Below are 57,671 nucleotides of genomic sequence, written 5' to 3' on the forward strand. Positions count from 1 at the left end.
TCGCCTTCAGGCCGCCACCGAGATCTTCGGTGCCACGCAGGCCCCAACGGCTGCCAGACGCTACACCGTCGTCATATTTGACGAGATCGTCGTGCGAATTGCCAACCTTGGAGTGGTTCGCATAGCTGATACCTGCGTCGATCAACCCGTACAGTGTCACGCTGCTTTGCGCGTGAGCCGCGCCTGCGAACGTGGCGAGAATAGCAGTGGTCAGTACTTTCTTGTTCAAGACGTTTCTCCGATTAGAAAAGATGCGATCGACACGCCACGCTCTACGGCCGGTCATGCGATGGCCCGAAATGTAAGCGACTGCCGGGAACTGAATATGACAGGCCAGTTATTTTTTGAAATGTGTCGCATACGCACGACAGGCGCCGTTTCTCATCGACGAATTCGAGCAGGGCATGCGCGCATATGCTCTGCGTGAGCGACTGCATATGCGTATGACAATTCATTGGTTATCGCCGTGGCTGCACCGTGTGACGATTCCTATCCAACATTCATGGATTCAACGGGGAACGTATGCAGCGCAGAACACTCATCAAGACGCTCGCCGTGCTGGCGGCAGCCGGTGCCACGCTGGCGACAACCCTGGCCCGTGCCGACGACAAGGTCATCAAGGTCGGCACGATGAGCGGTCCCGATGCGCAGATCTGGTCGGTGGTGACGAAGGTCGCGGCGCGCGACGGCCTGACGCTCAAGGTGATCGAGTTCAACGATTACGTGCAGCCGAACGCCGCGCTCGATGCGGGCGATCTCGATGCGAACGGCTTTCAGCATCAGCCGTTTCTGGACAGCCAGATCAGACAGCGGGGCTACAGGATCGTGAACGTCGGCCTGACCTATACGTCGCCGATGGGCTTCTACTCGAAGAAGTACAAGTCGCTGAAGGACCTGCCGGAAGGCGCGAAGGTTGGCATCCAGAACGATCCGTCGAACGGAAACCGTGCGCTGTTGCTGCTGCAGAAATATGGCGTGATCAGGCTGAAGGCGGGCGTCGGGGTAAACGGCGTCAACGCGACACCGCTCGACGTCGCGGAAAATCCGGAGAAAATCAGGCTCGTGGAACTTGATGCCGCGCAGTTGCCGCGCGCACTCGACGATCTCGACGCCGCTTCGATCAACACCGACTACGCGGTGAAAGCCGGTCTGCAGCCGACGAAAGACGCGATCGGCATCGAGGACCTGAAGGGGCCGTACGCGAACCTGATCGCCGTGCGCGAGCAGGACCGCAACAAGCCGTGGGTGAAGAAACTCGTGGCGGCGTACGAATCCGACGACGTGCGCCGGTTCCTCGACACGCAGTTCAAGGGCGCGATTGTGCCGGCGTTCTAGCGCGCTCCTGTGAAACGCGGATGTCCAAACGAAAATCGCCCGCATTAGCGGGCGATTTTCATGGGCGCAGCGGTCATGAAACCACGGAAGCCGTGCTACGCGTCATGCCGACAGCAGCGACCCCGTGCGATACGCCTTCGCGCCTGCCACACGCGCCACTTCCAGCCCGGCGGTCGCGAAGCGCGCGGAATGCCGCGCGTACAGCACGCCGGCCACCGCATTCTTCAGCGTCGCGACATGGCCCGTCAGCGGATCGATGATATCGGCGATCTCGGTGCCTGCATCGACCCACGTGCCCACCTGGGCGCCCGGCCGGTACACGACGACACCCGTGATCGGCGCGACGATTGGTTCGTTGCCGGCGAGCGGCGTAGCGGCGAATTCGAGCGGCGGCATGTCGGCTGCGGTGCCTTCGATCACGCCACGATGCGTCAGATATTCGATGATGCCCTGCGCGTCGCGTTCCGCGAGTTCATACGACACATCGCGCTGGCCGCGCAGTTCGATCGTGACCGACACCGAGCCGTTCGGAATCGGGAAACGGTCGCCGTAGTGGCTACGCAGATCCGACCAGATGAAACTGTGGATTTCGTCGAACGGGTTGCCCATTGAATCGACCGCGAGCAGCGACGCCTTCGAATCCAGATAGCGCGCGAGCGGTTCCACTTCCGGCCAGATGTCCGGGTTCGTGTAGATGTGCATCGCGGCTTCCCAGTCGCAATGCAGGTCGAGCACGACGTCGGCATCGTACGAGAGCTTTTGCAGTGCGAGCCGCTGCGACTCCAGTTCGTTCTTCGGCTGTTGCGCGTCGAGGCCTTCGCGCATCGCGAGGCGGATGGCCTGACGGTTTTCGTCGACGTCGTGTGTGAGACGCGCTTCGATCACAGGTTGCACGAGCCCGGCCAGATCGTAGAAATTGCGGTTGAAGTTCTGGCCGCTGTTCGCTTCGAAGCGTCCCGCCAGATGGCTGTGTACATGCTGGTTCAGGCCGATCGGATTGGCGACCGGCACGAGCACGACTTCGCCGCGCACCTTGCCGGCCGCTTCGAGCGCGGCAAGCTTCTGGCGCAGGACATGCGAAACCAGCATGCCGGGCAGCTCGTCAGCGTGCAGCGACGACTGGATATAGATTTTCTGTCCACCGCCGGCGCCATAGTGAAAACTCGTCAGGTTGCGCGCGGTGCCGAGCGTCGGGGAAATCAGCGGATGGGTCTGGGTTTGCATGGTTCTTCAGACGCCGCGAGCAGCAGGCAGGCAGCGTTTTCGGTTGGTTGCAGGGGATGAAAGCGTTGACAAAGCGAGCGAAAAAATCGTGATAACCAGCGAGTTCTGCTGTCACGAAGCGGGCATGAAGCGGAAGACACGTCGTGACGCTTCGTACACGAACTGGCTGCGAATCCTTCGATCTTAGCCGATTCTGGCGAGGCAGCGTGGTTTCTCCGGCAGGCGCGGCGGATGCCGCGTGCCGCACCGGCCCGCGCCAGCCAGCTGGAGAACGCGTCGTGGCGCCCAAAACAAAACGGGCTCCGCCTGTTCGCGGAGCCCGTTTCCTCAGACCTCGGCGGCGCGCCCGAAGACGTGCCGTCGTGGATCAGCTGCCGTACACGTCGAAGTCGAAGTACTTCTTTTCGAGCTTCTTGTAGGTGCCGTCCTTGATGATCTCAGCAATAGCCTTGTCGACCTTCGCCTTCAGATCCGTGTCTTCCTTGCGCATGCCGATGCCAGCGCCGTTGCCGAGGATCTTCGGATCGTCCAGATCCTTGCCCACGAACTCGAAGCCAGCGCCGCGCGGCGTCTTCAGGAAGCCGATCTCAGCCTGCACTGCATCTTGCAGCGCTGCGTCCAGACGGCCCGACAACAGATCGGCATAGACCTGATCCTGGTTCTGGTACGGCGTGACCTTCGCGCCCTTGGCTTCCCAGTAGGTCTTCGCGTAGGTTTCCTGGATCGTGCCCTGCTCGACGCCCACGTTCTTGCCCTTCAGCGATTCAGCCGTCGGCAGGATGCCCGAACCCTTCTTCGCGATCAGGCGCGTCGGCGTGTTGAACAGCTTCGACGAGAAGGCGATCTGTTCAGCGCGCTGCGGCGTCATCGACATCGACGACAGCACGCCGTCGAACTTCTTGGCCTTCAGGGCCGGGATCATGCCGTCGAAATCGTTTTCAACCCACACGCACTTTGCCTTCAGGCGCTCGCAGATTGCGTTGCCGAGGTCGATGTCGAAGCCGACCAGTTTGCCGTCCGGGCCTTTGGATTCGAACGGAGCGTAGCTGGCGTCGACGCCGAAGCGGATCGTGGACCAGTCTTTAGCGTGTGCGGTAATCGAGACGGTGGCAAGCAGGGCAACCGTCAAAGTCGCCAGCAGTTTTTTCACTTATTTACTCCTCGGAGTGGTTCAGATTGCCCCGCATGGGTTGTGCCGCCGCGGAACACTACCCGGCGCGAGTCGCGACCGGACATGGTTATTGTCTGCCAGCGTGGGCCAGCAGTGCGCGCCAAGCTTACCAAGAAAAAAAATCCGTGTAGCTAGTGAAACACCGGATAGCAAACGGGCGTGCTCTTTCGGCGTCGATGTGCACTTGCAGCAAAAGCGCTCTGAAGATCCGGATGAAAGGCGGATGACAGCTTTGCATCGACGGCTGGAGCCAGGTCCACGCCCCGTGCGCACCAAGTGCACGGCGTCGCCACGTCACGCGGTGCAGCCGGAAACCGGCGGGGTTTCGATCTCCGGCGTGGCGCGGCGGCGCTTTCATCGACGCGCCAGGCACGCCGGACGCGGCTTTGGAGCATGCCCTCTATCGCGGGGGCGATGTGTCGCGCGCGTTAGAATGCATCGAGGCAAGCGGCCATCCGTGGGCCTGACTGGCGACGTCAGGCGTTTTACCCCGTTCAATGGAGACTCGATGAGCGGCCAGTTGATTTACGTAATGGGGCCATCCGGCGCGGGCAAGGACTCGCTGCTCAGCTTTGCGCGCGAGAAAATCCCCGGCGAACCCGTTGTGTTCGCGCATCGTTACATCACGCGTTCGGCAGGCGAGGGGGAAAACCACGTTGCCCTGACGCACGAGGAATTCGAGGCGCGCTCGGCGCTGGGCCTGTTCGCACTAGAGTGGTCGAGCCACGCGTTGCGTTACGGCATCGGCATCGAGCTCGATGCGTGGCTCGCACGCGGCTGCACGGTGGTCGTCAACGGTTCGCGGGCGCATCTGGCGAAAGCGCTGGCGCGTTATCCGCGCGCGGTCGTCGTGCATGTGAATGCGGCGCCCGATATTCTCGAAGCGCGGCTCGGCGCCCGGGCGCGCGAAACGCCGGGGCAGGTTGCCGAACGGCTGGCACGGCGCGCCACCTTCACGTTGCCACAGGGTGTCGCGCTAACCGTGATCGATAACTCCGGTGCGCTCGAAGAAGCGGGGCACGCGTTCGTCGAAGTCGTGCGGCGCGCGGCGACGCGACGATAGCGCCGCCGGCATTTGAATTCGTGCCGTGCCGTGACCTGACCTGACCTGACCGGCCTACAGAAATCCCATCGCCGACGCCTTCAGCGTGGCCGCCGCGCGCGTCGAGCACTCGAGCTTGCGGAACACGCTTTCGACGTGCGTGCGCACCGTGCTCGGGCTCAACTCCAGTTCACGCGCCGCTTCCTTGTTGCTGGCGCCGCGGCTGATCGAACGCAGCACGTCGATTTCGCGCGTCGAAAGAGGCACCCCCTGAGGCCGGTAGCGCAGCCCCTGCTGCGGCGTCGGGCCTGACGCGAGCAGCGCCTCGACGACTTCCGCGTCGAAGCGGCCCTCGCGGGCGTCGGTGCGTAGCGCTTCGGCGGCTTCGGGATCGGTCAGCGCGTCGCGCCACGGACGCGCCGAGCGCAGCGCCACCCACGCCACCGATGCTGCGAGAACGCGCGCCTCCAGCGTCAGCGCCTGGGCGCCCACGCTACGAAAGTAGCCGGAGCCGTCCAGCCGTTCATACGCGTAGGACGCCAGTTCCGCCGCCTGCGCGAGCGCGCCGGTCTGCTTGCCGGCGCGCGCGGTCCAGTACGGCACGAGACGCACTTTTTCCCACGCCGACGCCGACAGGCGCGTGCCGGTGTTCCATACCGCGTTCGGTACGGCGGCGCGGCCGATGCCATGAATCAGGCCCGCGTGATAGACACGCTCCTGCGTCTGCGGCCCGGTTCCCAGCCGCTTGCAGCATGCGACGGCCGTCGCGGCCACGGCGCGCGAATAACCCGTCATCCACGGCAGCTTCAGGTCGATCACGTCCGCGATCAGTTCGGCGGAGGTGGCCTCGCGCATCGGCGGCGTCAGCAGCGCGTCGTCGAGACGCGATATCGGCATCGCGTCGAGCGTGGCCAGCCATTGCGCCGCGTGATCGACGGCAAGCGAAGCGAGCCGCGCGGGATAGCGCGCATCGGCGCGTTGTGCGATCAGCGCGAGCGCGCGCTCGAACCCATAGATGCGGCTGAAGATTTCCAGGTCGCCCGCGAGCGCGACGACGAACACGGCGAGCGGCACCGAGCCGCCCGCCATGCGATCGGGCAGGCCGGTGCCGTCCCACGCCTCGAAAATGTGTCGCAGCGCCGTTTCTGTCCCGCTCGCGAGACCCATCATGTGTGCGACTTCGCCGGATACCTCGCAGTGAATCTTCGCGAAAGGCGTCATCGCGGCGCTCGTGCCGCCTCGAGCGTCGAGCGCGCTGTCCCAGTCGGGGCGCAGCGCAAGCATCGCTTCGCGGCTCGCGATGTCGTCGCCGAGCGCATCGGCGAATTCCGGCGCGTTAGCCGTGCAGCCTGACCAGCGCAGCAGCGACGCTTCGCGCACCGTGTCGCAGCCGGCCGCATCGAAACCGCTTGCCTGTGCGAGTTGCGCGGCGAGCCACGCGGTGCGCAGCGAGTGATCGGTGGGTTGCCCCATGCTCAGGTCGCCGATGAAGGCGAGTGCCTTGACGGCGTCGAACACCCGGATCGCCGATCCATTGTCCTGCTGTGTCTGCATGCTCCCCTGCGCCTCCCGAACCGGCCGTCTTGACGGTGCCTACTATAAACGTGCCAGGGAATTCCAGCCGATGGGTCGGTCATTCGACCGATACCGCGGCGCCGCTCGCCCTGAGATAGTCCGTCTCAATCCAACCGAGGCGAGGAAGCCCATCATGAATACGCTGCTGAAAAAAGTCCTGACGTCCGCGCTGCTGCTTGGCAGCCTGTTTTCGCTGCAGGCGGCACACGCCGCGCCCGCGCAGGACCTGAAGGGCAGGAACGTCGTGCTGGTACACGGCGCTTTTGCCGACGGATCGAGCTGGGACAAGGTCATTCCACTGCTCGAGGCGCGCGGTCTGCACGTGGTCGCGGTGCAGAATCCGCTCAGTTCGCTGAACGACGACGTCGCCGCGACACGGCGCGTGATCGAGCAGCAGGACGGCCCGGTGGTGCTGGTCGGCCATTCGTGGGGCGGCGTCGTGATCACGCAGGCGGGCAATGAAGACAAGGTTAAATCGCTTGTCTATGTGGCGGCATTCGCGCCCGACAGCGGCCAGTCGATCAACGACATGCTGAAGGGCAAGCCGGCGCCGGCGTGGGCGAGCGCCTTGCAGAAGGACTCCGCGGGCTTCCTGACGCTGTCGACCGATGCCGTGATCCATCAGTTCGCGCAGGATCTGCCGCCGGCCCAGGCGCGCCTCGTCGCCGCGACGCAGGGTCCGTGGTTCGCCGGCTGTACCGATGACAGGGTGACCACGGCGGCATGGCACACGAAGCCGTCGGCGTTCGTGATTACCGGCATGGATCACATGATCGATCCGCGTTTGCAGGAAGCGATGGCGAGCCAGATCGGCGCAACCGTCACGCGGGTCAGCGCGAGCCACGTCGCGATGCTCAGCCAGCCGAAAGCGGTGGCGGACGCCATCATCGCCGCGGCGAGCAAGGTGCGGTAAGTATTTTTGAATGGGGAGGGCGCATCCGCGTCGTGCCCGTGCAGAGGGATACGCCCACGCGAAGCACGCGCCTCGCGTGGGCGTACGCCTGTTCGCGTGGCGATTCCGGCCGGCCGGCGCAGGCTGGTTTTAGCGTTCGGGCAGGAACGGGCATCGCATCGAAGCTGGACGGCGTCGATATAATGCTGGCAATTCGCCGTGATATACGGCGCGACCTGCCTGATACGACTGGAGTCAGTGATGAACGTAGCACGGCGTTTTGCCGAAATTGACGACCTGGTTCCCGCCGCCGAAAGTCTGCGCGAGATTCGCCACCACATTCACCATCATCCCGAACTGGCGTACGAAGAAGTCGCCACCGCGGCGCTCGTCGCGGAAAAGCTCGAGGCGTGGGGCTGGCAGGTGACGCGCGGCGTCGGCAGGACGGGCGTGGTGGGTACGATGAAGCTGGGCGCAGGTACACGCAGCATCGGGATTCGCGCCGACATGGACGCGCTGCCGATCGTCGAGCAGACTGGCCTCCCGTACGCGAGCGGCACGCACGGCAAGATGCACGCATGCGGCCACGACGGCCATACGGCGATGCTGCTCGGCGCCGCGCAGCATCTCGCCGCGACGCGCCGTTTTTCGGGCACCGTGCATCTGTATTTTCAGCCGGCCGAAGAAACCGGCATCGACAGCGGCGCGATGAAGATGATCGAAGACGGTCTCTTCGAACGTTTTCCGTGCGACGCCGTGTTCGGCCTGCACAATCATCCGGGCGCCGAGCCGGGCAAGCTGCTGTTCCGCAAGGGCGCGTTCATGGCAGCCGGCGACAAGGCCATCATCAACATCGAAGGGGTCGGCGGTCATGCAGCACGGCCGCATCTGACAGTCGATCCGATCGTGATTGCCGCGAGCATCGTGATGGCGTTGCAGACCGTCGTCGCGCGCAACGTCGATCCGTCGCAACCGGCGGTCGTGACGGTGGGTTCGATGCATTCGGGCATCGCGAACAACGTGATCCCCAGCTCGGCGAAGCTCGAACTGAGCGTGCGCTCGTTCAGCCCGGAAGTGCGTGCATTGCTGAAACAGCGCATCACGGAGCTCGCGGAAGGCCAGGCGGCCAGCTATGGCGGCAAGGCGACTGTCGAATACATCGAAGGCTATCCGGTCGTCGTCAATTCGGACGCGGAAACGGAATTCGCGATCGAAGTGGCACGCGAACTGGTCGGCGACGACAAGGTGGTCGCGCACACCGACCTGCTGATGGGCAGCGAGGATTTCGCGTTCATGTTGCAGAAGCGCCCCGGCACGTTCCTGCGCATCGGCAACGGCGTCGGCGAAGACGGGTGCATGGTGCACAACCCGCATTACGATTTCAACGACTTCAATTTGCCGGTGGGCGCCGCGTTCTGGACGCGCCTCGTCGAGCGGTTTCTCGAGTAGTTCGCCGACGTTCGAACGCGATGCGGCGCGTTGCTAGCCGCGTCGTGCGACCATGTCGGAGACGGTCTGCGCGGCGTGCTGCAGCGGTTCCAGAAACGCCTTCACCATCTGCTTTGCTGAATTGCGCTGCGCGTTGCCGCTGATGTTCATCGCCGCGATCACGCGGCCCTGGCGGTTGCGGATCGGCGCGGACAGCGAGATCAAACCACCTTCCAGTTCCTGGTCGACAATCGCCCACCCCTGGCGGCGCACCTGTGCGATCAGCTTTTTCAGTTCTTCCTTGTCGGTCACGGTGCGCGGCGTGTGCGCGTAGAGTTGCGTCGCGCCGAGCGTCGCGTCGAGCGCGTCGTCGTCGAGCGCGGAGAGCAGCACGCGGCCCATCGACGTGCAGTAAGCCGGCAGACGGCTTCCGATCGACAGGTTGATCGTCATGATCTTGTGCGTCGGCACGCGCAGCACATAGACGATTTCCGTGCGGTCGAGCACGGCCGCCGAGCAGCTCTCGTGCACTTTCCCCGACAGTTCCTCCATCACCGGTTCAGCGAGATTCCAGAACGGCATCGACGTCAGATACGCAAAACCGAGATCGAGGATTTTCGGCGTCAGCCGGAAGAGGCGCCCTTCGGCTTCCACGTAACCGAGCGTCTGCAACGTGAGCAGAATGCGGCGCGCGCCGGCGCGTGTGAGCCCGGCTGCGGCGGCGACGTCGGTGAGCGTCTGTTCGGGGCGCTCCGCGTTGAACGCGCGGATCACCGCAAGGCCGCGTGCAAACGACTGCACGTACGAATCGCCCGGTTTGTCGGGTGCTTCCGGGGTTTGCGCGGCGTTGGCGGACAGCGACGGGGACGCGGGAAGAGCTTTGCTCATGTGCCTCAGGGAAAAAGCGATGGCCGGCGGAGTGGCCTCGAAAGCCGAGACGATAGCGTATGACCCGCGTTTCGCCAACCTTGACGACACCTCAGCGGCGCCGGGACCGCGACTCTTTGTATGATAGACGGACGAAAACCCGTCATGCAGGAGACAGCACGATGCCGCGCTTTGCCGCCAACCTCACGATGATGTACAACGAACACCCGTTCCTCGATCGTTTCGGCGCCGCGGCGCGTGATGGCTTCAAGGGTGTCGAGGTGTTGTTCCCGTACGCGTTTCCCGCTGCCGGTCTGAAAGCGCGGCTCGACGAACATCAACTGACGCAGGCGCTCTTCAATGCACCGTGCGGCGACTGGGCCGCCGGCGACCGGGGCCTCGCATCGGTGCCGGGGCGGGAAGACGAATTCCGGCGCAGCATCGACACGGCGCTGGAATACGCGCGCGTGCTGGGCAACCGGAGGCTGCACGTGATGGCCGGACTGATCGCCGCGGACCAGTCGCGCGAACGTCACCGTGAGGTTTATCTGAAGAACCTCGCGTACGCTGCGCAGGCCGCCCAGGCCGACGGCATCACGGTCGTGATCGAACCGATCAACACGCGCGACATGCCGGGTTTCTTTCTGAACCGTCAGGACGATGCGCAGGCCATCTGCGCGGAAGTCGGCGCATCGAACCTGAAGGTGCAGTTCGACTGCTATCACTGCCAGATCGTCGAAGGCGATCTGGCAGTCAAACTCAGGCGCGATATGGCGCACATCGGGCATATCCAGATTGCAGGCGTGCCGGAGCGGCACGAGCCCGATATCGGCGAAATCAACTATCCGTATCTTTTCGAGCTGATCGATTCGCTGGGCTATGACGGCTGGACCGGTTGCGAATACCGGCCGCGCGCGGGCACGTCAGCCGGGCTCGGGTGGCTCAGGCGCTGGCTGTAACGCGTGCGACGCCGGGACCAGAAATGCGACCATACTCATACGGGCGGCGTGGGCTTTTTCGGCACATTCCGCACTGCACGTATGCCTGTCTTTGCATCTGATGCAGCTTGACACGGGTCGCCGGTAGACCCTACTATCCAGTCTAAATGTTCGCTATTCGATATATTGTTCGTATATAGAACATATTTTGAATCGCGATCCAGTCCTTCCAGTCCCGCGATGAGCGGCGTGGGACGTTGAGAGAATCTGTTCCGCTCATCGCGAACGATGCCTGGCTGTCGGGCGGATTTCGCGTCAGGCGCCGGCTGGAAACACAAAGCGGCGCAGCCTGCAAATGGAGACATCACATGACCGAAGCTTTCCTGTGCGATGCAATTCGTACGCCGATTGGCCGCTATGCGGGTGCGCTGTCGTCGGTTCGCGCCGACGATCTCGGCGCCGTGCCGCTCAGGGCGCTGATGGAGCGCAACAAGGACGTCGACTGGTCGGTCATCGACGATGTGATTTACGGCTGCGCCAATCAGGCGGGTGAAGACAACCGCAACATCGCGCGCATGTCGCTGCTGCTCGCAGGGTTGCCGCTGGACGTGCCGGGTTCGACGGTCAACCGTCTGTGCGGCTCGGGCATGGATGCCGTCGGCATCGCCGCGCGCGCGATCAAATCGGGCGAGGCTGCGTTGATGGTCGCGGGTGGCGTCGAAAGCATGAGCCGCGCGCCGTTCGTGATGAACAAGGCCGGCAGCGCGTTTTCGCGGGAAGCGGCGATCTACGACACGACCATCGGCTGGCGCTTCGTCAACAAGCTGATGAAGCAGCAATACGGTGTCGACTCGATGCCGGAAACCGGCGAAAACGTCGCGCAGGATTACGGTGTGAGCCGCACCGATCAGGATGCGTTCGCGATGCGCAGCCAGCAGAACGCGGCGCGCGCGCAGCGCGACGGCACACTCGCGCAGGAAATCGTGCCGGTATCGGTTGCGCAGAAGAAGGGCGACCCGACCATCGTGTCGCAGGACGAACATCCGCGCGAAACCAGCCTCGAAACGCTGGCGAAACTGAAGGGCGTCGTGCGCCCCGATGGCACGGTGACGGCAGGCAACGCTTCGGGCGTGAACGACGGCGCCGCGGCCCTGCTGCTGGCGAACGAAGAAACCGCGAAGCGCTTTGGCCTCGTGCCGCGCGCACGCGTGCTCGGTATTGCGACCGCAGGCGTCGCGCCGCGTGTGATGGGCATCGGCCCGGCTCCGGCTACGCAGAAACTGCTGGCGCGTCTCGGCATGACGATCGACCAGTTCGACGTGATCGAACTGAACGAAGCGTTTGCGTCGCAAGGTCTCGCGGTGCTGCGGATGCTCGGCGTCGCCGATGACGACGCGCGCGTGAATCCGAACGGCGGCGCGATCGCGCTGGGCCATCCGCTCGGGATGAGCGGCGCGCGTCTCGTCACCACCGCGATGTATCAGTTGCAGCGCACGAAGGGTCGCTTTGCACTGTGTACGATGTGTATCGGTGTCGGTCAGGGCATCGCTATTGCGATCGAGCGGGTTTAAGGTTTTTTTGCTGTAGCGCTTCCTAAGCGTGGAACGGGCATCCGTGGTGGCTAGCGGTTTAAGGAGTGGCCAGGGCCGGTCGGCAGGTTCATTGAGAGCCCCCGGCCTCTGGCGCCAGTCCCTTACCGTGCGTGTCGTTGCCCGAGATTTGATTTAACGCTGAGCCCCGCCAGTCCTGGATTGACCGGACTTGTCTTGCTCCAGAAATATTTCCCTGCCGGAACCCGGCGAAGTCCCCGCCGGGCGACATTCACCGCGGTCTGTCGACGCTATGGGCGAGCGCCCTTCACCGACCTCACAGTGAACCGTAGTGCCAGTCCCTGGGCAATCTGCTCAAATTCATTAGTCACTGTGCCTATCTGCTCAGTATCTGCTCAAAATTTGATTTATCTGCTCATTTTGATAGTATCCGCTCAATACTGAGCAGATACTGAGCAGATACATGGGCAAATTGACCCCCGAAGCTATCCTCGACGCCATCCGACGTCTGGCCCAGGCAGGCGAACTGGCGGTTTCCTCTACTGACGTCATCCGCGCTACGCACGGCAGCTCCGCCACCGTCCGGCGCCATCTGGATGCGCTGTGTTCCAGTGGGCAGCTCACGCGTAGTGGCCAGGCGCGTGCAGTTCGCTACCGGCTGGCTGGGGTGGCTGCGACTGTCCAGACCGCCACCCGCGAAGCGCCTTCCGCCGTCCTGCATCCGGTGTGGTCACTCGACGCCGTTGAGCTTGGCCGCAAACTTGATGCCCCCCTGGCTGCGCGCGACCCGGTCACCTACCGGCGCGAATTTGTCGAGGACTACGTGCCCAATGAGAGCTGGTTGATGCCACAAGCCCTGGCCGAAGAGCTCTATCGTGCCGGTCGCCTGCGCGAACAACAGCCAGCGGGGACCTACGCGCGCAAGGTGCTGGAGCAACTGCTCATCGATCTGTCCTGGTCGTCCTCTCGTCTGGAGGGCAACCGTTACACCCTGCTGGCGACAGAGGAGTTGTTCAGGCGGGGGACCGCCGGCAGCGACGCTGACGCGGTGATGCTACTCAACCACAAAACGGCCATCGAGTTTCTGGTCGATGCAGTACCGTTGCAGGGTCTCTCGGCCGCGCTCATTCAAAACCTTCATGCAGTGCTCATGCAGGACCTTCTGGCCGATACCGATGCGCTGGGCACTATCCGCAAGAAGCTGGTCAACATCAGTGACACGGTCTACGTACCGACGCAAGTGCCGGCCGTGCTCGAGGAGATGCTGGAGATCATTCTGGCCAAGGCCAGGCTCATCAAGAATCCGGTCGAGGCTGCCTTTTTCCTGTGGGTGAATCTGGCGTACCTGCAGCCATTCGAGGATGGCAACAAGCGCACCAGTCGTCTCGCAGCAAACATTCCGCTGATGCTCTATAACTGCGCGCCGTTGTCCTTCCTGGACGTCGATCCTCACGACTATGCCCAGGCGATGCTGGGCGTGTCCGAATTCCGGGATGTCTCGCGCGCAGTGGACCTGTTCGCCTGGAGCTGGCGGCGCTCGATGAAAAAATATGTCGTCGTGATGGAGTCCATGGGCGCCCCGAACCCTCTGAGACTGCGATACCGTGAGCATCTGACCGAAGCCATTGGCCTGGTGGTTCTCGACAGAAAATCCGCGCAGGCTGCAATGGAGAAGTTGGGGCTCACGGAGGACCAGGCCCCGGGCTTCCCGGCGATGTTGCTTGAGGAGCTGAAGAAGCTGGAGGTATTCAACTGCGCGCGGTACCGGCTGACGCTGACCGCCACGCAGGCCTGGATCGACGCCAGCCGGCCGTACTAAACTAATCCGCGACTGTGGACGCGAACCCAGGCTTGTCAGGCCCACAGCCTGCCGGGCGTCGGCATCATGACGGGCTGGGCTTGTACAATCATTTCGCCGGATGCTGTCGATTGTTTCAGCCGGTAGCATGATTCATTCGATGATGTCTTTTTCGCGGTTGACACGCGTTTTTTAGCCGATTCGAAATCGCTGGATCAGCCTTTCAAAGGAGAACGTTCAATGAAGGTAGCGACCGTTGGAACTGCCGTGCTGCTCTCGCTGGCTGCCGCGCAACCTGTCTGGGCGCAGGACTCGCTGGCGAGTTCGGCACAAGGCGTGATCGACGCAGTACAGCCGGTTCACATGAAAGGACAGATCACGGGTATCGAGCCCGCTTCGCGAACGCTGACGGTGAAAGGCGCGGCCGGCAATGTGGTGGTCGTCGTGGTGAACGAAGAGGTCACCGGTTTCGACAAGCTCAAGCTCGGCGACACCGTGGACGTTCTGTACAAGAACGCGCTGCTGCTCACCGCCGACAAGGTCACCGGCCCGGATGCGGGTCTGCGCAAGCGGGTCGATACGCAGGCTTATCAGCCGGCATCGGGCGGCTTCCAGTCGACGCGGCAGATCGAGATTCTGGCGACCGTGCAGAAGATCGATCGCAAGAAGCGCCTCGTGACGCTGCGCGGGGCGTATCAGACTCGGACCGTCGAAGCGCGCCCCGATATCGATCTGAGCGGCGTGAAAGTGGGCGATACCGTGCACGCGGTGTTCGTTTCCGCCGCGGCGGTCAAGGTCACACCGAAGTAAGCGTGTGGCTTCTCGCCCGTCATGAAACGAAAGCCCGTTGCCAGCCGCAACGGGCTTTTTTCATGTGCGCCGCTACGCGCCCTTCGCCACGAACAGCAAAGCTGTCAGCGCCTTACGTCAGCAGCGATGCGGCCCGATGATGTTCAGCTTTGCCATGCGCCGGTACAACGTCGCGCGCGACATCCCTAGCGCCTGTGCCGCTGCGTTGGGACGCCAGTGCTGCTGCGTGAGCACTTCGATAATGCGCGTGCGTTCATCCGTCGGTGCGGGTGCGTGTGACAGTTCGCGTCCGGTAGCGGGTGAAATGAGTGCGGCGATATCCGGCGCGATGTGGCGCATCTCGACCCGTGACAAATCGCATACCGCGCACGCATAACGCAGCACGTTGCGCAACTGGCGGATATTGCCGGGCCACGGTAGCGTCGCCAGCTGTTCTGCAAGATGCGCGTCGAGCATCAGCACGTGAGCGGCGTTCCCGGCTTCTTCATCGAAGACCGCTTCGATCACGTCGCGAATGTCGGCGCGTTCACGTAGTGGCGGCATCGTCAGCGTCGCGCCGCTCAGACGGTAGAACAGGTCCTCGCGAAACGCGCCTTCGCTCACCATCTGCGAAGGGCTGCGATGCGTGGCGCAGATCACGTCGATGTCCACACGCACCGGCACGTCGCCGCCGAGCGGCACGACTTCGCCTTCTGCCAGCACGCGCAGCAGACGGGTCTGCAGACTGAGCGGCATGTCGCCGATTTCGTCGAGAAACAGCGTGCCGCCGCTCGCCATGGCGATCTTGCCGCGCGCACCTCGGCTTCGGGCGCCGGTGAACGCGCCGGGCGCATAGCCGAACAGTTCGCTCTCGATCAGCGATTCAGGAATCGCCGCGCAGTTCACGGCGACGAACGGCCGCGCGCGCCGCTCCCCCGCCTCGTGAATCGCCCGCGCGAACACTTCCTTGCCAACGCCTGTTTCGCCGAGAATCAGGACCGGCAGTCGCTTTCCAGCGATACGCAGCGCAACCTGCGCGTTCTGGGCGATGCGCGGATCGGCGCTATGCAGGAACCGGCTCATCGCACCGGGATGCCGCCCGGCGTGCGATTCACGCGGCGCGGCCGCCGCAGTCGCGGCGACGCGCGTGGACCGCCGCATCGGGGCACGGATGCGCGCGTGCAGCGTGGCGCCCGTCGCGCGCAGGCGCAATCCGGTAATTGCGTCGGTGCGTGCGAGGTCGTGCAGATGAACCTCGGACGTATCGAAGATATCGTCGATGTGGCGCGGTCCGCTCAGGTCCGGAATGCATTCGCGCGCCTTGCGGTTGGCCGTCACGATGTTGCCGCATTCGTCGAACGCAATCAGCAGTTCAGGCTGCGCTTCGACGAAGTTGCGGCTTTGATGGCCGAACAGGATCCAGTGCTGCGTCGTCTGGTTCAGGAAGTAGCCGTCTTCGATCAGCCCCGCGCTTTGACGTACCAGCTGGAACACGAGCCGCTGGCTGTCACGGTTATCCGGCGATTGCACCGCCGAGGCGTCGAGCACGCCGATCAGTTCGCCCGCGGGCGCGAAGATTGGCGCGGCGCTGCACGTCAGCGTCGTGAACGCGGCGCGAAAGTGATCTGTCTTGTGCACCGTGATCGGCGCGAGATCCGTCAGCACGTTCGCGACGCCGCAGGTACCTTCCTCACGTTCGGACCAGCATGAGCCGATGTAAAGACCCGCGTGCCTGAAATGACTGCGCCGGTCGCGATCGATCCGGTAGTCGATCGTCACGCCGTGCGCGTCGGTCAGCATCACGCAGTAATCGGCGACGCGAATCATGTCGTGCAACCGCGACAGGCACTGGCCCGACGCGCGCAGAAAGGCTTCTTCCTTCCCCTGGATTTCGCGCAGTTCCGCTGACGTCAACACGCGCGGACCGATGGCCGAGCCGGGATCGAGCTGCCAGGTTTCGAACGAGCGCTGCCACGAGGACACGAGACGCGGTGAGCCGGCGGGCGCGGGCAGACGTCCTTCGATGGCGCCCCGCACGCGATCGACGTGCTGTGTTTGCGAGACGTAAGGCATGATCGACTCCCGTCGAGCGATGCTGGAGGATTCCTGTTCGACCTTGTAGCACAACTCGAAAGCGCAATCACACTGCATTGCAGCACGAAAGACACTTGAGACGTTCGTCTCAACGCGAGGTGAGACAGTACCGGCCGCCCGCAATCGCACGTCCTGCAAGGCGCGGGCGGATTCGTTCGTCGCATGGCGTAGCGCGTGTGGGCGCGTCGCATCGACGACGAGACGCAGCATGCGTACCAGCGCACGCGTTTTTCCCCATGCGTTGAAACCGCGCCGATCGCGCAAAGCCCTTTAAATACGGGCTTTTCTTCGTATTCTGGTGTGCTGGATGTGTTTTGGCACGTCCCTTGCAGAGTCTCCCTGTACTCGAAGCGCGCGTTGCGTTTCATAAAAAGACCAGTCCGCGCATACGCGGGCAACTCTGGTCGACAGGAGACAACCCCGTGTCCGTTCCCGTCACAGTTGGCGTGATTGCGAATCCTGCGTCAGGCCGCGATATCCGGCGTCTCACGACGTACGCCTCCGTTTTCCCGACGGCGGAGAAAGCCAACATGATCGTGCGGCTGCTCGCGGGTCTCGGCGCGCTCGGCGTCGATCGCGTGCTGACGCTGCGCGACAAGACCGGCGTTTCCGCGTTGCTCCTGCGCGCGATCGAAACACACAGGGCCATCGCCGCACGTCAACGCTGGCCCGAGGTCGAATTCCTTGCATTGCCGTTTTCCGACAGCGTCGCGGATACGCACGTGGGCGTCCAGCACATGGTGCGTGAAGGCGTTGGCCTGATCGCGGTGCTCGGCGGCGACGGTACCCATCGCGCGGCCGCCGCGCATAGTGGCGACGTGCCGCTGCTGACGCTTTCGACTGGTACCAACAACGCGTTTCCCGATCTGCGTGAAGCCACCGTCGCGGGGCTTGCGGGTGCGCTCGTGGCCTCGCGCGCGGTGCCGCCCGACATCGCGCTGGTGCGCAACAAGCGGCTTGTCGTGCGCTGCGTCGACGGCCCAAACCGGGGGCGCGAGGAAATCGCGCTGGTTGACGTGTGCGTGAGCCGTCAGCGTTTTGTCGGGGCCCGCGCGGTGTCCGAGCCGTCCGATATCGAAACGCTCTTTCTGACTTTCGCCGCGCCGGATGGCATCGGCCTGTCGTCGATCGGTGGTGCGTTCGCGCCGGTCGATCGCGCGGCGTCGCACGGCTTGCATCTGACGTTCGCGCGCCCCGGCGAGCCCGGTGTGCCGATCGTTGCCCCGATTGCGCCCGGGCGTGTCGATCAGGTGACGATGCGCACCTGCGAGCGTCTCGAAGCAGGCGCATGGACGCCACTTCACGCAGAGCACGGCACGCTCGCGTTCGACGGCGAACGCGAGATCGAACTCGAACGCGGCGATCGATATGAAGTGATGCTCGACTGGCACGGACCGCTCACGGTCGACGTCGAGCGCGTGCTGCGTTACTCGGCGTCGCGGCAACTCATCCGGGAAGTGGCAGCAGGAGACAGTGTGTAAGAAGTCGGTGTCGCATGAAACGGATTACGTTCGTGTGGCGCTCATTGCAGCAGGCAGTGAAATCAATCAAGGAGACGCACCATGTCTGTTTCAGCACAGTTGGGCAAGGACGAACTGCTGGAGGCGTATCGAATGATGCGCACGATCCGCGAATTCGAGGAACGTCTGCACGTTGAATTCGCGACAGGAGAAATCCCCGGTTTCGTGCACCTGTATGCCGGCGAAGAGGCGTCGGCGGTCGGCACGATGCTGCATCTGAACGACGCCGACTATGTGGCTACGACGCACCGCGGTCACGGTCACTGCATCGCGAAAGGCGTCGACGTGCGCGGCATGATGGCGGAGATTTATGGCCGCAAGACCGGCGTGTGTCACGGCAAAGGCGGCTCGATGCATATCGCCGATCTGTCGAAAGGCATGCTTGGCGCGAACGGTATCGTCGGTGCGGGCGGCCCGCTCGTGTGCGGCGCGGCGCTCGCCGCGAAGCTGAAGAAAACCGGCGGCGTGGGCGTGTGTTTCTTTGGCGATGGCGCATCGAATCAGGGTGTGATCTTCGAATCGATGAATCTCGCTTCGGTGTGGCGGTTGCCGGTGATCTTCGTCGCGGAAAACAATGGCTACGCGGAAGCCACGTCGTCGACGTATTCGGTGGCGACCGACAACATCGCCGACCGTGCGAGCGGCTTCGGCATGCCGGGCGTGATCGTCGACGGCTTCGACTTCTTCGCCGTGCATGAAGCCCTTGGTGAAGCGATCGAACGTGCGCGCGGCGGTGGTGGCCCGACGCTCGTCGAAGTCAAGTTTTCCCGCTATTTCGGGCATTTCGAAGGCGATGCGCAAACCTATCGCGCGCCCGGCGAGGTGCAGAAACTGCGTGACGAAAAGGATTGTCTCAAGCGCTTCGAAGAGCGCGTGGTGCGCGCGGAAATGGCGACGAGCGACGACCTGCGTGGCATCGACGCAAAAGTGAAGACGCTGATCGACGAAGCCGTCAGCGAGGCCAAGGCCGCGCCGATGCCAGGCGCCGAAGACCTGTTGACCGACGTCTACGTGTCATATCCGTAACGTCGTCACGCTGTGGCGCAAACGCGAGACGAACCCGACAGATTCAGCAAGTAACTTGCATGGGACCGGAGTAAGAGCTTTGCATGGGACCAGAGTAAGCGCTAAAGCGCTAACTCCGGTCGACAGCTAAAGCGCTAACTCCGGTCGACAGGAGACAGACATGGCACGGAAGATCACTTTTTCTCAGGCAATCAATGAAGCCCTGAGCCAGGAGATGGCGCGCGACGACAGCGTCATCGTAATGGGCGAAGACAACGCGGGCGGCGCAGGCTCGCCCGGTGAGCAGGACGCGTGGGGCGGTGTACTCGGCGTCACAAAAGGGCTGTATCACAAGTACCCCGGGCGTGTGCTCGACACGCCGCTTTCGGAAGGCGGCTATATCGGCGCGGCGGTCGGCGCGGCGGCGTGCGGCATGCGGCCCGTGGCGGAGTTGATGTTCATCGACTTCATGGGTGTGTGCTTCGACCAGATCTTCAATCAGGCCGCGAAATTCCGCTACATGTTCGGCGGCAAGGCGGTCACCCCCGTCGTCATCCGCGCGATGCAGGGCGCGGGCCTGCGCGCGGCGGCCCAGCATTCGCAGATGCTGACGTCGCTCTTCACGCATATTCCCGGCCTCAAGGTGGTGTGTCCTTCGACACCGTACGACGCAAAAGGTCTGCTGATCCAGGCAATCCGCGACAACGATCCGGTCATCTTCTGCGAGCACAAACTGCTGTACAGCCGTGAAGGCGATGTACCGGAAGAGTCGTATGCGATTCCGTTCGGCGAGGCGAACGTCGTGCGCGAAGGCGATGACGCAACCATCGTCACCTACGGCCGCATGGTGCACTACGCGACCGAAGCCGCGGAAAAGCTCGCAAAGGAAGGCATCCAGGTCGACGTGATCGATCTGCGCACGACCTCGCCGCTCGACGAGGAAACCATTCTCGAAAGCGCCGAACGCACGGGGCGCGTCGTCGTCGTGGACGAGGCGAATCGCCGCTGTTCGATGGCGACGGACATTTCGGCGCTAGTCGCCGGGCGCGCGTTCCATTCGCTAAAGGCGCCAATTGAACTGGTCACCGCGCCACATACACCCGTGCCGTTTTCCGGTGTGCTCGAAGACATGTATATCCCTTCGCCGGACCAGATCGCGGCCGCCGTACGCAAGGTAAGGAGCTGAGCAATGTCGATTCACATGATCACGATGCCCAAGTGGGGTCTCTCGATGGAGCAGGGCCAGGTCAACGGCTGGCTGAAGTCGGTGGGCGACAAGGTCGCGAAAGGCGACGAAGTGCTCGACGTGGAAACCGACAAGATTTCCTCCGGCGTGGAGTGCGCGTTTATCGGCACGTTGCGGCGGCAGGTCGCGCAGGAAGGCGAGACGTTGCCGGTCGGCGCACTGCTTGGCGTCGTGGCCGACGTGGAAACGCCCGACAGCGAAATCGATGCGGCCGTCGAAGCGTTCCAGCGCGACTTCGTGCCGCCGACGGCGGCCGACGGCGACGCCGGTCCGCAGCCCGGGAAAGCGCAGATTGGCGGCCGCACGATGCGCTTCCTGAAGCTCGGTGACGGCGGCACGCCAGTGGTGCTGATTCATGGCTTTGGCGGCGATCTCAACAACTGGCTCTTCAATCACGCCGATCTCGCCGCGCATCGCGCGGTATGGGCGCTCGATCTGCCCGGGCACGGCGAATCGGCCAAAGCGGTCGAAACCGGTAGCGCGGATGAACTCGCCGACAGTGTGACCGCGTTTCTCGACGATCGCGGCATCGAACGGGCGCATCTCGTCGGGCATTCGATGGGTGCGCTCATCGCGATGACAGTCGCGGCACGCGCGCCACAACGCGTCGCTTCGCTTGCGTTGATTAGCGGCGCGGGCCTTGGCGACGAGATCAACCGCGAGTACATCGAAGGCTTCACGGCCGGCTCCAGTCGCAACACGCTAAAGCCGCATCTGACGAAACTGTTCGCCGATGGATCGCTGGTCACGCGCCAGCTCGTGGAAGACATCGTTCGCTACAAGCGGCTCGAAGGCGTGAGCGACGCGCTGCAGAAAATCGCCACGTCGGCTTTCGAGGGCGGCGTGCAACGGCGAAACTATCGCGACCGGCTGGAGACGCTCGCGCCGTGCACGCTGGTGATCTGGGGCAGTGACGACCAGATCATCCCGGCACGTCACGCCGAAGGGTTGCCGTCGAATGCGCGTGTTCATGTGATCCAGGGGAAGGGGCACATGGTACAGATGGAAGCGGCAACGGAAGTGAACCGTCTGCTCAATGAATTTTTCGGGCAATGACGATGAATACCGCGACCGGGAATCAGAGCACGACCGCGCTCGGTCAGCACGGGTTGCGCAGCCGCGAGAAGCTGGCCCGCATTCCCGTGAAGATCGTGCCTGTGTCAGCGGGTGACGTCGGTGGCCTGCCGAAGCCGCCGTGGCTGCACGCACGGCCGATGATGAGCGAAACCATTGCGGAAATGGCGGCCATCCTGCGCGCGCATCGTCTGCATTCGGTATGCGAGGAGGCGATGTGCCCGAACATCGGCGAGTGTTTCGCGCAGCGCACGGCGACGTTCATGATCATGGGAGGGATCTGTACGCGCCGGTGTGCGTTCTGCGATGTGGCGCACGGACGGCCCGAGCCGCTCGATGCAGAAGAGCCTGAGCGGCTTGCGGACGCGGTCGCGGCGCTCGGCTTGCGCTATGTCGTGATCACGTCGGTGGACCGCGACGATCTGCGCGATGGCGGCGCCGGGCATTTTGTCCGCTGCATCGCGCTGATTCGCAAGCGCGTGCCGGGAATCCGTGTCGAAGTGCTGACGCCGGATTTTCGCGGTCGCATCGATCGGGCGCTGGCCGCGTTCGAAACGACGTGGCCTGAGGTATTCAATCACAACGTCGAAACCGTGCCTTCGTTATATCGCGCCGCACGCGCGGGTGCTCACTACGAAGGATCGCTTGAACTGCTGGCGCGTGTGAAACGATCGAGCCGGCACGTCGTCACGAAATCCGGATTGATGGTCGGTCTCGGCGAAACCGATGACGAACTGCTACGCACGATGCGGGATATCCGCGCGCATGACGTCGATATTCTGACGCTCGGGCAGTATCTGGCACCGTCGCGGTTTCACATGCCCGTGCGGCGTTACATACCGCCGGATGCGTTCGACGCTTTACGTGAGGAGGGATTGAAGCTGGGATTTCGCGAGGTGGTAGCAGGGCCGCTGGTGCGTTCGTCGTATCACGCGGATGAGGTGGCGAGGCTGGGCGCCTGATGTGTGGTTGAACCGCGCGTGCCGGTCAGCGTCACGCGCGGTTCAACGTCAGATACCTGCCTCAGATACCTGCCTCAGATCCCGCCAATACACAAGTACTTGATAACAACATAATCATCAATGCCGTAGTGCGAGCCTTCACGCCCCAGTCCCGATTGCTTGACGCCGCCAAACGGCGCGACCTCGTTCGAAATCAAACCGGTGTTGATACCCACCATCCCGTATTCGAGCGCTTCGGCCACACGCCACACGCGGCCGATATCGCGGCTGAAGAAGTAGGCGGCAAGGCCGAACTCGGTATCGTTCGCGAGACGGATCACTTCCTCGTTGGATGAGAAACGGAAGAGCGGTGCCAGCGGGCCGAACGTTTCGTCGCGCGCGACCTTCATCGCGGGCGTGACGTCCGCCAGAATCGTCGGTTCGAAAAAACCGTGACCGAGCGCGTGACGCTTGCCGCCGGTCACCACGCGCGCGCCTTTGGCGAGCGCGTCTTCGATATGCGATTCGACCTTGAGCACAGCCGCTTCGTTGATCAGCGGACCTTGCGTGACGCCCGCATCGGTGCCGAAGCCGACCTTCAGGTCCGCCACCGCATCGCGCAGCTTCGCGGCGAACGCATCGTAGACGCGATCGTGTACATAGAAGCGGTTCGTACACACGCACGTCTGCCCGCTGTTGCGATACTTCGATGCGATCGCGCCTGCAACGGCGGCATCGAGATCGGCGTCATCGAACACGATGAACGGCGCGTTGCCGCCGAGTTCGAGCGAAACCTTCTTCACCGTCGGCGCGCATTGCGCCATCAACAGACGCCCAACCGCCGTCGAGCCCGTGAACGACAGCTTGCGCACGACCGGGTTTCCGGTCATCTCGGCGCCGATCGCTTTCGGGTCGCCCGTCAGCACGCTGAAGATGCCGGCAGGCACGCCCGCGCGTTCGGCGAGCACGGCCAGCGCGAACGCGGACAGCGGCGTGGCTTCGGCCGGCTTCACGATGATCGGGCAGCCGGCGGCGAGCGCCGGGCCGACCTTGCGCGTGATCATCGCGGCCGGGAAATTCCACGGCGTGATCGCCGCGCAGACACCGATCGGCTCCTTCGTCACGACGATGCGTTTGTCCGGTGCAGGTGTCGGAATCGTATCGCCGTTGATGCGCTTTGCCTCTTCACCGAACCATTCGAGAAACGACGCGGCGTACGTGATTTCACCTTTTGCCTCGGCGAGCGGTTTGCCTTGCTCGGTGGTGAGGATGAGTGCGAGGTCGTCTGCGTTCGCGAGCATCAGTTCGTACCATGCTCGCAGGATCGCAGCGCGTTCCTTGCCCGTTTTCGCGCGCCATGCGGGCCACGCTGCGTTCGCGGCTTCGATCGCGCGACGCGTTTCCTGCGTGCCCATGCGCGGCACCTTCGCGATGCGCTCGCCCGTCGCCGGGTTGACGACGTCGAACGTCGAATCGTCGTCCGCCTGTTGCCAGCGGCCTGCAATGAAGGCGTCCGCGCGCAGCAGCGTCGGGTCCTTCAGGTTTTCAAATGCCTTGATCGTCATGTTTTTTTCGAACCAGTCTGGAGAAAATCCGGCGTTATGCGGCGACGCCGACCGTTTCCTTCAACACGCCCTCGAGAATCGCGAGCGCCTCGTCGAACACGGCGTCCTGGATCGTAAGCGGGAACAGGAAGCGGATCACGTTCGAATACACGCCGCACGTCAGCAGCAGCAGACCGCGTTCGAGCGCGCGCGTCTGCACGCGTTTCGCGAAACCGGCGTCCGGCTCGCGCGTGCCCGCCTTGAAGAACTCGACCGCGACCATCCCGCCGGGACCGCGCACGTCGGCGATCTGTGGCACTTCGCCTTGCAGCGCGATGAGTTTCGCCTTCAGGCGGTCACCGAGCGTCGTCGCGCGTTCGCACAGGTTTTCTTCGTCGATGATGTCGAGCACGGCGTGCGCCGCGGCGAGCGCCAGCGGGTTGCCTGCGTACGTGCCGCCCAGACCGCCCGGCGCCGGGGCGTCCATGATGTCGGCACGGCCGACCACGCCTGATAGCGGCATGCCGCCTGCCAGGCTCTTCGCGATCGTCATCAGGTCGGGCACCACGTCGTGGTGATGCATCGCGAACAGCTTGCCGGTGCGCGCAAAGCCGGTCTGCACTTCGTCGGCGATCAGCAGGATGCCGTGCTGCGTGCACAGCTTGCGCAGCGCGCGCACGAACTCAGCCGGTGCGGGATTGAAGCCGCCTTCGCCCTGGACCGGTTCGAAAATGATCGCGGCGACGCGCTTCGGATCGATGTCGGCCTTGAACAGATGCTCGATGGCGCGCAGCGAATCGGCGGTCGTGACGCCGTGCAGCGGATTCGGGAACGGTGCGTGGAAAACGTCCGACGGGAACGGCCCGAAGCCGATCTTGTACGGCGCGACCTTGCCGGTCAGTGCCATGCCCATCATCGTGCGGCCGTGAAAGCCACCCGTGAACGCGATCACGCCCGGACGGCCGGTCGCGGCACGGGCAATCTTGATGGCGTTTTCGACGGCTTCGGCACCGGTCGTGAAGAACGCGGCTTTCTTCGGATAGTCGCCAGGCGCGCGGGCGATGATCTTCTCAGCGAGTTCGACGTACGACGCGTACGGCACGATCTGATACGCCGTGTGCGTGAAATGGTCGAGCTGCTCGCGGATCGCGGCGACGATCTTCGGATGACGATGACCCGTGTTCGTGACGGCGATGCCGGCCGCGAAGTCGATGAAGCGGCGGCCTTCGACGTCCCACAGCTCGGCGTTTTCGGCACGCTCGGCGTAGAAATCGCACATCACGCCAACGCCGCGCGGCGTGGCGGCGTCCTTGCGGGCCTGAAGTCCTGCGTTCTTGTTGTCGGCCATGGTCATCATCTCCTTCACATCCGGTTGTCGGGAATACGCGGGGAATACGCGGGGGAACAGGCGGGATCGGATGGTGCCGCCCGTTGACAGCACATGCTGCGACTATAATCAGATTTGGCTCCAAACTTCAGAGCCATTTTTATATAAATACAGGAGCCAATCATGCGTGCGATCGTCTTGTCCGACTGGCTGGCGCAGCGGCTGGACCGCGGCAACGGTCAGCCGGTCTACCGGCAACTGCACCGGCTGCTCCAGCAGGCGATCCTGTCGAGGGAACTGCCGGCGGGCAGCAAGGTGCCGTCGTCGCGGCTGCTCGCTGCCGAACTCGGTATCGCGCGCAATACGGTGACGCAGGTCTACGAGCAGCTCGCGCTGGAAGGGTATGTGACTTCGGCGACGGGGCGCGGCACGTTCGTCGCGGACAGCGCGCCGGACGAGATCGTCGGCGCACCGGACACAAGCGCGGTGGGTTCCGCTTCCGTCGCTTCGGTTCCGCCGGATATATCCGCTTCTGCTTCTGCTTCCGATGCGCCGCTGGCCGCACCGCGTGCGTTGTCCGCGCGCGGTGCGCGGCTGCTGTCGGGCGCGGGCGTGTCGAAGCGTCAATGGGGTGCGTTCATGCCGGGCGTGCCGGACGTGACGCGCTTTCCGGCGCGCGTCTGGAGCCGTCTGCATAACAAGTACTGGCGCAGGATGCGACCGGACCTGCTGACATACGCGCCGGGTGGCGGTCTGCCGCTGCTTCGCCATGCGCTCGCCGAGTATCTGCGCACGTCGCGTTCGGTGCGCTGCACGCCGGAGCAGATCGTGATCACGACGGGCATCCATCAGTCCGTGGATCTCGCCGTGCGTCTGCTTTCCGATCCCGGCGACGTGATCTGGACCGAGGACCCGTGCTATTGGGGCGTGCGCAGCGTGCTGCATGTGTCGGGCCTGCAGTCGCGCCCGATCGCCGTCGACGAAGAAGGCATCGCCCCTTCACCCGACGATCTCGCGCAGCCGCCAAAGCTGATGCTCGTCACGCCGTCACATCAATATCCGCTCGGCATGGTGATGAGTCTCGCGCGGCGCCGGATGCTGCTCGAATACGCACGCCAGCATCAATGCTGGATTATCGAGGACGATTACGACAGCGAGTTCCGTTACGGCAGCCGGCCGCTCGCTTCGCTGCAGGGACTGGATACGGCGGGGCAGGTGATTTACGTCGGCAGCTTCGGCAAGACGCTGTTTCCCGGGCTGCGCATCGGCTATCTGGTGGTGCCCGAAGCGCTCGCCGAGAGTTTCGCGACGGCGAGCGCGGAGCTGTATCGCGAAGGCCAGTTGCTGCAGCAGGCGGTGCTGGCCGAATTCATCGCGGAAGGGCACTTCACGTCGCATATCCGCAGAATGCGCACGCTTTACGGACAGCGTCGCCAGGCATTGCTCGACGTCGCCGGGCGCCGCTATGGCGGCGAATTGCCGGCGGTGGGCGGCGATGCGGGTCTGCATCTCGTGATGCAGTTGCCGGAGGACACCGACGATCGCGCGGTGGCGGCCGCGGCGCTCGAACGCAATATCATCGTGCGGCCGTTGTCGGGCTATTACGCCGAGCCGGCCAGTGCGCCTTCGGGCCTGTTGATCGGCTATGCGTGCGTGCCGGACGAAGAGATCGCGCCTGCATTCGATACGCTGGCCGATGCGATCGACCCGACGCTCGTGCGGTTTGCTTAGGCTCCCGCCGCGCGGCGCCGCGAACGCATGCCTTTAAATCCGGATCAGCACCGCGCCGAGCGTGACGAGCGCACACGCGACGACACGTCGCGTCGTGAGCTTTTCGCGCATCACGAGCCAGCCGATCAGCACCGCGAAAATCGTGCTGAGTTCGCGCAGCGCCGACACCATGGCGATCGGCAGATAGCGGTAAGCCTCGATGATGAAGCAGTACGCCGTTAGCGCGATGACGCCGGAGAGAATGCCCTTGAAGACTTTTTCTCGCCCGATGAAGAGGCCCTGAGCGCCGCCGCGCCATTTCCACACGAGCAGAAACTGCGGCACGTTCCAGATCAGATAGACCCACATGATGTAGCTGAGCCCGTTGCCGGACACACGCGCACCGATGCCGTCGACGACCGAGTACGTCGCGATGAACAAGCCGGTGAGCAGCGCGAACGGCACGCTTTCGCCGGAGAAACGCATGTTGCGGCGAAACGCGAGCGAGATGATGCCGGACGAGACGAGCGCGACGCCGGCCACGGCCAGCGGCTTGAGTTCCTCATGCGCGAAGACGAACGCGCCGATAAAGACCAGCATCGGCGACAGGCCGCGCGCAATCGGGTAGATCTGGCCGAAATCGCCGCTGCGGTATGCGCGGATCAGCGCGAGGCAATAACCGCATTCGAGTACGACAGAAGCCGCGATGTACGGCCATGCGCCGGGCGCGGGCAATGGCAGCAGGCAGACGCCGATCGCGCTGACGATCACATACGGAATCGCCATCATGCCGAGCAGCCAGATACGGTCTTCAGACAGATGCAGAAACGCGTTCCAGGTTGCGTGCAGTAACGCGGATAACAAAACCAGCAAGACGACGGACGTTTGCATCAAGAGCCTGGGTGAGAAAGGCGGCGGCAACCGCGGGCGTGTGATTGTTTCAGGGGAACCCGGCCTGCGGCCGGACAGATCGCCGGACACGCCTTTCTATCAGAATCTTTAATCAGGTGAAAGCGGAAGGCGTTGGCGCGCGTGGCGGGACCGTTCGGTGGCAGGTCTCACGTCCGGCCTGAAATGGACGGTCACCATCGACTAAAGACCGTTCAGACACCGATCGAGACAAAGGCCGGACCCTGATCGGCGGCAAGGATTTCGGAAACGAAGTCGATGAACACCCGGGTCTTGTTCGGCAATTGCCTTCCTGAAGGATGAACGGCGTGGATGGGCAACGGCGCCGGCGCGAAATCCGGCAACACGCTGATGACCGCACCGCTCGCAATCTCTTGTGCAAAGAGCCAGCCCGGCGCTTGAACCAATCCCATATGGGCAAGTACCGCAGCGCGAATCTGCTCCGCATCTCCGGTGCGAAAACTTCCAGACGGAACATGCAGGTCTGGACCGTCGATGCCCTGGAAGCGCCAGATCCGTGGCTCGTGCATGGGCGCGAAGATCACACACGAATGCCGGTCAAGATCTTTCGGCCGTTCAGGGCGCCCATGTTTTTCAAGGTAGGCCGGCGTTGCAACGACAACGATCGGACTAGACGCCAAATGCCTTGAAATCATCGAGGAGTCGGCAACCTGACCGTTTTTGATCGAAACGTCGAACCCTTCCTCGACCAGATTCACGGTGCGCTCCGTTGCCGACAGGTCCACGGATAGATGCGGGTATCTGGCGAAGAGCGCCGGCAGATGCGGCACGACGTACAGCCGGCCGAATACCGGCGCCACGCTGATCCGGACGAGACCGCCCGGAGAAGTCTGTCCGCGCCCGACGGACGACTCGAGTTCAGAGAAGTCTCCGATGATCCGTAAGCCCGCTTCATAGACCGATTGACCGGCTTCGGTCAGCGTCATGCTGCGTGACGTTCGTCGGACGAGTTGAGCGCCCAGATACCGTTCGAGCGACGCAATCTGTTTGCTGACCGCAGGCTGGCCGACCCCGATCTCGCGCGCCGCAGCAGCGAAACTCCCGCCGTCGACGATGCGAATGAAAAGTTTGAGCGCGTCCAGCCGGTCCATCTCCCCTCCAACACTTCCTGTATGGAATGGATTGTATTCCTTGAGTCCCTCTTCTAGATGCTGTTGGGAAACGATATCGTCTCGTCCACTGACGAAGTGCTAACACGACGAAGGAGAGCAGCGATGACCATCGAAAACCACAGTAGCCTGACCGAAGTCCGGCACGGCTTGCGCGAAGAGGACCGTGAGGCCGGGATATCGGTTCTTGCCGGTATCCAGAAGCATTTTTCGGGATTCAAAGGAACGATGCGTGAAGCGTACGACGCCATGACGGCACAGACGCCGATCGCCGATAACGTCGATCTTGAAAGTGTCGATAGCGAGGACGCAAAAGGCTGGTGGATTCGCCCGGAATCCGCCCCCGCCGATCGCGCGATTCTATTTCTGCACGGCGGCGCCTTCATGCTCGGGTCCGCAGAGGCCTATCGCGGGTTTGCGAGTCAGATCGCGGTGCGCGCCAGGGTTGACACGTTCGTTCTCGACTATCCGCTCGCGCCCGAGCATCCATTTCCAGCCGCATACGATGCCACGGTCGCAGCGCTGCAATGGATGGCAAGGTCTGGCATTCGCGAGATTGCACTGGTCGGCGACTCGGCAGGCGGCGGTCTCGCGCTGGCGGCCCTCGGTGCTGATGCGCGCGGGGCGTCAAACGTCCCATGCATCGCAGCCTTCTCGCCGTGGCTCGATCTTGCGTTGACTGGTCCTTCGCTTCTCAGTGATGAGACGTACGATCCCATTTTCAGGCGACCGGTGCTCGCCAATGCCGCCGCCACCTACCTGGGACTGGCCGACCCCACCGACGGACGCGCGTCGCCGCTATATAGCATTCCCGACCACTTGCCGCCGATCGCGTTTCAGGCAGGAACGAACGAACTGCTGCTCGACGACGCTCGCCGGTATGGCAGTAAGGCAGCAAAGCAGGGAGCCACGGTCCAGCTCGAGATCTTCGAGGGACTCCACCACGTGTTCCAGCGATCCACGCAAGAGCTTGCAAGCGCTCGATACGCGCTGGACCAGATCGCAGGTTTCATATCGCGGCACTGGACCGTCGCCTAGAACGATTTCCGGCTTCCGCATGACAGGACGCTCAAGGGTGCGCGCAGTCAAGCGACCGATGGCGTGTATCGTTCGGGCGTTCGAAGCGACAACGTTGACCGCCGCTTCCTGGCCGAGCACTGCCCGACGTCAGACCTCTGTCGACCCCACACGGAACACTTCCGGATTCCGAAAGCAGCCATAACCGACCGGCATATGCACGGGACGCTCGCGCCACTCGCCATGCCGCATTTGCAGGAAATTTGTGAACGAAGAATAATATTAGACGTCGTTCACATTTATCCATTCGCATGTCCGCATCCAGACCCTCAGGCCGTCGAGACCGCAAACGGCTGCAGAACATGGAACACCTTGCCCGTACCGCCGCCGCGCTGTTTGAAGCCCACGGTTACGAGGCGGTGACCATGGAGCAGATCGCCGCCACGGCGGACGTCGCCAAGGGCACGCTGTACAACCATTTCCCGGTGAAGGAGGCGGTGCTGGCGCATTGGCTACACCTGGAACTGGCGACAAATCTGGCGACGCTGCACGACCAGTTGGAGACCAGACCGGGCTTCGCCAAAGGCGCACTGTTCGTACTCGATCATTCGGCCGACTGGTGCGAAACGTACCCCGACTACCTCGCACCTTACCTGCGCTTCCGTTTCCTCAGCATCGGCACGGAGCCGTCGTCGTCGCGAGACAGCGAGCAGCCCGGCGATATCGCCGACACCTTCGACTGGCTGATCCGGCGCGGACAAACGTCGGGAGAGATTCGCGACGATCTCGATCCGGGACGGCTCGCCATTGCGTTCCACCATCTCTACCTCGGCTCCATGCTGCGCTGGCTTGCCGATCCGCGCCTGAAGCTGCGCAAGGAATTCGCCGCGACAGTCGAATTGTTCATGCGTGGTGCGGCGGTTCAACCCGGACCGTCTCTTAAGACATCCTCCAAACCCAGGAAGAAGCGCTCATGAAATTTATCGTCGCGACGTATGGCACCGAGGGCGATGCGCGTCCGTTCGCCGCGCTGTGCCGGGGTTTGATGGATGCCGGACACGAGGCGCGACTGCTCGCCGATGCAGCCACGCTCGGTAGCGCCCACGCGCTCGGCGTGCCGACTGCTGCGTTAGCCGGCGATATTCGCGGCACGCTCAACCCGGACCATGCCATAGCTGGCGTAGTCGCCAGGGGTGCTGGTTTCAACGCCACCGCACGCGCGCTGGCACGGATCGCCAATGAAAATGCCGAATCCTGGATGCGTACCATCATCGAGGCAGGGGAAGGCTGCGATGCGATCCTGGTAGCGGGGCTGGCCGCTTTTGTCGGCCTTTCCGCAGCCGAATACCTGGGCGCGAGAGGCATCGGCGCTGGCATGATCCCGATTACGCCGACTACCGCGTTCCCGTCGCCGTTTCTGCCGGGCAAGTGGGTGCCGCGCCCGCTCAATCGGGCCAGCCACCGCTTCGTGAACGCCATGCTATGGAAAGCATTCCGCGACAAGACCAATGCGGCCCGTGCGATCTTCAAACTGCCGCCGCGCAAGGCGGTATGGACGGATCACCCGATGGTGTACGGCGTCTCGCCCAACCTGTTGCCCACGCCTGCCGACTGGCCGGCCAACGCACACCTTTGTGGACAGTGGCTGGCGCCAGGCCCCGCCTGGACGCCGCCACCGGCGCTGGCGAACTTCCTCGCCGCCGGAGAAGCCCCGGTCTATATCGGCTTCGGGAGCATGACCGGCTTCGACAACGCGCGGCTGCTGGATGCTCTGATTGAGGCGATGGCCGGCCGACGCGCACTGTTCTATCCAGGCTGGAGCGGCATCGATCCGAAGGTCCTTCCGGAGAACTTCCTCGTCATCGACGACACTCCGCACGACTGGCTCTTCCCGCGCACTGCCGCGGTTATCCATCACGGCGGCTCCGGTACCTCGCACTCTGCTGCACGCGCGGGAGTGCCCTCCATCGTGACGCCGTTCGCCGGGGACCAGTTCTTCTGGGCCGGGCGCCTGCGTCTGGCCGGTCTCGCGCCGGCCGCCGTGGATGGGCGACGGCCTGAAGCCAGGGCATTCACCCGCGCCCTCGATTTCGCCGCCGACGCCCGGGTGCGAACCCGTGCACGAGTACTGGGCGAGACGATGCGAGCGGAAAACGGCGTGGTAGATGCAGTGGCAGCGCTTGAGCGCATCGTGTTGAGTTGACGCGACCACTTCGTCGGAGCCAATAGCCGATGTCAGCTATTTCACGGACAAACATGTCAGGCGATGGCTACTGTCAACGATCGGTGCGGCAATGTCGACCGTCGGTCACCGAGAGAAGCGCAACATGGCGGTGGGCGACTCCGCCACGCTCAGCAGGTGCTCGAGAACCGACGTGAGCAGGCGCGTGCGCGCGGCGTTGTCCTGCTCGATGGCAAGCGACAGCAAGCCGATGACCCACAGGGACGCATAGAAGCCCGTCGCGCGCATGCGCTCGCGCTGCGGCGCCCAGCAGCGCAGCAACGCCTCGGCATAGGAGCCGCCGCGCTCGCCCACCTCGGTGCCGATATGCGCGAGCGTCGCGCCCAGCACGAGCAGCGGATCGCCATAGCACACCGTATCGAAATCGATCAGACCGCTCAGTTCGCCGTCGTCCACCAGCACGTTCTTGATGGTCAGGTCGTCGAGAAAGCAGACTGGGCGCAGCGTGTCGAAATAGTCCTCGAGCGATGCACGAACAAGGCCGAGGCGCGCGCGAAAGCAGTCGAGCGCAGTGGCATCCGTGCGCGCCAGCGTCGCGGCGTGCAACGCGACCGGCGCGGGTTCGCCGAAGATTTCAGTCCAGCGCGCATGGGGCGCGCGAGCGCCGATCGCGGCCCAGCCGAAACCGCCATCCGCGGCGACGGGCAGCCGTTGCGCCACCTTGCACTGGAACGCCACCACGGTTTCGGCAATCCGTTCGGTTTGTCTCACATCGAGCGAGCCGAAAACATAGAAGAGATCGCGGCCGGGAAGCCAGTCGAGCACAACGAAATCACCGCCCGAGGGCATGGCGTCGTGCGCGAGCACCGTCTGAACTGGCAGGCCGAGGCCGCGCAGCATGGCGAGATTCGAACGGGTATGCAAAAACGTCTGCGCTTCCGGGCTGACGCGCACCGTCAGCGAACGATCGCCGGCCATGCGCGCGCGGTACACGGCGTTGCCGCTATGGGTGAACACCTGACGTTCGAGCCGCAGCGGCCGCTCGCCCAGGACGTCCGCCATGCATTGAGCGATCGCCGCATCGTCGTTGCCGTCCTGCGCGTCCATCGTTCCACCCGCTATGCGTCGTCAACGGCGGATTACAGCACCCGGGCCTACGTGCGGCAACTGAACGATTATTGGGTAATGTTTCCGGCGTAACCGGAAATGCAGCATGGACAGCCTTGCACCGTCACCGCTGTCATGGAACGTAACGCCCGGAAATATTCCGGAAGCAGATTCTCCATCTTCGCTGCGCCGGATTCGACGGCGAGCGAATGCTCATTGTCAGGGTGCAGGCTACTTCGAATGTCCGTATGAAATCCCGAGGCAACATCTCTTGCTGGCCGGCCTCCGCTGGACGCCGCGGGCTGTAGCCGATCCGTTTGAGCCGCGCAAAAGCTCGTGTCTTACTGTCCGCTCCCGCTGAAGCATGAGACGTTCGCTGACGCCCCGTCGACCTCGCACTCCTTCACAGGACCGCTGGCGCCGTCACTTGCGAACAACACGCGTAGCGACCATCGTCACCACAGGCCGCGAGTCGGCTTGTCGAGTAATGCAGCAAGAAACGGGGGGCGGCTGACTGCTTGCGCCAATATTGTTCAGGCAGAGGGAAGCGATTGCGTTTCCCTCGCTCAACCACAGTCAATGAGGAATTCACCATGTCCAGGGAAGATGACAACAAAGCTGTCGTGGGTCGCTGGTTCACCGATTTCTGGGGCAAGACCTGCAACCTCTCCATCGTCGATGAACTTGCTGCTCCTGACATGATCCTTCAATACTCGCTACACGAGCCACGCCGTGGCCGCGAGGACATCAAGGCATTCATGGCCAGTTTCCGCGAAGCGTTCCCGGACCTCAATTTCTGGGGCGCCGCTGATCTCATCGCCGAAGGAGACTATGTAGTGGGCCGTTGGGAGGGCGGCGGCACACATACCGGTCCGGCGTTCGGCGATTTCCTCATTGGATCGTTGCCTGCTGCGACCGGCCGGAAAATGCGCTTCACCGGCACGACCGTGCTACGGCTCAAAGATGGCAAGATTGTTGAAGAAATCGGGCTGGACGACGGTGTGACCGCGCTACAACAACTTGAACTTATCAAGGTAGCGTGATCGAAGGCGCAGCGCTTGCGCAGTCTTCACGCAACGTTGTGCGGATCTAACGCTGCAACGGGCTGGGTGCATCCGGCCTGTTCCATGGGCATCGCGCCAACCGTGAAGGTCGACCCTGGAGCGAAGAGCGGTTGTTCGAAGCGACAACGTCTGCTGTCGCTTCCTGCCCGACTCCAGAAGCTCACGGATCCCCAGCCCCATCAGCGAAAATCCCTGCGCTCAACGAATCCGCGTAGTTTGTCGGCAATCCGCCCCGGATTGCGCCCGCAATGTGATTCACATCCATAAAACGGCTACGGATTTGATACGATGCCTTTCGCGTCGGGCACGCCAATCGAGCGGACGGGGATCGCAATGCGAAGAGCTACGCTGAACATGAAAAATCGGCCTGGAAGCCTTGCCAGACAAGGTATCTCCGATCGATGCATGAAATATGTGTTCCATCATGCATAGCTTCCTCGCCGACAGCTTTGCGGAATACGAGGATCTCAAGTCGATCCTCGATGAAGGCAGCGCCAGCTTCGAAATCACCACCGTCTGCGAAACGCGCGTGCATGGACGCGTGTTCGCGGTCCACACGGCCAGCATCGGCTCGACCGATCCGCAGGCGCCGGCCATCGGTTTCTTCGGCGGCATTCACGGGCTTGAGCGCATCGGCACGCAACTCGTGCTCGACTACATGCGCGCGCTGCTGGGCCGGCTGGAATGGGACGAGCTGCTCGTGCGGCAACTGCAGTCCATTCGCCTGATCTTCATGCCCATCATCAATCCCGGCGGCATGTGGGCCGCGACGCGCGCGAATCCGAACGGCGTCGACCTGATGCGCAACGCGCCGCAGGACGCCGATGAACGGGTTCCGTTTCTCGCGGGCGGGCAGCGCGTGGGTGCGTGGCTGCCGTGGTATCGCGGCAGTCGCAACGCGCCGATGGAACCGGAAGCGATGGCGCTGCTGCACGTCGTCGAAAGCCAGCTCGCGGCGCGGCCCCTTAGCTTCGCGCTCGACTGCCATTCAGGATACGGCTGGGGCGACAGCATCTGGTTTCCGTATGCACGCACGCGTCAGCTGATGCGTCATCTGCCGGAGATGTTCGCGCTCAAGACGATGTTCGAGCGCGCGCATCCGCATCACGGCTACACGTTCGAGCCGCAAAGCCATCAGTATCTGTTGCACGGCGATCTGTGGGATTGCGCTTACGATCGCACACCTGCGCAGAACATCCTGTTGCCAATGACGCTCGAGCTCGGCTCATGGTTGTGGATCAGGAAAAATCCGTTGCAGCTGTTTTCGCGGCAGGGCATGTTCAATCCGGTGAAGGCGCACCGTACGGCACGCGTGCTAAGGCGGCATGCGAACCTGCTTGAGTTCCTCACGCGTGCGGCGTTCTCCGCGCAACGCTGGCTGCCCGAGGGCAAACGAAGGCAACAGTTACAGCAAAGCGCGATCGATCACTGGTACCGGGATGCGGATATATGAGCACATGGATTTTGCTGCGCGGACTCACGCGCGAAGCGAGGCACTGGGGCGTACTTCCAGCGCTGCTGGGCGCCGCGACGGATGCGGACCATGTACTGCTCCCCGACCTGCCCGGCAATGGCGTCCATACCCGTTTGCGGGCGCCGCTGGACGTCGCGGATATGGTTGGATTCGTGCGGCTCGTGGCATTGCAAAGCGGTCTGCCAAAGCCTTACCGGCTGCTCGCGATGTCGCTCGGCGGGATGGTCGCGATGGCATGGGCGCAGCGACATCCGCAGGATATCGAACGAATTGTGCTGATCAACACAAGCATGCGTCCGTTCAGCCGTGCGCGGGAACGGCTACGTCCGCAGGCCTGGCCGGACCTGTTGCGCATTGCAGCGAAGTGGAGCGATCCGCAGCAGGTGGAGGCGGTCGTTCATCGGCTGACGTGCAGCAATCGTCAGAACATCGTCGACGATCTTGCGACGTGGCGCACCATTCGCATGAGTTCGCCCGTCAGCCGCGCAAATGCACTGCGTCAGCTGTTTGCTGCAGCGCAGTTCAACGCCGGAAAAACACCGCCATCATGTCCGACGCTGATTCTCTCCTCTGAAGATGACCGCCTCGTGAATCCGGCGTGTTCCGCGCAGCTTGCCGCTGCCTGGCGTGCGCCGCATCGTCGGCATCCGTGGGCAGGTCACGACCTGCCGCACGACGATCCTGCCTGGGTATGTGAAACCGTTTCCAGGTGGATGATCCAGTCAAACAATCTGTCTTCATTCACGATGTCGCAATGACCGGATGATGACGCCAGGTCGTTAAGCAACGCTGATAACGATTTCTGTTGCAGTGCGAACTAAGCAAAAAAGTACAACATGGTCTGAACGGGTTTACCCGTCCCGCAAATGAGTGATGAGGATGGCTGAAAGCATCCGTTCAAGTTCGTTCTGACTGCAAAAGATACGTTTTTGAGGGAGTCGCGATTCTCTCTTTCGACCCCTGACTAATGTGGTCTATCGCACAGAAGCCATGCCAGACAAGGCTGAGCTCCCAAATGGTGGGGCGCCGTGAGTCCGCATTCGCCCGCATGCATCAATTGGCTCCGACAAAAGCGAAACGTTTTTCGGAGCGCACCCTCTGCCTCACGATCAACCGCTAACCGCTTGAATTAAAAAGAAATGTGCGACTGCACAAAAAACCGGAACGATTGTTTCATATGACGACGCGTTTCAATCCCGAAACAAAAAACAACAGGGAAAACCCTCGGAAAATTATCCCGCATTGCGGTAAATATATCTTCCTCTTTAGTTTCAAGCACTTACGCGGATGGCATCGCCTATGCATTTAGGTGCGGCGGATTGGTGAAGTCTGCCAAGCCGCCCACCCCGAATGAAGATCAGGAGGATTCCATGCGAAAGACTCTACTGGCGTCCGCTGCGGCCTTGGCTTTAGGCTTCAGCGGCTACGCGATGGCAAATCCATGTAGTGACAATGCAAAAGGAGGTTGCGATCAGTCATCCACCTCCGGCGCCAATACGCTGAGCGCCGCCGCAACTTCAACTCAAACAACGGGCACTGGCAGCAACGCCAACGAAATCGCGTCCGGTGCAAGTGTCTGGCAGGACTCCTTTAACAGCACCAAGGTCGTTGCACTGAGCAAACTGGACGGTACCGTCAGCAACGTCGGTGTCTCCGGAATCGGCAATCAGGCCGGCAACTGGGGCAGCGCGGCAGGCGGCTCCGGCGGCAAGGGCGGTGCCGGCTACGGTGGCAATGGCACGGGCGGCAACGGTGGCAACGGTGGTGCTGGCGGCAGCGGCGGCAGCGGTGGCAGTGCGGATAACGGCAGCGCAACAGCCGGCAACGCCCGGAATGGCAGCGCAACGGCCGGTGATGGCAATGCGGGAGATGGCGGCAGAGGCGGCTCCGCACATGCCGGCGGCACGCAGGGCGGCAACGGCTCCGGCAGGGGCGCACTCGGTGCGGCAGGCAGCATCGCAGTGGGCGGCCTCGGTGCAGCTGGTGGCGGCTCGGTAGGCGGCAACGGTGGCAGTGGCGGTGGCGGCGGAAACGGTGGCGATGGCGGCGGTGCCCGCGCCCATAACGCGGCCGCGACAGCCACGTCTGCAGGCGGCCTGGGCGGCGCTGGTGCAGCAGGCGGTGCAGGCGGCGGCACGGGCGGCGCAGGTTCTGGTACAGGTGGAGCGGGCACGACCGCCGCGACCTCGGGTACCGGTGGCTCAGGCGCAGGTCAGGGCGGGGCAGGCGGTGCAGCAACGTCGACGGCGGGTGCAGGCGGTGCCGGCGGTACAGGTACTGGCGGCGCGGCGACCAACGGCGGCGCAACCACCACGGCATCGAATGGCAGCGCGACTGCAGGTGTCGGTGCAGCCGGTGCGGCTGGCGGTGCGGGCGGCGCAGGTGCAACGGGCACTGGCGGCGCGGGCAACGGCGCTGTGGGTGGCGCAGGTGGCGCTGGTGGAGCCAATGCTGTAACCGCAGGCACGTTCGACATGGCCAACACCATGACGGGCGCAGCCCAGTCGGCAGCAGGCATTGTGGTGATGAACCAGAACAGCGGGATGGCATCGCTCGTACAGCAAGCCGTCACTGTTCAGGCGAATCTGACCGTCGGCCATTAGGACACAGGAGCGTGTGATGAAAAGAACCTTAATGGCCTCTGCTGCAGCCCTGGCCCTGGGCTGCAGCGGATACGCAATGGCCAACCCTTGTAGTGACAGCTCGAAGTCCTGCGATCAGAGTTCCACGTCGGGTGCGAACAGTCTGACTTCTACCGCAACCGGCACCCAGACCACGACGACCGGCAGCAATGCCAACGAAGTCGCGTCATATGCGTCGGTAAATCAGGACTCCTTTAACAGCTCCAAGGCTGTCGCGCTGACGAGGCTGAATGGCTCAGTCAGCTATGTGGGCGTTTCAGGCATCGGCAATCAGGCCGTGAACTTCGGCAGCGCCGCGGGCGCTCGCGGTGGCAGCGCGGGTGCGGGCTATGGCGGCGACGGCTACGGTGGCAACGGTGGCAATGCCGGCCGCAGCGGCAATGGCGGCGATGGCGGGAGTGCCGATAACGGCAGCGCAAACGCTGGTAACAGCCGGAACGGCAGCGCGACTGCCGGCACGGGCTATGGCGGCGATGGCGGCAACGGTGGCACCGCAAGTGCTGGCGGCACACAGGGTGGCAACGGTCGTGGCAGTGGCGGAGCCTCGGTCGCGCTCGGTGCGGCTGGTGGAGGCGGCGCCATCGGCGTTGGCGGCTACGGCGGTGGAAACGGCGGCAATGGCCGAAGCGGTGGCAGTGGCGGCGACGGCGGCGGTGCCCGTGGTCACAATAACGGGGCCGTTAGCGCCACCTCGGCTGGTGGCGCAGGCGGCGCCGGTGGAGCCGGTGGTACGGGCAGCGGTACGGGCGGAGCCGGCACAGGCACGGGCGGAGCTGGATCGGCAGGCGCGGTCACGGCGACGGGCGGTGCGGGTGCGGGTACCGGCGGTGCAGGCGGCGCGGCTTCTTCGACCGCAGGCAATGGCGGCGCGGGCGGCACGGGTACTGGCGGTTCGGGTACCAACGGCAGCTCGATGTCGACAGCCAGCAATGGCAGCGCAACTGGCGGAACAGGTGCAGCAGGCGCAGCAGGTACAGCAGGCGCGGCGGGTGCCACGGGTACGGGTGGAGTGGGTACCGGTGGGGTCGGTGGCGCAGGCGGTGCGGGCGGTGCAAACGCGGTCGATGCTGGTACGTTCGACATGAGCAACACGATGACGGCGGCGGCACAGTCGGCAGCGGGTATCTCGGTCATGAGCCAGAACTCCGGCGCTGCTTCGTTCGTGCAACAGGCTGTCACCGTGCAGGCGAATCTTACTGTGGGTCATTGAGCCATAGCAGGTTCTCCTGAATGTTGGGGGGGGTGCCGTGGGGCGCACACCGAAGCGCCTCACGGCAGCAACACAGGCCCGATGTCAGGCAGGCAGTGAGGCCAGCCCCTGAACGGCAGCGCACCACTATCCGGTCTTTTCATGCAGCCGCCGCTGGCCGCATGCAGGACCAAGGAGACACTCATGCAAGCGCGAAAGAGCATTTCGCTGCTCGTGTTACCGGTCGTGATGGCGACGACGGCGTTCGCTGCCCAGGCGGACGAAACGCCATTGCCACCGCCGGCGGCGCAAGCCGCTGCGACAGGTGAAGGACCGCCCGGATCAGCCGCGGTGTCCGGCACCGTCACACCCGCAACCGTCTCCGCCGCGCCCGCTTCGGCAAGCGTGTTGTCCGACAGCTTCGGTGTGGCGATGACTGCGGGACAACTCGACGAACATCGGGGCGGCGATGCACTGATTGGCCAGAACTATCTGACTGGATCGCTCACCAACACTTCGGCATACAAGGTCGAAACTGGCTCGAATTCGATCAGCGAAGGCTCGTTCGCCAGTTCAAGCGGACTGCCGACGGTCATTCAGAACACCGGCGCCAACGTGCTGATCCAGAACGCGACGGTGCTCAACGTTCGCTTCGGGAACTGAGTGATGAAATCCTTCGCCGTCTGCATCGCGTTGTCATGCGGGGTCGGGATGTCGGCCGCCCTCGCGGATCCGATCGACATCGCGGATCCCTCCGGCGGCTATTACTCGATGCACGTAACGAGCCTGAAGGAAGCCCGCTTCAAGCGGACCATCCGGCAGCAGTATGACTTCAGCTGCGGCTCGGCGGCACTGGCGACACTGCTGACCTATCAGTACGGTTATCCGGTCAGCGAACAGCAGGTCTTCGCTGAAATGTTCCAGCACGGCGATCAGGCAAAGATCCGCAGGGAAGGATTTTCCCTGCTCGATATCCGGCGTTTTCTGGTCTCACGGGGTTTCGAGGCAGACGGTTATGAAGCGCCGCTCGAAAAGCTCGAACAGACAAATACGCCTGCGATCGTGCTGATTGTCGAACACGGCTATCACCACTTCGTGGTGGTCAAGGGCGTGCGCAACGGGCGCATTCTGATTGGCGATCCGGCCACTGGCACACGGGCGATGTCGAAGGCGAGTTTCGAGGAGAAGTGGCAGGACCGCGTGCTGTTCGTGATTCACAACCGGCACGAGATGGCGAGATTCAACGATGCCGGAGACTGGCACGTCGCGCCGGATGCGCCGCTTTATACCGGCATTCCGCGCGAAGGTCTGTTCAGTGTGGTGGTGCCGAAGCTTGGCCCCGGCGAATTCTGAGAGCGACGATGAAACCTGAACATCTGAAGCTCGCTGGCATTGCCACCCTGATGTGCGGGGCGATGTCGTCGTTTGGCGCCGAGGCCGCGACCGGCGACCCTTCGGCGCTTGCTACCGGAAGAATCCTTTCATTGCGCAATACGTTGACGGACCCGACTCCGGGCATGACGGATGACACCGTGCAGGATACGGAGCCCGTGACGCAGGGCGATGTGCCCGACGTCGCGCCTGAGGCTGATACGGGTGTTGCGCCAGCAGCGGATGTCGTCACGCCTTCGCAAACGGATGCAGTGTCCGATGTGGTGTACACAGCGCGCATGGCGGTCAGGCAGTCACAGTCACAGGATTCCGGCGAGGCGTCGATCGCTGTACCTGAATCCGCGCATTTACCATACGTGCCCACTGTGTTCTCTGTGCCCGACGCGTCGGCAGACGAGCGTGCTCCAGTGGCGAGCGCGGTCTCCGATTCACTGGATTCGCCGGATTCGCGGCCGATGCCGGTTGCGTCGACCGATGATGTCGCGCCGGTGTTGAATGTTGTGCCGGCAGATCATGTCGAGCCGGTGTCGGGCGTCGTGCCGGATGTCGTGCGTGCACAGGACGGTCCGGTTGCTTTGGCAGACGATGCCGTACCGGTGAAGCATGTTGTGCCGAAGCCCGCGCGCGTTGCGAAAGCTCCGCGCACGTCGGTGAGCGTTACTGTTCCAGTGATGAGCGCAGTGCCCGGTTCCGCGCCTGTACCCGACGCGCGGGATGATTCGGCCAGACGCATTGTTTCCACTTCTGACGCATCCTCTAACATCGCGAGCAACGCAGATGCAGCGATTGTGCTTGCCCAGGGCACGACGCGCGCAGTACCCGATGCTGTTTCCCCGAACGTCCCGCATTCGAACGAAGCAGCGCCTGTGACCGCATCATCGGGAGAAGGTCTGCTCGAACGCGCGGCCGTGTCGCTGAAATCGACTGTGAATCCGGCGGCCCAGCCGGCGAGTCCTCATGTAACGAAACACGATGATGAGGATCCCGCCTGGGCGTCCGCGGACGTTGTCGCGGTCGACAGCGACCGTCTCGACAGCATGCGCGGCGGGTTTGACCTGCCGTCGGGTCTCGTGGTGTCGTTCGGTATTTCGCGGGCGGCATTCGTGAACGGCAATCTCGTTGCATCGACGAGCTTCAACATTCCGAACATCGCGCAGATGACGCCACAGCAGGCGCAGATGCTGGCGAACGCCAACACCGGCGCGCTGGTTCAGAACGGATTGAACAACACGGTGCAGCCAGGCGGGTTGCCTGCGCTGACCGGATCGGTCATCCAGAACTCGCTGAATAACCAGCAGGTTCAGGCGCTGACGACGATCAATACGAGCGTCAACTCGCTTGCCGCATTCAAGGCATTCAACATCGGATCGACGCTGAATGCAGCGCTCACGAGTGCTGTGCGTCCACGTTAGCAAAGGCGGTGGCTAGTTAGCAGATGCGGCGGGCGGGGCGGCAATGCATGTCGCGCGCCGGCACGTCGTTCAGAAGGAGATTGGCACACGCATGGTGAGCGAGAGGTCCGGCGTGTCGCGCGTGAGCCCTGCGCCGATCGAAAAGTTGAGCGTGGTCTTCGGCGTTACCCGGTACGAATAACCGATCAGCAGCGTGCCGAGAATGGTGCGCACTGAACCGACCACCGTCTGGCCGTTCTGGCTCGTCGGTTGAACAATGCTCATGTCGTAGCCGATACTGACCGACGCCTTTTCGTTCAGCGCGAGGCCCATGCCGATGTTGAATCCCCAGATGTCGCCCGGCTGGATCTTGCCGAGCGGCTCTTCGCCGTTGATGAGCATGAGGCTCTCGTTTTTCCCGAAGCTGTGCAGATAGCTGAAGTTGCCGAAAAACACGACCGGGTCGGTCGGAAAGAGCCAGGTGAGACCTGGCTGGATCGCGAGGAACCCGGAGCCGGTTGGTTGCTGCAGCGGCAAACCGGTTCCTGTCGTATTGGCGATACAGGTCGTCACGCAGTCGGTCAGGACATTGAACGGGCTCTTGCCGGTTGCCGTCTTGAAGCGCAGCCAGCCGACGTAGTAGAACTTGTCCGGGCCGCCTTCGTTTAACTGATAACGCAACGTCATCTCGACGTCGCCGATTCCGTTACCGTTGCTGCTGATCACGCTGTTCGATGCAGCACCCGTGAATACCTGACGCGCCACGGCATCGTTGGTCTGATACACGTACGGCACACGGAGCTCGAATTCGAGCCGGTTCGTCAAACCGTAGCGAAAGGCAAGACCGCCCGTCAGCGTCGTCGTCTTTACCTCGCTCACGTTGATGAGCCCGATCAGCAACGCCGGGATGACCGTGTACCCCACGAGCGAAAGCTGGTTTTCCGACGAATACGCAAAATTGAAGTACGGCTCGACCACCAGCGTATGGCGCGGTGTCAGCACGCCTGGCTGATCGAAGATCGGCGCGACGGCAGGCGGACGTGAGTCGACCACGGGGGCCTGGCCCACCGGTTGATTCTGCTGTTGTGCGGTCTGGCTGGCAGCAGGCTGTGCCGCCTGACCGGGCGCGGCTGCCTGGCCTGCGGTATCCGCCTGCGCAGCGGCAGCACCGGCCGCTGCCGCCGCTGCGTCCGGTGCGGCGGTGCCGACGGGCAACCCGTTGGCATCGGTTCCACCTGTGCCGCGCTGGGTATCGAGTGCGCCGGCATCCAGCGCGCGGCTAAGCCGCTCCAGACCCGCCTCCTGCTCAGCGAGCTTGCGCTTGAGCGCATCGATTTCCTTGATACGTTGATTGAGTTCGTCGCGCAATGCGCCGACGCCGGCCTGGTTAGCCTGCTCGGCTTGCGTATCGAGTGACTGCGCGTGGCTTTCGGCACTGAACATCAGCAACGCTGCGTAGCTGATGGCGCCGATGCGTCGATAGGGCACGCACTTCATGGTTCAATCTCCCATGATCCTGCCTGCTGATCGATTCCGGTTTTGACCGGGCAACAGGCCAGAGCTAAAGACATGAACGGTCCGATTTCGGCGCTGGACATGAGCGGGAATCCGGCATCAACGCCTGATCAGACGACATCGGTGACTGTCCGTTAATGCATATGGCGGTATCAGTCATGCGTGCCCATATTTCATATATCGATCTGGATTTCGAGGTCCGTTTATCGACACTGACATAGACCTTAGAAGACTAGTTCATGCATTGCCGGAGCGCTAATCAGTTGAACCCCTGAGATTCATTATTTGCACAAAATTCAGGGCTTTTATATGAAATACTTTGGAGTCCATGTAGTCTGGGGTCGAAAAAAATCTGTGCGCTGGACCACATATCCAGGGATGTCATGCTGGCGTCACGAGGAAGCGATCGTCGGGCGATTCGACCGTATCCGTACACAAGCCTCTGCAAGGAAGCGTATTGGGGAAGCGGAAAAAAACCGGGACGCGGAGCAAGACACTGGGAGATGTCCGTGGCATCGGGATGGTGCTTGCCGATGTGCGGACGCACATCGTCTTTCACATGGCAGGCGCATACTTCGCCTTGACAGTGCGATCGATGGTCACCCGCCGTGGAGGACGTTATGCAAGCGAAGAACGAAGACGCCGTTGGGCATCTGCTAAATGATCTTGTCGAGTTCGCGCGTGGACGATTGCCCGAACCCGCATTCGCGATCGTCGAGCCGTTTCTGCTGCACTACTACGACTTCGTCGATGCCGACGATCTGCAAAGCCGCGGCATCGCCGACCTGTATGGCGCGGCGATGGCGCACTGGCAGACCGCGCAACGATTCGTGCCTGGCAGCGAACGGTTACGGGTCTATAACCCGATACTCGAACAGCATGGCTGGCACTCCGATCACACGGTCATCGAAATCGTGAACGACGACATGCCGTTCCTGGTCGATTCGGTGTCGATGGCGGTCAACAGGCTGGGTCTCGCGCTGCATTCGGTCGTGCATCCGGTGTTCCGCATCTGGCGGGGCAGTGACGGCAGTATCACGCGGGCAGATCAGGGTTCGGCGGACGCCGCGGACCCTCAATCGCAACTTGCCTCGTTCATTCACTTCGAAGTCGACCGATGCGGCGATGCAGCGAAACTCGAAGCCCTGCGCGGCGACATCGCGAAGGTACTCGGCGATGTGCGCGCGGCAGTCGAGGACTGGCCGAAGATAGTCGATATCGCGCGCAATACGATCAAGGAGATGAAAGCGCACGAGAAGGGCCCGGAAGCGGTCGAGGCGCGGGCATTCCTCGAATGGATGACAGCGGATCACTTTACCTTTCTCGGCCAGCGCGATTACGAACTGGTATCGCATGAGGGCGGTTTCGGACTGCGCGGCGTCCCGGGTTCGGGGCTTGGCATCCTGCGCGAAACGCAGCCGCCGGCGAGTCCGGCCGAAGTGACGCCATTGCCTCCGGCAGCGGCCGAAATCATCGAAGGTGCAGTGCCGATCTTTTTGACCAAGGCCAATTCGCGGGCCACCGTGCATCGGCCGGGCTATCTCGACTATGTCGGCGTGAAGCTGGCCGGTGCGGACGGCAAGGTGATCGGCGAGCGGCGTTTTATCGGGCTGTATACGTCGACGGCGTATATGGTGTCGAGCACCGAGATTCCGATCGTGCGCCGCAAGTGCGCGAATATCGTCAAGCGCGCGGGGTTCTTGCCCAAGGGACATCTCGCGAAGTCGCTCGTCACCGTGCTCGAAACATGGCCACGCGACGAGCTTTTTCAGGCCGATGAAGAATCGCTCCATGACGCCGCGCTAGGCGTGCTGCGTCTGCAGGAACATCAGCGCACACGGCTTTTTGTGCGGCGCGACCGTTTTGACCGTTTTGTGTCCTGCCTCGTTTTCGTGCCGCGCGAAAAGTACAACACCGATCTGCGCCACCGTATCGCGAGGCTGCTGCGAAGCGCCTTTAACGGCGCGAGCGTGGAGTTCACGCCGCTGCTGTCGGAATCGACGCTCGCGCGCATTCATTTCGTTGTGCACGCCGAGCCGGGCGCGATGTCCGACGTCGATACGCGCGAACTCGAGGCGCGCCTCGTGCAGGTGACCCGGCGCTGGCAGGACGATCTGGCCGATGCGTTGCTCGACGTGTTCGGCGAAGAGCAGGGCAACCGGCTGCTGCAGCGCTACACGGATTCGTTTCCCGCCGGCTATCGCGACGACTATCCGGCACGAACGGCCGTGCGCGATATCGATCTGATCGAGCATCTCCAGGGCACCGGCCGGCTTGCGATGAACCTGTACCGTCCGATCGAATCGGGGCCGCGCGCGTTCCGCTTCAAGGTCTACCGGGCGGGCGAGCCGATTGCGTTGTCGCGCAGCCTGCCGATGCTCGAAAATCTCGGCGTGCGCGTGGATGAAGAGCGTCCGTACCTGATCGAGGCACCTGATGCGACGCCCGCCTGGATTCACGATTTCGGCCTGGAACTCGCGGATGACGTCGAGTTCGATATCGAGCACGTCAAGGACCTGTTCGAACACGCATTCGAACAGGTCTGGACAGGCGCGATCGAAAACGACGGATTTAACCGCCTGGTGCTGCGCGCCCGACTCAATGCGCGCGAAGTGACGATCCTGCGCGCCTACGCAAAATACCTGCGACAGGTGGGTTCCACCTTCAGCGACGCCTATATCGAGCGCGCGCTGACCGGCAACCCGGAGATCGCTCGCCACTTCGTGGACCTGTTCATCGCGCGCTTCGATCCGTCCGCGGCCGCGACACGCGATGCAAAAATCGATCAGTTGAACAAGGCGATCGGCACCGCGCTCGACCAGGTGCCCAATCTCGACGAAGACCGCATTCTCAGGCAGTTTCTTGGCGTCATCGACGCGACACGGCGCACGAATTATTACCGGCATGACGAGCTCGGCGAGCCCAAGCCGTATCTCTCGTTCAAGTTCGATCCGTCAAAGGTGCCGGGCTTGCCCGAGCCCAAACCGATGTTTGAAATCTGGGTGTATTCGCCGCGTGTCGAGGGCGTTCATCTGCGCGGTGGGCGCGTGGCGCGCGGCGGCTTGCGCTGGTCCGACCGTCGCGAGGATTTCCGCACGGAAGTGCTTGGCCTGATGAAAGCACAGATGGTGAAGAACGTGGTGATCGTGCCAGTGGGTTCGAAAGGCGGCTTTGTCGTAAAGAATCCACCGCCACCTTCCGATCGCGAAGCATGGCTGCGCGAAGGCATCGCGTGTTATCAGACATTCCTGCGCGGGCTGCTTGACGTAACCGACAACCTGGCGGGCGGTGCGATCGTGCCGCCCGCCGACGTGGTGCGTCACGATCCGGACGATCCTTATCTTGTCGTCGCCGCGGACAAGGGAACGGCCACGTTTTCCGACTACGCGAACGCCATTTCACACGAATACGGTTTCTGGCTGGACGACGCGTTTGCCTCCGGCGGTTCGGTTGGCTACGATCACAAGCGCATGGCCATCACCGCGCGCGGCGCGTGGGAATCGGTGAAGCGGCATTTCCGCGAAATGGACGTCGATACGCAGGCCACGAATTTCACGGTCGTCGGCGTCGGCGATATGTCGGGCGATGTGTTTGGCAACGGCATGCTGCTTTCGCCGCATATCCGCCTCGTCGCGGCGTTCGACCATCGACATATTTTTCTCGATCCCACGCCAGACCCGGCGACGAGTCTGGCCGAGCGCGGCCGTCTCTTCGCGCTGGAACGTTCGAGCTGGGCCGATTACGACACCGCGCTGATCTCGCCGGGCGGTGGCATATTCCCACGTACCGCGAAAACGATTCCATTGTCTGCCGCGGTGCAGGCGGCGCTTGGCATCACGGCGCCCACGCTGGCGCCAAACGAATTGATGCGCGCGATCCTGATGGCGCCCGTCGATCTGCTCTATAACGGCGGCATTGGCACCTATGTGAAGGCGAGCGGCGAAACGCATCTGCAGGTTGGCGATCGCGCGAACGACGCGCTGCGTGTGAACGGCGCGGATCTGCGCTGCAAGGTCGTCGCGGAAGGCGGCAACCTTGGCCTGACGCAACTGGGCCGCATCGAGTTCGCGCAGCGAGGCGGACGCATCAATACGGATGCGATCGACAATTCGGCGGGCGTCGACTGTTCGGATCACGAGGTCAACATCAAGATCCTGCTAGGTCTTGTAGTCGCCGACGGCGAGATGACGGAGAAGCAGCGCAATGCGCTGCTTGCCGAAATGACCGACGAGGTCGGGCTGTTGGTGCTGCGCGACAACTACTATCAAACCCAGGCGCTCTCGATTGCAGGGCGCTATGGCGTCGAGATGCTGGACACCGAGGTGCGCCTGATGCGCTGGCTGGAGCGGGCTGGCCGCCTTAACCGCGTGATCGAATTCCTGCCGACCGACGAAGAAATCGCGGAGCGCCAGGCGGGCAAGCAGGGATTGACCACGCCCGAGCGCGCGGTGCTGCTCGCCTACAGCAAGATGTGGCTCTACGATGCGCTGCTTGAATCCGACATGCCTGAAGATCCTCTGGTGGCGGACATGCTGGTCGACTACTTCCCGCAGCCGTTGCAAAAGCGCTTTAGCGCGCCGATGACGCAACATCCGCTAAAGCGTGAAATTCTGGCGACGCATCTGACGAACGCACTCGTGAACCGGGTTGGCTGTGCATTCGTGCATCGGCTGATGGAAGAGACCGATGCGAAACCTGGTGATATCGTGCGTGCGTGCATCATGGGGCGCGACGTCTTCGACCTGAATGCGGTGTGGCAGCAGATCGATGCACTGGATAACCGCGTCGCCGACGATGTCCAGGCACGCATGTTCGTCGAGGTCACGCACCTTCTCGAGCGTGCCGCGCTCTGGTTCATGCGGCAACTTCAGCTTGGCGCCGTGCAGGATGGCGGCGTTGCGGATCTGCTTGGCCGGTGTCGCGAGGCGGTGCAGAGACTCGCGCCACAACTGCCGGCGCTGTTGCCGCAGGCCGATATGGAAGGGTTATCGGAGCGTCAGCGCGTACTGGTGGACGCGGGCGTCGATAGCGAACTGGCATTGCGTGTGGCGAGCGGCGGAATTTCGGCCGAGCTGCTCGATATTGCCGAGGTGGCGGCAACGTGTAATCGCAATCTCGAACTCGTCGCAGGTGTGTACTTCGCACTTGGCACGCGGCTGAACTATAGCTGGATTGCCGAACGCGCGATGGCGCTACCAACGCCGACACACTGGGATATGCTTGCGCGCGCGGCGGCGCTCGCCGAACTGGCACGCCTGAAACGCGCATTGACAACCAGTGCGCTTGCTTCTGCTTCAGAGCACGATACGTCGGAGTCGATGGTCGAGACGTGGGACGCAAAGCGCAAATCCGCGCTTGAACGCTACGCGCGGCTGCTTGCCGATCTGCGTGCAACGGGTGGATCGAGCCTTTCCATGCTGCTGGTGATCGTGCGTGAAATGGCGGTGCTTGAAAGGGCGTGACGCAAGCCGGGGTAGCGCCACACGGCGCTGCCCCGGCAAGCAGATGTGTTCAGGGCGTGTCATCGTCGGCTGATAATTCGCTTTTCCGCTGCCTGATTTCAACTTCCAATCCCTTTTCACACGATGACAGAAGAATCACCGAAGGCCATTTTTTACGCGCTTGCCGCGAATCTGGGCATCGCGATCTGCAAGTACGCTGCCGCCGCATTCACCGGTTCGGGCTCGATGTTCGCGGAGGCGATTCACTCGACGGCTGACTGCGGTAACCAGATCCTGTTGCTGTTTGGCTTGCGCGAAGCGCGCAAGCCGGCCAGCCGGTTGCATCCAATGGGATCGGGCCGCGAGATCTATTTCTATTCGCTGCTGGTCGCGTTGCTGCTGTTTTTTGTCGGCGGCGCGTTTTCCGTTTATGAAGGAATTCACCGTCTGATCGCGCGAGAGTCGCTTTCGCATGCGTACGTTGCACTCGCCGTACTGGGCATTTCAGTGGTGCTCGAGGCGCTTTCGCTAGCGGGCGCCGTCAGGGAAATCCGCAAAGACCATCCGCGCAAGTCAATGTGGCGATGGTTTCGCGAAACGCGCGAGTCGGAATTGCTGGTAGTGGCCGGTGAAGATGTCGCCGCACTTGCGGGTCTCGCCATTGCGTTCGTCGCGGTGTTGCTGACGATGATGACGGGCAATCCGGTTTTCGATGCGTTGGGGTCGATCGGCGTCGGCGTACTGCTGATGGTGATTGCGTGGCTAGTGGCGACGGAGGTGAAGTCGATGATCGTCGGCGAGTCCGCGAGCCCGGAGGTTCGTCGCGAAGTCGAGGCGTTTGTGCGCGCGCGGCCGGAAGTACGCGGCGTGATCAATCTGATTACGCTGCAATGGGGCAAGGACGTGGTGGTTGCCGTGCAGGCGGAGATGATCGACTACGGCAGCGGACGCGCGATGGTCGACGCGATCAACGTGATCGAAGCCGACATGCAGGCACGGTTTCCGCAAGTGAAATGGGTGTTCTTCGAGCCTGATGTGGTTCGCGGATGAGACAAGCCAGCTGGGGTCTGTCGACATTCAAAACGTTGCCGCCGTGAGAAGGGGCTGTGTTAACTTCGTCGAAAATCTGCTGACATCCTGTCTTATCAAGGTCTGTACGGCAGTCCGAGGTGTATCTCATGGCAGGTTGTTCTTCTGCACGGTAGATTCATCCTGCAAGTGGACCCAGTCGGACACCGGCAAAGCAGCCCATGCCGACGATTAGAAGGACCAGCGCCACGATAAAGCTGAACCGGTAGTCCCGCTGATGCAGATAGACACCGAGCATGAGCGCAAGACGAAGGATCGGAAGAAGAATGAAGATGGCGACGCCGATCGAAACCGTGGTCATGCTCGCATGTGATCCGGCCAGCCCTGTGAAACCCAGGGGGACACATACACCAGGCACAATTCCCACTGCCACGACGGTTGAGCCTGCCCACGTTCCGTATTCGAGGAATGCGGCAAGTAATCGTTCAAGCGTGGATGATCTGATCGTTGTGGCGTTCATCAGGCTGTACCTCCAAAGGGATTTAATCCGAACCCCTGCAATAGCATCTGCATTGCGACTGCTACAAGGACCGTGACGAACAGAAGCCGGAGCTTCTCGCTGGACACTTTCATCAGGATACGGGCGCCGAGAATTGCGCCGACTACGGACCCCAGGGCGACCGGTCCCGCGATGGAAGTCACGATTTCGCCGCGAAGGAAATACGCGCAGGCGCTCGCAGCCGCAGTGACTCCGATCATAAAGTTAGACGTTGCCGTGGATACCTTGATTGGCAGTCGCAACGCGGTATCCATCGCCGGAATCTTTAGTACGCCGCTACCGATTCCAAGAAGTGCGGAGACAAGCCCGGCAACATACATCAGTGACAGGCCGGCTGGGACTCGCTGGACTTCATAGGCGATATCGCGCCCAGATGCGGGATCAGGGTAGCTGGCGTTCAGGTTGAGTGTCGTAGCGAGACGTCCACGTGGTCCCGAGCCGGCCGCGACCGAAGGGTCGACGCGCCGCATGAACATCTGCCACGCGGAGAGCAGGAGAATGCCGGTAAAGAGAAAGTAAAGTGCGCCGACCGGGATCACACCCGCTACCAGAACGCCCGATAGTGCCCCGAGGGTTGTTCCAGTCTCCAGAAGAACAGCCAGTCTGACGTTGGTCAGACGCTCCCGAAGAAAATGAGCTGCACCGCCGCAAGAGCAGGCGATGACGGACACTATGCTTGCACCAATCGCGGTGTGGATATCCATATGACCGAACACCGTCAGCGCGGGCACGATAAAGAGGCCACTCGCCATGCCCAGCATACCGCCCAGGGCGCTGACGCCTAACGCTACGAAGAAAAGCCAGAGGGTGAATCCTGCGTGCATTTTCCCCCCCCTGTTCGATCGACCTGAATACTGTTTTTGTCGTGCCCGCCATTCAGATAGCGACTGCAGTCGCGACGACGGGTCGCCGCGAAAGGGGCGTTTTCGCACCAGAATGCGGTAGTTGATGCAATACATCATGACATCATGATGTCGCTATGTCAACGTAGAGTTGACCTTTTGTTGTGCTCGTGGCGTTGTTATGAGCGTGCCAACGGGTGATCAAGCGACGGGGGGCAAGTGGGTGGCGATCAGTTCTTTGCGCGCCGTCGCGGCGCGCAGGGAGCGATGGATCAGGTCTATCAATATAATGACGTCATAACGTCAGGGTCCTATCGTGAAACCAAACGCCGAATCCGCGCTGCCGCTCTACGCGCAGCTTGAAGAAATCCTTTCCCAGCGAATCAATGCTGGCGAGCTGAATCCGGGAGATCAACTGCCCGCTGAAGATCAACTGGTGAGCGAATTCGAAGTGAGTCGCACCACGGTGCGTACGACCATCCAGAATCTGGCGCGACGCGGAATGGTCGAGATTCGTCGCGGGAAGGGCACCTTCGTCGCGCAACCGAAAATAGCAACGTCCCTGGCGGGTTTGACGGGTTTCGTGGAGGACATGCATGCACTTGGCCGACGGCCGACGGCTCGCCTGCTTGGCTATCAGATCGTGCCTGCGGACGAGACCGTGGCGACAAAATTGAAAGTGGATGTTGGTACATCAGTGATGTACATCCGGCGCGTTCGACTCGCTAACGACATCGCCCTTTGCTATGACGAGACGTATCTACCACGCGACCTCGGCGAAAAGGTGATAGCCGATAACCTTGAGACCGAGCCGATCTTCACGCTGCTTGAACTCAAATACCAGACGCCGCTCTCGGAGGCTGAATATCGCCTTGAGGCAATATCCGCTGATAGCAAGGTTGCCGAGGTTCTCAACATCGAGGTTGGCAGCCCGATATTTTTTATCGAACGTAACTCATATTCGGCTGAAGGTCGTCCGGTGGATTATGAGAAGTTGTACTACCGGGGCGATCACATCCAGTTCGTCACTCGCCTGATCCGACCCGCCTGCGTCGGAGGGCCGGCGGGGATCGCTTGAAGTTGGAGGCATGCGAGCGTTAAACCATCCGGCAGCCAGCTTCACCCTGGCCTCGATCACGTTCGTTTTCGCAACGCCGCCACACCCGGAAACCCAACGCCTTTTTCAGCGAAGGGTTTCCCGTGGCGACAACGTTTTGAATGTCTGCAGACCTTAGTACATCAAAGCGAGAAAAACGAAAAACCCTAAAACCCCAAGCGCTGCAGAGGCAATCAGAAGCCCGATAAAGACTTCAATGCTGAGCTTGACGAAAGGGCACCCACACAGGGGTATCCGAATTCCAGTGATCGAGTTCAGACGGATTAGCGTTGTTCATGATCAGCTCCTTGGAAATATAGCGGTGCCACCGCGCAAACTTCGCACCTGAGGCGCCGCAAAATACAAACCTGTGTTACTGACCGGCGCGTGCGAGGCGCGTGACACCGTCACCACCTGCCTGAACGGCGAGGCGCTCTGTCTGGGTGCGGCCGATCAGGCCTTGTTCCGGATAGCTCGTCTTGTTCAACGCCGGCAATGTGCCGTCGCGATACGCGTCGTTGATTTGAGCCTTCACTTCGGCGCGCGTCGTGGTGCTCGAATGATTCCACCATTGATCGTTATACGAACCGGCGTGACCAATACCGCCGCCCGCAAAAGCCGGCGCGCTGACGAGCAACGAAAGGGCGAGACCTGCAAAGAGATTGCGCTTCATGATTCACTCCTGTCGATTCTGTTTGCCGCGCTGTCAGTCAGCGCCGCGACAGGGTGAAATGTAGGCTTTGTGGCACTCCGGATAAACCCGGATTTGGCGAAATGAATTGTCGGGATTTCAGAACAATCGCGGCACGGGGCCGCGATCGTCATTCACACACGGGTCAGGCGACCCACTCCGGCGTGACCGGCGTTTCAAGCGCGGGTGCCGATTCGCGCTGTTCAAACGTACGCATCGAACAGATTGCGTCGAGACTGCCGCGGCCGCTCAGGAGCGGGCATCGATCGAATATTTCCGCAATCCAGTCGACGAATACGCGCACCTTTGCCGACAGATGGCGGCTATGCGGATACACCGCCGAAATCGGCATGGGCAACGGCCGCAAGTCGGGCAGCACTTCCACGAGCTGACCTGACTGCAGATGCGGCAACACCATGTAGAACGCTGGCTGGATCAGGCCAAAACCTTCGAGACCGCATGTCACGTAAGCATCTGCGTCGTTGACCGACACGATGCTTTTCATCTTCACCTCGATTTCCTTTTCGTCGACCTTGAACGACCAGTCGATCACGCGGCCGGTGCGGCTCGAAAAGTAATTCACGGCCTTGTGGTTCTCGAGATCGTCGATTGAACGGGGCGTGCCAAAGTTCGCCAGGTAATCCGGCGAAGCACACGACACATGCTCGAAGAGCCCGATTCGCCGCGCAACCAGCGATGAATCCTGCAGCGCGCCCACGCGCACCACGCAGTCGACGCCTTCCTGCAGCAGGTCGACCGGACGGTCAGTCAATCCAAGTTGCAGATCGATATCCGGGTAGCGCGTGTGGAATTCACACAGCGAGGGAATCACGATCAGCCGGCCAATCGAGCCCGGCATGTCGATGCGCAGCTTGCCAGTCGGCTTTTTGTTGCCGAGCTGGAAACTGGACTCGGTTTCCTCGACGTCGGCAAGGATCCGGGTGCAGCGCTCGTAGTAGGCGGCGCCATCCGCCGTCAACGAGAGGCGTCGCGTCGTACGGTGCATCAGACGCACGCCAAGAAACGCTTCGAGATTCTGGATGATGGTCGTCACCGAAGCGCGCGGCATGTCGAGCGTTTCCGCGGCACGCGTAAAGCTGTTGGTATCGACGACCCGTGTGAACACCTGCATGGCCTGGAGACGGTCCATGGCTGACCTCCGGATAGGGGCTGGCGCAACTGGACTGTCACTGCAATCGCGAATGAGCGATTCGATTGTTCAGATGCACCGAATTGTGTTGCCGGATTATAGGCATTTATCTGTGAGTCTGCAGAACCCACAATTCGCTCCATTCAGAAACTTCGCGCGTTGCGCCGCTTCGACATGGATGCTTTCAAGCCGTCTTACCCTTTTGTCGCCGTCGAAGGCCTGGTGGCGGACGTTTCGTCCGCACTGGCCGTGACCGATGTCGAGATCGAAGGGTACGCGCAGGACATCACGCTGCGCCTTTATCGACGGCCTGGTAAAACCGCACTGCCGGTACTGCTTTACTTTCACGGCGGCGGTTTCGTTAAGGGTTCGATTGATTGCGCGGACACCCCCGCGCGTTATTTCGCAGAACACTTACCAGCGCTTGTCGTCTCGGTTGGCTATTCGCTTGCGCCGCAATTCCCGTTTCCAGCGGCGCCTGAAGACGCGCATCGCGCCGCGCTCTGGGTGCAGACGCGGGCACGTGCGTTTGGCGGCAACACGAAACGGCTAGGGGTGGCAGGACACGATGCCGGTGGCCAGCTTGCCAACTGTCTTGCGTTCATTGCCCGCGATCGCGGCGACGTGCGTATCGATGCCCAGGCGCTCTTTGCGCCGATGCTCGATCCAAGCCTCACAAGGCTGGGCGACGAAAAGCGTTTGCGCTCCGACATCACGGCGAGCGAGTGCGCGGCGTGTTATCGCGCGTACCTGCCGCAGGCGTCGCAACGGGTGCATCCGTATGCCGCGCCGCTTGAATCGTCACGTCTTGCCGGCTTGCCGGAGACGCTGATCATTACCGCGCAAAACGACGTGCTGCACGTCGAGGCGGAGAAATACGCAAGCAGCCTGATCGATGCAGGCGTGCTGACGCAGGTCGTCCGCTACCCCAGTGTTTCGCACGCGGCGCTGGCAGAACATCCGGCTGCGTTGCAGGAAGCAGTCCGGTTTCTGCAATGCCGTTTCGCCGCGCGCACCCAAAGATAACCACAACTTCAATCAACGAATCCGGGAGTCTGTCATGTCCATCTTCAATCTTTCTCGTTCGCGTCTAACGATCGCTGTCGTTTCAGTTCTCGTTATTGCCGGCCTCGGTACGCTCGGCGCGATTCGCGTCGATGCGCGCGCACCCGCGCAGGCCGCGCCGACCATCGTGCCCGAGGTCGACGTCGCAACGGTTATCGAAAAGACCATTACCGACTGGCAGACCTATTCCGGCCGGCTCGAAGCAGTCGAAAAGGTCGAAATCCGCCCCCAGGTGTCGGGCACGATCGTCTCGGTGAACTTCAAGGACGGTGCGCTGGTGAAGAAGGGCGATACGCTCTTTGTGATCGATCCGCGTCCGTATGCCGCTGAAGTCGATCGTGCCGAGGCGCAGCTCGCCGCGGCGCAGGCGCGCACGGGCTACACGCAAAGCGACTGGGAACGCGCACAACGCCTGATCGCCGATAACGCCATCGCTAAACGCGATTACGACGAGAAGCAGAACGCGGCGCGTGAAGCGAGCGCGAACCTGAAGGCCGCGGCCGCCGCACTCGAAACCGCGAAGATCAATCTCGGCTATACGAACATCGTCGCGCCGGTGTCGGGCCGTGTTTCGCGCGCGGAAATCACGATGGGCAACGTCGTCTCGGCCGGTGCCGGTGCTGCGCCGCTGACGACGCTGGTCTCCGTTTCGCCGATCTACGCATCGTTCGACGCCGATGAGCAGACGTATCTGCAATACATCAGTCACGTCAAGGACGGCCGCAAGGTGCCGGTCGATCTCGGCCTTGCTGACGAAAGCGGCTATTCGCGCTCGGGTTGGATCGATTCGGTGGATAACCGCCTCGATACGTCGTCGGGCACGATCCGCGTTCGCGCGCGTTTCGATAACAGCGACGGCGCGCTTGTACCCGGCCTTTACGCGCGCATCAAGGTGGGCGGCAGCGCGCCGCATCCTGCGTTGCTGATCGATGACGCTGCCGTGGGTACGGACCAGGACAAGAAGTTCGTGTTCGTCGTCGACAAGGACAACCATGTTGTGTATCGCGAAGTGCAGCTGGGCGGACAGCAGGGCAATCTGCGTGTCGTCACGGGTGGCCTCAAGAGCGGCGATCGCATTGTCGTGAACGGTACGCAACGCGTGCGTCCGGGTGCGGAAGTCCGCGCCCACATGGTGCCGATGACCGGCGATACCGACCCGAACGACGCACCGCTCGCGCAGACGCAAACGCAAACGCCGGCACACGCTACGGCTGCGAAGAAGTCGTGAGCGAAGACCTGAACGCGATCCGCGCATTCGCTTTCATTTCGCGCAAGCTCTCCAATATCAAGAGCCCTCAATGAACATATCCAGATTCTTCATCGACCGGCCCATCTTCGCGGGTGTGCTATCGGTCCTGATCCTGCTGGCAGGCGTGATTGCGCTCTTCCAGCTGCCGATTTCCGAATATCCGGAAGTGGTGCCGCCTTCTGTCGTCGTGCACGCGCAGTATCCGGGTGCGAACCCGAAGGTGATTGCGGCAGCCGTGGCTGCACCGCTCGAAGAGCAGATCAACGGTGTCGAGAACATGCTGTACATGCAGTCGCAGGCGAATAGCGACGGCAATCTCACACTGACGGTCACGTTCAAGCTCGGCACGAACCCCGACCTTGCGACGCAGCTCGTGCAGAACCGCGTCAACCAGGCGTTGCCGCGTCTGCCGGAAGACGTGCAACGCCTCGGCGTCACGACGATCAAGAGTTCGCCGACGCTGACGA

47 protein-coding genes (1 of these 47 running past the window's edge) are annotated in these 57,671 nt (G+C 62.5%); 31 read left to right on the forward strand and 16 right to left on the reverse strand.

Translation table 11 applies throughout. The features are described from left to right. Positions 1-229: porin (locus LPA37_RS14625; protein ID WP_229012971.1), on the reverse strand; the 229-nt coding region annotated here is incomplete at its 3' end. A gap of 293 nt (positions 230-522) precedes the next feature. Here LPA37_RS14625 and LPA37_RS14630 point away from each other — a divergent pair. Beyond that, positions 523-1,335: a MetQ/NlpA family ABC transporter substrate-binding protein gene (locus LPA37_RS14630; RefSeq protein WP_229012972.1), complete on the forward strand. Its 813-nt coding sequence runs from the start codon at positions 523-525 to the stop codon at positions 1,333-1,335. Positions 1,336-1,437: 102 nt separating this feature from the next. Here the strand turns inward: LPA37_RS14630 and LPA37_RS14635 are convergent, their stop codons facing one another. Beyond that, positions 1,438-2,559, reverse strand: a complete 1,122-nt coding sequence (locus LPA37_RS14635; protein WP_229012973.1) for a succinylglutamate desuccinylase/aspartoacylase family protein — start codon at positions 2,557-2,559, stop codon at positions 1,438-1,440. A 367-nt stretch (positions 2,560-2,926) separates the two neighbouring features. After that, complete coding sequence (locus LPA37_RS14640; protein WP_229012974.1) at positions 2,927-3,709, reverse strand: ABC transporter substrate-binding protein; 783 nt, start codon at positions 3,707-3,709, stop codon at positions 2,927-2,929. A 529-nt stretch (positions 3,710-4,238) separates the two neighbouring features. Here LPA37_RS14640 and phnN point away from each other — a divergent pair. After that, on the forward strand, positions 4,239-4,793 hold the full coding sequence (phnN, locus tag LPA37_RS14645) for a phosphonate metabolism protein/1,5-bisphosphokinase (PRPP-forming) PhnN (RefSeq protein WP_229012975.1): 555 nt from the start codon (positions 4,239-4,241) through the stop codon (positions 4,791-4,793). Positions 4,794-4,847: 54 nt separating this feature from the next. Here the strand turns inward: phnN and LPA37_RS14650 are convergent, their stop codons facing one another. Continuing rightward, positions 4,848-6,326, reverse strand: coding sequence for an HD domain-containing phosphohydrolase (locus LPA37_RS14650; RefSeq protein WP_229012976.1), 1,479 nt, complete (start codon positions 6,324-6,326; stop codon positions 4,848-4,850). A 154-nt stretch (positions 6,327-6,480) separates the two neighbouring features. Between LPA37_RS14650 and LPA37_RS14655 the strand changes: the two genes are divergently transcribed. Both LPA37_RS14655 and LPA37_RS14660 read left to right on the forward strand, forming a co-directional pair. Then, complete coding sequence (locus LPA37_RS14655; RefSeq protein ID WP_229012977.1) at positions 6,481-7,260, forward strand: alpha/beta fold hydrolase; 780 nt, start codon at positions 6,481-6,483, stop codon at positions 7,258-7,260. 240 nt (positions 7,261-7,500) lie between these two features. Next, on the forward strand, positions 7,501-8,688 hold the full coding sequence (locus LPA37_RS14660; RefSeq protein ID WP_228980979.1) for a M20 aminoacylase family protein: 1,188 nt from the start codon (positions 7,501-7,503) through the stop codon (positions 8,686-8,688). Positions 8,689-8,721: 33 nt separating this feature from the next. On the opposite strand, the gene LPA37_RS14665 is transcribed toward LPA37_RS14660, so the two are convergent. Further along, the gene (locus LPA37_RS14665; RefSeq protein WP_228980977.1) at positions 8,722-9,555 is read right to left on the reverse strand and encodes an IclR family transcriptional regulator; all 834 of its coding nucleotides are present in this window, start codon (positions 9,553-9,555) and stop codon (positions 8,722-8,724) included. A 161-nt stretch (positions 9,556-9,716) separates the two neighbouring features. Between LPA37_RS14665 and otnI the strand changes: the two genes are divergently transcribed. The 4 genes from otnI to LPA37_RS14685 all read left to right on the forward strand — a co-directional run bounded on the left by otnI (position 9,717) and on the right by LPA37_RS14685 (position 14,630). Beyond that, complete coding sequence (gene otnI / locus LPA37_RS14670; RefSeq protein WP_228980976.1) at positions 9,717-10,493, forward strand: 2-oxo-tetronate isomerase; 777 nt, start codon at positions 9,717-9,719, stop codon at positions 10,491-10,493. Between the two features lie 347 nt (positions 10,494-10,840). Further along, positions 10,841-12,043 (forward strand): 3-oxoadipyl-CoA thiolase, encoded by a 1,203-nt coding sequence (pcaF, locus tag LPA37_RS14675; RefSeq protein WP_228980972.1) that lies wholly within the window; start codon positions 10,841-10,843, stop codon positions 12,041-12,043. 442 nt (positions 12,044-12,485) lie between these two features. Next, positions 12,486-13,841 carry a Fic family protein gene (locus tag LPA37_RS14680; protein ID WP_229012978.1) on the forward strand — a complete coding sequence of 452 codons (1,356 nt, stop codon included), beginning with the start codon at positions 12,486-12,488 and terminating at the stop codon, positions 13,839-13,841. A 219-nt stretch (positions 13,842-14,060) separates the two neighbouring features. Beyond that, on the forward strand, positions 14,061-14,630 hold the full coding sequence (locus tag LPA37_RS14685) for a hypothetical protein (RefSeq protein ID WP_228980964.1): 570 nt from the start codon (positions 14,061-14,063) through the stop codon (positions 14,628-14,630). A gap of 117 nt (positions 14,631-14,747) precedes the next feature. Here the strand turns inward: LPA37_RS14685 and LPA37_RS14690 are convergent, their stop codons facing one another. Next, entirely contained in the window at positions 14,748-16,682 is a 1,935-nt protein-coding gene (locus tag LPA37_RS14690; protein WP_229012979.1) for a sigma-54-dependent Fis family transcriptional regulator, read from the reverse strand. A 443-nt stretch (positions 16,683-17,125) separates the two neighbouring features. On the opposite strand from LPA37_RS14690, the gene LPA37_RS14695 reads away from it, so the two are divergent. The 5 genes from LPA37_RS14695 (at position 17,126) to lipA (ending at position 22,510) form a co-directional block, all read left to right on the forward strand. Continuing rightward, positions 17,126-18,184, forward strand: coding sequence for an ATP-NAD kinase family protein (locus LPA37_RS14695; protein WP_228980961.1), 1,059 nt, complete (start codon positions 17,126-17,128; stop codon positions 18,182-18,184). 81 nt (positions 18,185-18,265) lie between these two features. After that, complete coding sequence (locus tag LPA37_RS14700) at positions 18,266-19,249, forward strand: thiamine pyrophosphate-dependent dehydrogenase E1 component subunit alpha (protein WP_229012980.1); 984 nt, start codon at positions 18,266-18,268, stop codon at positions 19,247-19,249. 160 nt (positions 19,250-19,409) lie between these two features. Continuing rightward, entirely contained in the window at positions 19,410-20,414 is a 1,005-nt protein-coding gene (locus LPA37_RS14705; protein WP_228980956.1) for an alpha-ketoacid dehydrogenase subunit beta, read from the forward strand. A 3-nt stretch (positions 20,415-20,417) separates the two neighbouring features. After that, positions 20,418-21,530 carry an acetoin dehydrogenase dihydrolipoyllysine-residue acetyltransferase subunit gene (locus tag LPA37_RS14710; RefSeq protein ID WP_228980953.1) on the forward strand — a complete coding sequence of 371 codons (1,113 nt, stop codon included), beginning with the start codon at positions 20,418-20,420 and terminating at the stop codon, positions 21,528-21,530. A 2-nt stretch (positions 21,531-21,532) separates the two neighbouring features. Then, positions 21,533-22,510 (forward strand): lipoyl synthase, encoded by a 978-nt coding sequence (gene lipA / locus LPA37_RS14715; RefSeq protein WP_229012981.1) that lies wholly within the window; start codon positions 21,533-21,535, stop codon positions 22,508-22,510. Between the two features lie 74 nt (positions 22,511-22,584). Here lipA and LPA37_RS14720 read toward each other — a convergent pair whose 3' ends face one another. Both LPA37_RS14720 and LPA37_RS14725 read right to left on the reverse strand, forming a co-directional pair. Further along, positions 22,585-24,054, reverse strand: coding sequence for an NAD-dependent succinate-semialdehyde dehydrogenase (locus tag LPA37_RS14720; protein WP_229012982.1), 1,470 nt, complete (start codon positions 24,052-24,054; stop codon positions 22,585-22,587). 34 nt (positions 24,055-24,088) lie between these two features. Further along, positions 24,089-25,387, reverse strand: a complete 1,299-nt coding sequence (locus LPA37_RS14725; protein WP_229012988.1) for a 4-aminobutyrate--2-oxoglutarate transaminase — start codon at positions 25,385-25,387, stop codon at positions 24,089-24,091. Positions 25,388-25,543: 156 nt separating this feature from the next. On the opposite strand from LPA37_RS14725, the gene pdxR reads away from it, so the two are divergent. Next, positions 25,544-27,091 carry a MocR-like pyridoxine biosynthesis transcription factor PdxR gene (gene pdxR / locus LPA37_RS14730; RefSeq protein ID WP_229012983.1) on the forward strand — a complete coding sequence of 516 codons (1,548 nt, stop codon included), beginning with the start codon at positions 25,544-25,546 and terminating at the stop codon, positions 27,089-27,091. 33 nt (positions 27,092-27,124) lie between these two features. On the opposite strand, the gene LPA37_RS14735 is transcribed toward pdxR, so the two are convergent. Beyond that, positions 27,125-27,961 carry a DMT family transporter gene (locus LPA37_RS14735; protein ID WP_228980948.1) on the reverse strand — a complete coding sequence of 279 codons (837 nt, stop codon included), beginning with the start codon at positions 27,959-27,961 and terminating at the stop codon, positions 27,125-27,127. Positions 27,962-28,173: 212 nt separating this feature from the next. Further along, entirely contained in the window at positions 28,174-29,091 is a 918-nt protein-coding gene (locus LPA37_RS14740) for a LysR family transcriptional regulator (RefSeq protein WP_229012984.1), read from the reverse strand. A 123-nt stretch (positions 29,092-29,214) separates the two neighbouring features. Between LPA37_RS14740 and LPA37_RS14745 the strand changes: the two genes are divergently transcribed. The 3 genes from LPA37_RS14745 (at position 29,215) to LPA37_RS14755 (ending at position 32,329) form a co-directional block, all read left to right on the forward strand. Continuing rightward, positions 29,215-30,147: an alpha/beta hydrolase fold domain-containing protein gene (locus LPA37_RS14745; protein ID WP_228980946.1), complete on the forward strand. Its 933-nt coding sequence runs from the start codon at positions 29,215-29,217 to the stop codon at positions 30,145-30,147. Between the two features lie 341 nt (positions 30,148-30,488). Beyond that, positions 30,489-31,103, forward strand: coding sequence for a TetR/AcrR family transcriptional regulator (locus LPA37_RS14750; protein WP_228980945.1), 615 nt, complete (start codon positions 30,489-30,491; stop codon positions 31,101-31,103). Beyond that, positions 31,100-32,329: a glycosyltransferase gene (locus LPA37_RS14755; protein WP_228980944.1), complete on the forward strand. Its 1,230-nt coding sequence runs from the start codon at positions 31,100-31,102 to the stop codon at positions 32,327-32,329. Before LPA37_RS14750 ends, LPA37_RS14755 begins: the two co-directional genes overlap by 4 nt. A 105-nt stretch (positions 32,330-32,434) precedes the next feature. Here LPA37_RS14755 and LPA37_RS14760 read toward each other — a convergent pair whose 3' ends face one another. Further along, positions 32,435-33,415: a phosphotransferase family protein gene (locus LPA37_RS14760; protein WP_228980942.1), complete on the reverse strand. Its 981-nt coding sequence runs from the start codon at positions 33,413-33,415 to the stop codon at positions 32,435-32,437. Positions 33,416-34,008: 593 nt separating this feature from the next. On the opposite strand from LPA37_RS14760, the gene LPA37_RS14765 reads away from it, so the two are divergent. The 8 genes from LPA37_RS14765 (at position 34,009) to LPA37_RS14800 (ending at position 42,588) form a co-directional block, all read left to right on the forward strand. Then, positions 34,009-34,458: an ester cyclase gene (locus LPA37_RS14765; RefSeq protein WP_228980940.1), complete on the forward strand. Its 450-nt coding sequence runs from the start codon at positions 34,009-34,011 to the stop codon at positions 34,456-34,458. Between the two features lie 445 nt (positions 34,459-34,903). After that, positions 34,904-35,932: a M14 family zinc carboxypeptidase gene (locus LPA37_RS14770; protein ID WP_228980937.1), complete on the forward strand. Its 1,029-nt coding sequence runs from the start codon at positions 34,904-34,906 to the stop codon at positions 35,930-35,932. Further along, complete coding sequence (locus LPA37_RS14775; protein ID WP_228980935.1) at positions 35,929-36,711, forward strand: alpha/beta fold hydrolase; 783 nt, start codon at positions 35,929-35,931, stop codon at positions 36,709-36,711. The genes LPA37_RS14770 and LPA37_RS14775 overlap by 4 nt, the downstream gene beginning before the upstream one ends. Before the next feature lie 612 nt (positions 36,712-37,323). After that, positions 37,324-38,556 (forward strand): hypothetical protein, encoded by a 1,233-nt coding sequence (locus tag LPA37_RS14780; RefSeq protein ID WP_228980933.1) that lies wholly within the window; start codon positions 37,324-37,326, stop codon positions 38,554-38,556. Between the two features lie 16 nt (positions 38,557-38,572). Further along, positions 38,573-39,805 carry a hypothetical protein gene (locus LPA37_RS14785; RefSeq protein ID WP_228980932.1) on the forward strand — a complete coding sequence of 411 codons (1,233 nt, stop codon included), beginning with the start codon at positions 38,573-38,575 and terminating at the stop codon, positions 39,803-39,805. A gap of 183 nt (positions 39,806-39,988) precedes the next feature. Further along, a complete protein-coding gene (locus LPA37_RS14790; protein WP_228980931.1) occupies positions 39,989-40,447 on the forward strand; it encodes a hypothetical protein in 459 nt (152 codons plus the stop codon). A gap of 3 nt (positions 40,448-40,450) precedes the next feature. Continuing rightward, the gene (locus tag LPA37_RS14795) at positions 40,451-41,137 is read left to right on the forward strand and encodes a C39 family peptidase (RefSeq protein WP_228980930.1); all 687 of its coding nucleotides are present in this window, start codon (positions 40,451-40,453) and stop codon (positions 41,135-41,137) included. Positions 41,138-41,145: 8 nt separating this feature from the next. Next, positions 41,146-42,588, forward strand: a complete 1,443-nt coding sequence (locus LPA37_RS14800) for a hypothetical protein (RefSeq protein WP_228980926.1) — start codon at positions 41,146-41,148, stop codon at positions 42,586-42,588. A gap of 69 nt (positions 42,589-42,657) precedes the next feature. On the opposite strand, the gene LPA37_RS14805 is transcribed toward LPA37_RS14800, so the two are convergent. Beyond that, positions 42,658-44,064: an acetate kinase gene (locus LPA37_RS14805; protein ID WP_228980924.1), complete on the reverse strand. Its 1,407-nt coding sequence runs from the start codon at positions 44,062-44,064 to the stop codon at positions 42,658-42,660. A 638-nt stretch (positions 44,065-44,702) separates the two neighbouring features. Between LPA37_RS14805 and LPA37_RS14810 the strand changes: the two genes are divergently transcribed. Both LPA37_RS14810 and LPA37_RS14815 read left to right on the forward strand, forming a co-directional pair. After that, a complete protein-coding gene (locus tag LPA37_RS14810) occupies positions 44,703-49,544 on the forward strand; it encodes an NAD-glutamate dehydrogenase (RefSeq protein ID WP_228980922.1) in 4,842 nt (1,613 codons plus the stop codon). Between the two features lie 123 nt (positions 49,545-49,667). Next, positions 49,668-50,573 (forward strand): cation diffusion facilitator family transporter, encoded by a 906-nt coding sequence (locus LPA37_RS14815; protein ID WP_228980919.1) that lies wholly within the window; start codon positions 49,668-49,670, stop codon positions 50,571-50,573. A 157-nt stretch (positions 50,574-50,730) separates the two neighbouring features. On the opposite strand, the gene LPA37_RS14820 is transcribed toward LPA37_RS14815, so the two are convergent. Further along, positions 50,731-51,072 carry a DUF1634 domain-containing protein gene (locus LPA37_RS14820; protein WP_228980918.1) on the reverse strand — a complete coding sequence of 114 codons (342 nt, stop codon included), beginning with the start codon at positions 51,070-51,072 and terminating at the stop codon, positions 50,731-50,733. Next, a complete protein-coding gene (locus tag LPA37_RS14825) occupies positions 51,072-51,935 on the reverse strand; it encodes a sulfite exporter TauE/SafE family protein (RefSeq protein WP_228980997.1) in 864 nt (287 codons plus the stop codon). Before LPA37_RS14825 ends, LPA37_RS14820 begins: the two co-directional genes overlap by 1 nt. A gap of 334 nt (positions 51,936-52,269) precedes the next feature. Here LPA37_RS14825 and LPA37_RS14830 point away from each other — a divergent pair, with 334 nt between their 5' ends. Continuing rightward, the gene (locus LPA37_RS14830; protein ID WP_228980916.1) at positions 52,270-53,031 is read left to right on the forward strand and encodes a GntR family transcriptional regulator; all 762 of its coding nucleotides are present in this window, start codon (positions 52,270-52,272) and stop codon (positions 53,029-53,031) included. 391 nt (positions 53,032-53,422) lie between these two features. Here LPA37_RS14830 and LPA37_RS14835 read toward each other — a convergent pair whose 3' ends face one another. Both LPA37_RS14835 and LPA37_RS14840 read right to left on the reverse strand, forming a co-directional pair. Beyond that, positions 53,423-53,722, reverse strand: a complete 300-nt coding sequence (locus tag LPA37_RS14835; protein ID WP_228980913.1) for a DUF4148 domain-containing protein — start codon at positions 53,720-53,722, stop codon at positions 53,423-53,425. A gap of 163 nt (positions 53,723-53,885) precedes the next feature. After that, complete coding sequence (locus tag LPA37_RS14840) at positions 53,886-54,890, reverse strand: LysR family transcriptional regulator (protein WP_228980912.1); 1,005 nt, start codon at positions 54,888-54,890, stop codon at positions 53,886-53,888. Between the two features lie 174 nt (positions 54,891-55,064). Between LPA37_RS14840 and LPA37_RS14845 the strand changes: the two genes are divergently transcribed. From LPA37_RS14845 to LPA37_RS14855, 3 genes are all read left to right on the forward strand, one after another. Continuing rightward, entirely contained in the window at positions 55,065-55,916 is an 852-nt protein-coding gene (locus LPA37_RS14845) for an alpha/beta hydrolase (protein WP_228980911.1), read from the forward strand. Between the two features lie 34 nt (positions 55,917-55,950). Continuing rightward, the gene (locus LPA37_RS14850; RefSeq protein WP_228980909.1) at positions 55,951-57,183 is read left to right on the forward strand and encodes an efflux RND transporter periplasmic adaptor subunit; all 1,233 of its coding nucleotides are present in this window, start codon (positions 55,951-55,953) and stop codon (positions 57,181-57,183) included. Between the two features lie 70 nt (positions 57,184-57,253). Continuing rightward, positions 57,254-57,671, forward strand: the beginning of a protein-coding gene (locus LPA37_RS14855; protein ID WP_228980907.1) for an efflux RND transporter permease subunit. It continues 2,774 nt past the right edge of the window; only the first 418 of its 3,192 coding nucleotides appear in the window; its start codon is at positions 57,254-57,256; the stop codon falls past the right edge of the window.

This window comes from Paraburkholderia gardini (assembly GCF_907164545.1).
Lineage (GTDB): Bacteria > Pseudomonadota > Gammaproteobacteria > Burkholderiales > Burkholderiaceae > Paraburkholderia > Paraburkholderia gardini.

Coding starts and splice junctions, on each gene's coding strand:
- LPA37_RS14630 (WP_229012972.1), top strand. CDS start 523: ATGCAGCGCAGAACACTCATCAAGACGCTCGCCGTGCTGGCGGCAGCC.
- LPA37_RS14840 (WP_228980912.1), bottom strand. CDS start 54,890: ATGGACCGTCTCCAGGCCATGCAGGTGTTCACACGGGTCGTCGATACC.
- LPA37_RS14820 (WP_228980918.1), bottom strand. CDS start 51,072: ATGAACGCCACAACGATCAGATCATCCACGCTTGAACGATTACTTGCC.
- LPA37_RS14805 (WP_228980924.1), bottom strand. CDS start 44,064: ATGAAGTGCGTGCCCTATCGACGCATCGGCGCCATCAGCTACGCAGCG.
- LPA37_RS14680 (WP_229012978.1), top strand. CDS start 12,486: ATGGGCAAATTGACCCCCGAAGCTATCCTCGACGCCATCCGACGTCTG.
- LPA37_RS14775 (WP_228980935.1), top strand. CDS start 35,929: ATGAGCACATGGATTTTGCTGCGCGGACTCACGCGCGAAGCGAGGCAC.
- LPA37_RS14790 (WP_228980931.1), top strand. CDS start 39,989: ATGCAAGCGCGAAAGAGCATTTCGCTGCTCGTGTTACCGGTCGTGATG.
- LPA37_RS14705 (WP_228980956.1), top strand. CDS start 19,410: ATGGCACGGAAGATCACTTTTTCTCAGGCAATCAATGAAGCCCTGAGC.
- LPA37_RS14665 (WP_228980977.1), bottom strand. CDS start 9,555: ATGAGCAAAGCTCTTCCCGCGTCCCCGTCGCTGTCCGCCAACGCCGCG.
- LPA37_RS14770 (WP_228980937.1), top strand. CDS start 34,904: ATGCATAGCTTCCTCGCCGACAGCTTTGCGGAATACGAGGATCTCAAG.
- LPA37_RS14690 (WP_229012979.1), bottom strand. CDS start 16,682: ATGCCTTACGTCTCGCAAACACAGCACGTCGATCGCGTGCGGGGCGCC.
- LPA37_RS14850 (WP_228980909.1), top strand. CDS start 55,951: ATGTCCATCTTCAATCTTTCTCGTTCGCGTCTAACGATCGCTGTCGTT.
- LPA37_RS14845 (WP_228980911.1), top strand. CDS start 55,065: ATGGATGCTTTCAAGCCGTCTTACCCTTTTGTCGCCGTCGAAGGCCTG.
- LPA37_RS14720 (WP_229012982.1), bottom strand. CDS start 24,054: ATGACGATCAAGGCATTTGAAAACCTGAAGGACCCGACGCTGCTGCGC.
- LPA37_RS14785 (WP_228980932.1), top strand. CDS start 38,573: ATGAAAAGAACCTTAATGGCCTCTGCTGCAGCCCTGGCCCTGGGCTGC.
- LPA37_RS14835 (WP_228980913.1), bottom strand. CDS start 53,722: ATGAAGCGCAATCTCTTTGCAGGTCTCGCCCTTTCGTTGCTCGTCAGC.
- LPA37_RS14685 (WP_228980964.1), top strand. CDS start 14,061: ATGAAGGTAGCGACCGTTGGAACTGCCGTGCTGCTCTCGCTGGCTGCC.
- LPA37_RS14755 (WP_228980944.1), top strand. CDS start 31,100: ATGAAATTTATCGTCGCGACGTATGGCACCGAGGGCGATGCGCGTCCG.
- LPA37_RS14700 (WP_229012980.1), top strand. CDS start 18,266: ATGTCTGTTTCAGCACAGTTGGGCAAGGACGAACTGCTGGAGGCGTAT.
- LPA37_RS14795 (WP_228980930.1), top strand. CDS start 40,451: ATGAAATCCTTCGCCGTCTGCATCGCGTTGTCATGCGGGGTCGGGATG.
- LPA37_RS14800 (WP_228980926.1), top strand. CDS start 41,146: ATGAAACCTGAACATCTGAAGCTCGCTGGCATTGCCACCCTGATGTGC.
- LPA37_RS14725 (WP_229012988.1), bottom strand. CDS start 25,387: ATGACCATGGCCGACAACAAGAACGCAGGACTTCAGGCCCGCAAGGAC.
- LPA37_RS14810 (WP_228980922.1), top strand. CDS start 44,703: ATGCAAGCGAAGAACGAAGACGCCGTTGGGCATCTGCTAAATGATCTT.
- LPA37_RS14635 (WP_229012973.1), bottom strand. CDS start 2,559: ATGCAAACCCAGACCCATCCGCTGATTTCCCCGACGCTCGGCACCGCG.
- LPA37_RS14710 (WP_228980953.1), top strand. CDS start 20,418: ATGTCGATTCACATGATCACGATGCCCAAGTGGGGTCTCTCGATGGAG.
- otnI (WP_228980976.1), top strand. CDS start 9,717: ATGCCGCGCTTTGCCGCCAACCTCACGATGATGTACAACGAACACCCG.
- LPA37_RS14740 (WP_229012984.1), bottom strand. CDS start 29,091: ATGGACCGGCTGGACGCGCTCAAACTTTTCATTCGCATCGTCGACGGC.
- LPA37_RS14655 (WP_229012977.1), top strand. CDS start 6,481: ATGAATACGCTGCTGAAAAAAGTCCTGACGTCCGCGCTGCTGCTTGGC.
- LPA37_RS14780 (WP_228980933.1), top strand. CDS start 37,324: ATGCGAAAGACTCTACTGGCGTCCGCTGCGGCCTTGGCTTTAGGCTTC.
- LPA37_RS14825 (WP_228980997.1), bottom strand. CDS start 51,935: ATGCACGCAGGATTCACCCTCTGGCTTTTCTTCGTAGCGTTAGGCGTC.
- LPA37_RS14765 (WP_228980940.1), top strand. CDS start 34,009: ATGTCCAGGGAAGATGACAACAAAGCTGTCGTGGGTCGCTGGTTCACC.
- LPA37_RS14650 (WP_229012976.1), bottom strand. CDS start 6,326: ATGCAGACACAGCAGGACAATGGATCGGCGATCCGGGTGTTCGACGCC.
- LPA37_RS14660 (WP_228980979.1), top strand. CDS start 7,501: ATGAACGTAGCACGGCGTTTTGCCGAAATTGACGACCTGGTTCCCGCC.
- LPA37_RS14745 (WP_228980946.1), top strand. CDS start 29,215: ATGACCATCGAAAACCACAGTAGCCTGACCGAAGTCCGGCACGGCTTG.
- lipA (WP_229012981.1), top strand. CDS start 21,533: ATGAATACCGCGACCGGGAATCAGAGCACGACCGCGCTCGGTCAGCAC.
- phnN (WP_229012975.1), top strand. CDS start 4,239: ATGAGCGGCCAGTTGATTTACGTAATGGGGCCATCCGGCGCGGGCAAG.
- LPA37_RS14750 (WP_228980945.1), top strand. CDS start 30,489: ATGGAACACCTTGCCCGTACCGCCGCCGCGCTGTTTGAAGCCCACGGT.
- pcaF (WP_228980972.1), top strand. CDS start 10,841: ATGACCGAAGCTTTCCTGTGCGATGCAATTCGTACGCCGATTGGCCGC.
- pdxR (WP_229012983.1), top strand. CDS start 25,544: ATGCGTGCGATCGTCTTGTCCGACTGGCTGGCGCAGCGGCTGGACCGC.
- LPA37_RS14760 (WP_228980942.1), bottom strand. CDS start 33,415: ATGGACGCGCAGGACGGCAACGACGATGCGGCGATCGCTCAATGCATG.
- LPA37_RS14735 (WP_228980948.1), bottom strand. CDS start 27,961: ATGCAAACGTCCGTCGTCTTGCTGGTTTTGTTATCCGCGTTACTGCAC.
- LPA37_RS14815 (WP_228980919.1), top strand. CDS start 49,668: ATGACAGAAGAATCACCGAAGGCCATTTTTTACGCGCTTGCCGCGAAT.